We start from the raw sequence: 57,671 nt of genomic DNA, 5'->3' as shown, positions 1-57,671 counted from the left end.
CAATTAAGTAGCGCAGTGATTTTCCAATCAGCAAGGCGACTGCGCTAAGCCAAGGGTTGAGTTTTAACCAGCCGCCAGCTAGACACAGCAAATCGCCGACTACCGGTGCCCAACTGAGCAATAACGCCCAATGACCATGATGCTGCAGCCATGCTAGAACCTGCTGTTGACGTGCTGACGCGTTGGCGTTGAGTTGTTCGAGAGTTTTTAGTTTGCGAGCTTGCCAGCCCATCCAGAATGTCACCAAGCCGCCGAGAGTGTTACCTATACTAGCGGCAAGGAAAAGACTAATGGGCGCGCCCCATTGCTGTTGCCAAGCGAGGATTAATGCTGCTTCTGAGCCACCAGGTAACAATGTGGCAGCCAAGAAGCTGGTCCAGAAAAGAGCAGCAACAGCCATAGTTATCAATTAAGTGAAGAAATATCCGCTGACTTTACTCCACGGACTGCAACCATGCCAAGGCGGAATCGCGATCTGCCATCACTCTGACATTTCGCTCTGGATAAGCGATTTGCTGAATCTCAGCGATTGCTTCCGCCGCAAGTTGGCTGTATCGCTCTTCCGACCAAAATGCGATTGCTTCAATATCAAAACCGTCGGCTAGTAGTCGAATACCAGACAGTTCAAAATGGTTATCCTCGCGCCAAGCGATGAGCAACTTAGCTGGCGAGTTGTAGTCACTCAACGCTTGATTGAGTGCTTTGTGGGTGTCGATATTAAATTCCAACGAATCATTCGGAGTCCATTCCAGCACACCCTCGCGCAATTGAAAATTGCCGATAGGGGAATCGTACTGGGGCATAGCCACTGTACCTCTTAAATCAGTGCAAAACGTATTACTTAAAAACCCATTTAGGTTTGTGGTTATTTTAGAATATAAACTCCCCTTTATTGCTGAACTCAAGTTAAAAAAATCGGTTATTTTTATTATTTAACCAATTGTTTTATTTGTTTTTATTATTTGAAAATAACTGATCAACATTATTGTCAAATTGGCTATATATTGATTACATGGGCATCGCTCACAGCAACGCCAACTTCAAAGTCAAAAAGGTCAGCCATGTTTCGCATCAATCAGCTTATTCCATTCGCTTGTCTTACTATCATGGGCTGCGGTGAAGCGGTGGATTCATCAGTGAGTCATCAGCATCCTAATCAGTCTTCTTCAGCCACCACTGACTCACTAGCGCTCCCTGCCCATCATCAACTCGAAACCATATTCATTAACGGAGTCGAACGAGAATTCATTGTGTTTGCCAACCCCGATTTGGCTAGCACTAAGCCGACTCGTTTGGTTGTGGTATTGCACGGTTTTCTTTCAGGCCATCAACCATTTTTAGAACTAACTGGTTTTAGTGATGCTGCAGCCAAACGAGCTGATGTGTTGGTTGTTTATCCTCAAGGGTTGGAGGCGTTGCCTGATGGCTTTGAGATGGCAGGAACCCAGTGGGATGTCCATTGGGGAACGGATACCAAAGATGCTGAGTTTCTTACTGCGATGATTGTGCAATTGCAAAACCAGTATGGACTAAAACCACAGCATACTTATTTAACCGGCCATTCGAATGGCGGCTATATGAGTTATCTAATGGCTTGCGAAGTCGCTGAGCAAGTGCCGGTGGCTGCTATTGCTCCTGTTGGTGGTAACTTGCCATTGAGCGTTCAGCAGCGTTGCGACTCGAATCATGACTTCGCCATATTGCACTTGCATGGGCGTCAAGATCATATTGTTCCGATTGATGGACGGCCTGGGTTTTCGGCATCGGTTCAACAAGCCGGTGCGTTTTTTGCCGATAAGTTTGGCTGTCAAAGTGAACCGGTATCTAAGCAATTGCCTGGCGCTGATGGCAGCCTTACGCCGTTGCTTCAACACTATGAGTACCGCAATTGCCGAGAGGGGGCGGCGGTAGAGCAAATCATCATCGATGAGATGGGCCACACCTGGCCGGGCTCAGCGATTGACTTGTATGAGCTCGATCCTTACGTTGGCTTTACCAGCTATGAATTGAATGCCAACGGGGTGATTTTGGATTTCTTCGAGCGCTTTTAATAAAAATTTTTGTTAACAGTTGAATGTTGTTGATGTTGCTGTTGCAGCTAGGTAGGTTGAAACTTTCAAACTATCGATAAGGACAACAGGTCATGACATATCGCTACCTACTCGTGTTTGCTCTTGCTATGGCGAGTTATTCAGTGAACGGAAGTCAACAACTGGAAATTCACCGAACGTTGAACGGCAGTATGCCGCCTGCCAATATTGCGGTCACTGCCGATAACCGCTTGTTCATGAGTTCACACTTGGGTTGGGGCTCGACCCATCGAGTCGTCGAAGTATTACCCGATGGTGCCTATCAAGCTTACCCTGATTATCAATTTTCCCCTGCATTGGGTGGCGTATTAGGCATAGTTGCTGATCGTCAAGGCGTACTGTGGTTCTTAGATTCAATATGGGGCGATAAGCCGCTGGGCCGAGTGATTGGTTGGGACACCCTCAACAATAGGCTATTCAAGGTTTTTCATATTGCGTATCCATTTATCAACAATGAATTTATTCTCAATGATTTAGCTGTTGATCGAAGCCATGGAGCCATCTACATCTCAGAAACGGCTGGCCAGCAAACCTCAGCCATCCTGGTGATTGATATCGATACTGGTGCCATTCGTCGGGTGTTGCAAGGCAGCCAAGCGACCGTCGCTGAAGATAAAGACTTGCTGGTGGACGGCGAAGTCGTCAAATCGAATGGCACGCCGGTTCGGGTTGGCGTTAATCCAATTACCATTGATGAAGCTGATCAGTGGTTGTACTTTGCACCGATGAGTAGCAGCAGTGTTTATCGCGTAGAGACGAGTCATTTAGTTGATGACAGTTTATCGCCTACCGAACTTGAAAAGCAGGTTGAACGCTATGCAGCTAAACCGATGAGTGACGGTATTACCATCGATAGCGCCAATAACTTGTATATATCGGATTTGGCAGCCAATGCGATTGGGGTGATTACTCCGGATAGACAATATCAGTTGTTACATCAAGACAGTAATCTGCTCAGCTGGATTGAGGGATTTGCTAACGCTGGTGAGTACATCTATGTGTCGTCCAATAAGCTGCACGATTCGCCGGTATTTAATAACACTGGCGCAGACAATCTCGATTTCTTCTTGCTCAAATTTAAGCCGCTGGCACCTGCACCGCACGGCCGTTGATAGCTTGCGAAGCTCGCATGTTCACAGTGAGTCGGCAGCAAACAACACACTTCGGTGACGCTCACGTCCATCCTTGGAGCGCTCTACACCCGGCATCCATGCCGGCTGAAGCACCTCTGTGCGTTACTTGCTACCTCTTTGTGAGGGGGGCTTTGAAAAGGCCACAGACGATTAAGAGTAGCTTGGGAGTTGGATAGTAGAGCTTCTGCCGCAGGGAAGCGGCAGCAGAGCCATCATGGACGATTTCACGGCGTCTCGACGAGGCAAGTCGCGAGCTACGAAGCTCGCATGTTCAAACTGAGTCGGCAGCAAACAACACCCTTCGGTGATGCTCAAGTCCATCCTTGGAGCGCTCTGCACCCGGCATCCATGCCGGCTGAAGCACCTCTGTGCGTCATTTGCTACCTCTTTGTCAGGCGGTTGCGTTGAAAAGGGCACAGACTGTTAAGAGTAGCTTGGGAGTTGGATAGGAGAGCTTCTGCCGCAGGGAAGCGGCAGCAGAGCCATGTTGGACGATTTCACGGCGTCTCGAGTAGGCAAGTTGCAAGCTGCGAAGCTCGCGTCTTCACCGTTAGTGGGCAGCAAACAACACCCTTCGGTGACGCTCAAGTCCATCCTTGGAGCGCTCTACACCCGGCATCCATGCCGGCTGAAGCACCTCTGTGCGTCATTTGCTACCTCTTTGTGAGGGGGGCTTTGTAAAGGCCACAGACGATTAAGAGTAGCTTGGGAGTTGGATAGGAGAGCTTCTGCCGCAGGGAAGCGGCAGCAGAGCTTACATGGAAGTATTTATGGCGTCTCGACTGGACAAGTCGCAAGCTGCGAAGCTCGCGACCCCTTGGTTGATTCTTCGAATCATCAAAGCAAGTTATGTCGACCTAAGCGATGCCACATTCCTGACAAGTCACGCATTCCAACACGCAGTTATTGTCAGTATCGAGTTTGGCTGCAACGTCACGCAACGCCGTGCGCAAGCCTTCTTCAATCACTGGGTGATAAAATGGCATATCCAACATCTGTGGAATAGTCATTTGCTGCTGATGTGCCCACGCCAGCAAATGAGCCATGTGTTCAGCTGCTGGGCCAATCATCTCGGCACCAATGAATAAGCCGGTGCCTTGTTCGGCATAAACTCGCAGCATGCCCTTGTTCTTCAACATCACCCGACTGCGGCCTTGGTTTTCAAAGCTCACTTCGCCAGTGATCAAACAGTCACACGAGCCCAAGCGCTTTTGCGCATCGCGGTATGTCATACCCACCATGGCAATCTGCGGGTCGCTGAACACGACGCTAATAGCGCTGCGGCGCAAACCATTTTCAATATTCGGCGCTCGGCCTGCGTTGTCACCGGCTATGCGGCCCTGATCGGCGGCTTCATGCAGTAACGGCAATTGGTTACTGGCATCACCGGCAACAAATATGTGCTCCAATGAAGTTTGCATGGTCAGCGGATCGGCCACTGGTACGCCTCGGTCATCAAGCTCAATCGACAGCTTATCCAAACCCAACTTATCAACATTCGGCCGTCGCCCAGTTGCTGCCACTACGTAATCAACACGAATAGTTTGCGCTTCATCGTTGTCATCCAGATACGTGATTGCGACTTGCTCACCCTCGCGCTCAATCGACTCCACTCGCGCATCGGCCATCAACGGGAACTCTTCGGCAAAGGTTTTATTGGCATAAGCCATTACCTCTGGGTCCGTTAACGGCCCTACTTGGCCACCGACACCAAACAAGTGAATGTTAACGCCCAAGCGATGCATCGCTTGACCCAACTCTAGACCAATGACACCGGGGCCGAATACCGCCACCGAATTGGGCAAATCATCCCAGTTAAACACGTCATCGTTAATCAACAGTCGGTCGCCAAGTTTGTCCCACAGGCCCGGGTAAGCCGGTCGAGAACCGGTTGCGATGACGATGCGAGCGGCATGAACTTGAGTGTGATCATCAACTTGCAAGGTATGATCGCCAACAAAGCGGGCGTAGCCTTGGATTTTGTCATCAGCTGGAATGCTATCGACTCCTTCGAGGACAAAGCCAACAAATCGATCGCGTTCGAACTTAACGCGCTCCATCACTCGTTTACCGTCTACTTTGACGTCGCCTTCGACATCAACACCGAAAGGCGAGGTATGACGAGCATGATGAGCCGCTTCTGCAGCGGCAATGAGTAACTTGGATGGCATGCAACCAACCCGAGCGCAGGTCGTACCGTACGGGCCGCCTTCAATCATAACCACGCGGTTGGCATGCGCTTTTGCTGCTCGGTAGGCTGATAAGCCGGCGGTTCCGCCGCCAATCACAGCGACATCAACAGATAATTGTTTCATGGTGACTCCTACCGCCGTTGCTCGGCAGCAAAATAGTTAAGCTTCAGGATATTGGGGGCCGGAGCCCCCGGTACGAAATTGGAGAAGTTGTTACTGCGATTATTTGGCTAAGTAAGCGTCAAGTTCCTCGCTACCACCAATGTGCTCGCCGTTGATGAATACTTGCGGTACCGTGCTGCGACCGGAGATTGCTTTTAGGCTGACGGTTGTGGCGTCGGTGCCCAAAATCACTTCTTCATAACGAATACCGTTATCGATCAATGCTTGTTTTGCCTTGGCACAGAATGGGCAACCTGGCTTGGTGATGATGCTAACCGAGTCTGGCTTGGCCGCTTCTGGCGCGATGTAAGCCAACATGGTATCGGCGTCAGAGACTTCAAATGGGTCGCCTGGTTTTTGTGGCTCGATGAACATTTTTTCAATCACACCGTTTTTCACCAGCATTGAGTAGCGCCAGCTGCGCTTGCCAAAACCAAGCTCGGCTTTGTCAACCAACAGGCCCATACCTTCTGAGAACTCGCCATTGCCGTCAGGAATGACCTTGATGTTTTCTGCTTCTTGGTCAGCAAGCCATGCGTTCATCACAAAGGTGTCGTTTACGCTCATACAAACAATGTCATCGACGCCATTCGCTTTGAACACATCGGCCAGCTCGTTATAACGCGGCAAGTGAGTCGATGAACAGGTTGGCGTGAAAGCTCCCGGCAAAGAAAAAACAATCACTGTTTTATTGGCGAACAAGTCGTCAGTGGTGACGTTTACCCACTCATCACCTTGGCGAGTTGGGAAAGTTACTTGAGGTACTGGTTGGCCTTCTTTATTTGCGAACATAATCAATCTCCGTAATGAGTAATTTGTCTGTTTCGAATCAACGGAGCTAAGTATGGCTAGGATTGTTTGATAAATAAAATCGATTAAATCTATCGTTCTGATAGATAATTATTGTCATTAAGATTAACCAGGATCATAAAGTGACTATTTCGCAACCAAATGATCTGTATGAAATTCACCCACTAACCGTAGCGTTAATCGGGTTTTGGCTGTTTTCTGTGAAATATTTGTGACAATTGCTAATTACTTGAACAGTGCTGGATAATAGCCTAGCCCACGCCCCATAAGGTCTGAAACATTTCTGAAATGGCTGTGACACATTTCGTTCACAGACATGAAGTCTTTTTGTCATTTTTCACCATTAGCTTCTTTCTCGCTTATTTCACATGCGATTAATTCCGTCCTCGGAGAAGATAATGGAACTCAAAACCCTGTTTAAGCTCGGTGCAATTGCATCTGCACTGATCCTTGCTGGTTGTGGTGGCGACATCAATATTAAAACTGGCGACGACTCGGCTCCTACGCCAGTTGACCCAACACCAACAGAAACCCCTCAAGAGCAAGCCTATGGTGGCTTTGCTGAGAAAAGCACTGGAATCGCTGATCTGGACGGAAAACAAGTCTGGAAGCTGAGCGGTCTACTGCAACCTGCAGCTGCTTCTGCATCAACCTTCGCAACTGGTGGCCAAGACGGCAACGAAATTACCTTGGGTAACGATGTTGTTTGGGAATTGGATGGTCCGGTTGTTGTTGGTGGCGACAACGAAAACTCAGTTGTCTTGAACATTTTGCCAGGCACTAAAATCATTGGTGGCGACGGTGACTACTTAGTCGTTAGCCGTGGTTCACAAATTAACGCGGTCGGTACTGAAGACGCGCCAATCGTATTCACTTCTGTTGATGCTGCATTGGGCCAAGAAGGCGAACCAGGCCAATGGGGTGGTTTAGTACTGCTCGGTAACGCACCAGTTAACACCTGCCCAGATTTGAATGCTTGTGATGCTTCTTTCGAAGTAGGTGACTTCCCTTACGGCGGTAACAACCCTGAAGATAACTCGGGCTCACTGAAATACGTTCGTGTTGAGTTCGGTGGCTTCAAAATCAACGACACTCAGGAAATGAACGGTATCAGCTTCGCAGCTGTTGGTTCTGAAACTGAAGTTGAGTACATCCAAGTCCACGAAAACAACGATGATGGCGTTGAGTTCTGGGGTGGTAATGTGTCTCTGTCTAAAGTTGTTCTGACTAACAACTTTGATGACTCGCTGGACTGGACAAACGGCTGGCAGGGCTCTGCTCAGCATGTCCTGATCATGCAAAAAGACAACGGTTCAAACCGTGGTATCGAAGCCGATAGCAACAGCGATATCGATGCCGAACCTAAGTCAAACCCAACACTGTCTAACTTCACTATCTTGGTTGCCAACGGTACCAACGACGGTGGTGATGACGCCGAAGGTATCATCCTCCGTAAAGCAACAGCGGTTAACGCTTACAACATGCTGGTCAAAGGTGATGCAGATTCTGGTGAGTGTTTAGAGATTGACGGTGATAACACCGTTATCAACGCGCAAAACGGTGAACTGGTATTCACTCACAGCTTGCTTGATTGTGTCGAGCCAACCAAAAACCAAAGTGTTGACGAAGACAACCAGCTGGCCTACGACGTCCACGCTTGGTACACCGGTCAAGAAGGTAACCTGATTGGCGCGTCTGCGCTCGAAGGTTACATGCCAACAGCAAGCTCTGTTGCTTTGACTAGCGGTAAAGCTGACTTGGGTAACACTGATGCGCGCTTGATGGATGCCGAATATATCGGTGCTTTTGATGGCTCAAATGACTGGACTGTGGGTTGGACGACTGCAATCCATGATGATGACGGCGGCACTGACCCAGTTGCGCTACAGCCTCTGACATCTTGCCCTGTGGGTACGACTCAAGAGATGGCCATTGACGGTCTATACAAAGACGCTGATGTTGAGCTGATTTGTGGTCTGGAAGGCAATGTTCTGACTAACACCACCCTGTTGGCTGGCTCGAACGTGCTGTACAAGCTTTCTGGCGGTGCTGTTTTGGTTGGCGGTGACAACGAAAACTCAGCCACCCTTTCTATCCAAGCTGGCGTTGAAATCTTCTCTGAAGAAGACAGCTACCTAGCAATTAACCGTGGTTCAAAAATCATGGCCATGGGTAACGCTGATATGCCAATCGTGATGACGTCGCAAGAAGACGTGATTGAGGGCGGTGAAGGTGAGCGCGGTCAGTGGGGCGGCTTGGTTCTGCTGGGTAACGGCTTGACCAACAAGTGCCCAGACAAGAATGCCTGTGATGCTTCGTTCGAAGTGGGTGACCATGCCTATGGCGGTAACGACAACACCGATAGCAGCGGTACCATCAGCTACGTCGTTGTTAAGTACGCTGGCTTCAAAATCAATGATACCCAGGAAATGAACGGCATCAGCTTCGCGGCTGTGGGTTCTGGTACTCAAGTCGACCATATCCAAGTTCACGCTAACGGTGATGACGGCGTTGAGTTCTGGGGCGGTGCAGTCAGCCTCAAGTATGTCTACTTGACTCACAACTTCGATGACTCTCTGGATTGGACTAACGGCTGGCAAGGTAAAGCTCAGTACGTCTACATCACTCATGAAGATGGCTTTGCTAACCGCGGTTTCGAGGGCGACAGCCACAAGACTGACGGTGACACGCCTACTTCGCACCCGCTGATTTCTAACGTCACTATCCTACCAGGTGTTGATGTTGAGAACGCTTCTGGTGACAAAGGCGAAGGCATCATCTTGCGCGTCGCCACTGAAGCTGAAATCTACAACATGGTGATTCGAGGTCGCAAAGGCTCGACTGGCGAAACTGAATCTGGTGAGTGTGTGGAGCTCGACGGTACTTACCCATCATTGATTGATGGTGTCAACAGCGGCGCATTGCTTATCGAGCATAGTGTTGTTGACTGTAACGAGCCTTTCAAAGGCACAGACATGGGTGCTGTAGATGTTGAAACCTGGTTCCTCAGCTTGACAGGTAACAGTGCGCAAGCCGTGAGCTTGACCGATGGAATGCCTGCTGCAGGTGACACAGTTCTGCTGGGCACAGGTAAAGACGCAAGCACTGTGGACTCATGGTTCGATTCAACCGACTACATCGGTGCATTTGACGGCGAAAACGACTGGCGTGAAGGTTGGGCTTACATCCCTAACTAATCCCGCCGATGGCCGGGGAGCGTCGCTCCTCGGCTAGTTCTCGCAAATCTAAGTAGTTTCGAATGTTCGTCGGGTTACCCAATCACGGTAACCCGAATTTGAATTGCACACAGGATAGTCACAGTATGAAAACCAAGCCGAGTTTTACCACCAGCAAAGTGAGTGTTGCAGTTGCCAGTGCGCTATCTGCCGCCGCAATATTCACGGCAACCCCAGTGTTCGCTGCCGAGGAAGAGGCACAACCGGGTTATGCGGGCGATGATGTTGAAGTCATTGCGGTAACGGCTCGACTCAAAAGCGCAGCTTCCGAGGTCATGGAAGAACGCCGCGAGCAAGCCTATGTAGCAGACTTGATGGGTTCTGACCAAATTTCACGTACTGGCGATAGCGATGCTGCTGCTGCCTTGCGTCGTGTGACCGGTTTGACCTTGAAAGATGGCAAATTTATTTATGTGCGTGGTTTAGGCGAGCGTTACTCAAGTACCTCGTTAAACGGCGCAATTGTTCCTTCCCCTGATCCAACTCGTAACGTTGTGCCTTTGGATATGTTCCCGGCATCAATTATCGAGTCTTTGTCGGTACAAAAGGCCGGTTCACCTAACGCTCCTGCAGCCTTTGGTGGTGGTCACGTTGATATTCGCACCAAGGCGATTCCAACAGACTTTTTCTTCAAATTTGGCCTAGGTACACGTTACAACACCAATGACTCTGACGATGCTTACACCTATGCCAGCGGTGATGACGAGTGGAAGGGTAAAGACGACGGTATTCGTGCTTTTCCACAAAGTATTGAAGATGCCTATTCAACTTACGGCGGCATTGACCCAATCAGTGATATTTTGCCGGTCGTTGGTGATTTAGACCAAGCTCGCCAAATCAACCGTGAATTGGCGCTAGACATGCACCGTGATATGACGGTGAAAACTCAAGATACCGATTTTGCTTATCGCGGCAATGTTGCCGTGGGCAACAGCTGGGATTTAGGTAAGGACACCATTTTCGGTTTTGTTGCTGCTGGTTATTACAAGCGTCAGCAAGAAAACTATGAAGAATTGGATGTTGAGCTGGCGGACGAAAACGGCACCATCAACAACTCCAAAGAAGTCGTTGGTACTGATTCTATTGTTCAGTGGTCAACCTTGCTTAACATGGGCTTTGAGTTTGATGAGAACAACAAAGTAGAAACCTACACCACGTATCTTCGCGATACCTCCGATGATGTTTCTATTGCGATTGAAGAGACCATCGATACTATCTCTGAGCCAAACGCCTTGCAGGTATATAGCGTTGAGTACGAAGAGCGTACCTTAATCAGTAACCAGGCCAAGGGCACTCACTTCTTCCCAAGTCTGTATGACATTGAAGTCAACTGGTTCTACTCTGATGCCCGTGCTGAGCGTTATGCACCAAACGAGTTGAGCTATACCTATGGTGTCGTTATTGACGAACAAACTGGTGATATCACCAGCCGTCGCTTGAATACTCAGGACGAGCCCAAATACGTTTACACCCGCTTGGATGACGATACCGAGAACACCGGTTTTGAAGTCAAGCTACCAGTAAACTTCGCCGGTGCGGAAGTGACTCTGAGCGGTGGTTACAGCTATTTCGAGCGTGCACGTGAAAACTATGCCACTCGTTTGGGCTTTGAAGCGGATAAGTTCGGCAATGACATTCTCGAATTAGAGTTTTCTGACATCTTCACCGATGAAAACATCCTCGATGAAGAAAAAGACTTTGAGCTTAAAGACGCCTCAACTTCGACCGAAGACTACGTGGCAGCAGAGATGATCGATGCTGGCTTCTTCTCCTTTGATGCTAACTTCGATGATATTTGGCGCTTCACCGGTGGTCTTCGTTATGAAGATTTCCGTCGCACCACATTGCCAATCGATTCAGATGGTGAGATTTCTGATGAAGGCGGTCGTTACGACATCACCGATTACGTGGTTGTTGAAGACGGTTGGTACCCTTCATTGTCGGCCACTTGGCAACAAAGCGAAGAAATGCAGTGGCGCTTTGGCGCTAGTAAAACCATTGTTCGCCCTGACTTGCGAGAAGTGTCTCCGGTTCGTTTCCAAGACCCTGTCACCGGTATCGATTCGTTCGGTAATCCAGAGCTGGAAAGCTCCGATATCCTGAACTTCGACGTGCGTTGGGAATGGTACATGGAGTCTGGCAGCAACTTGAGCGTTGGTGCTTTCTATAAAGACTTGGAAGCTCCGATTGAGCCAGTTCAGCGTATTACCGAAGCGGGTCGTCAGCAGAAGTACTACAACGCAGAATCGGGTTACATCTACGGTATCGAAACGGAATTCTTGCGTGACTTCTCGTTCATCGATTCTGACTCAGACATCCTTGAAGGCATGTTCATCGCCGGTAACCTGACGTTGAGCGATTCTGAAATCGAAATTAAGCCAAATAGTGAGATTGACCCGACCAACACCAAGCGTCGGATGACCGGTCACTCTGAGTATGTGGCGAACTTGCAATTCAGCTTCGATTCTCCAGATGGTTGGCACAGCACCACGCTGGTATACAACGTCTTTGGTAAGCGCATCGCCTGGGGTGGTAGCGCTGGTTTGGACGATGTCTACGAGCAACCGTTCCACAGCTTGGATTTCACTTACACCTTGTTCCCAACCGATAGCTTAGATATCAAATTCAAAGCCAAGAACATTCTTGGTGAAGAGTCTGAGTACAAGCAAAACGGCAACAAGACTTACTGGAAAGATCCAGGCACTGAGTTCACTTTGCAGTTCGCTTATGAGTACTAAGCCAAACTGAAAACAACTCAGTAGTAATAAAGCCGGTCTGGGGACCCAGACCGGCTGACCGAATAATAATAACTATCTATCGCACTTACACTCCGTCAAGCACCGCAAGGTGCTTTTTTTTATGCCCAAGGGTGGGGGATGAACCTCTGGCGTAGTTTTCGCAGCTTGCGAGTTGCCTCGTCGAGACGCCGTGAAGTCACCCGTTAGCTCCATGCTCGGAAAGACAGAGCGAGTTATCTACTCCTCACTCAGACACGGCGTGAATATGTCCCTATAGCCTCTACCGCAGCGTCCCTGCTGCGGAAGGTCTTCGTCAGCAGTAGATAACTCACTCTGTCAAATCATGGTTTCCAAAGCTTCTTTTGGTTGAGATTACACTGATGCTTACAGGGCGGTAGTGAACTTTGCCACTTGCTGCTTCAACCGGCATGGATGCCGCATGTAGAGCGACACATGGAAGTGCTTGAGCGTCAGCATTACTACCGCCAACCCTCACCGTTCGCTGCCAGCGAGTTTTCTAGTCGAGATATAGCCACCTTTGACAAATTGTTTTACAACGCCTGACTTGCAAGTTTGCTGACAGTGATTAACAGTGAAGTGATGTACTTGCCGATGTAAAACAATGGGGTATCGATGACCAAAGAGCTGCAATTGCCACTTGTACTAGCTGGCCCAATTTTGCGCCATGTATCAGCCAATCATTTCGGATGCTGGTTGGTCACCGCAGAGCCAATACGTTGTCAGCTTCAATTGCAGCCCGAATCTGGTGAACAACTTCAGCTGCAACTTGACCAGCACATGGTGAGCTACCGAGCTGCAAAGCACGTTTGGATTCATCAGATCCAACTCCCGTTGCCACAAGCTTTGCCAGATAGTGGTTGGGTGGGTTATGACATGCTGCTGCAACCTGATGGCGCCACCGACTGGCTTGGGTTTAGGCAATGGGGCGAAGCGTCGCTGTGTTATCCCAACCGAGATTCACTGGGTTTTTATCTTAAGCCCAAGCTAACCAAGTTACTCCATGGCTCGTGCCGCAAACCTCACCATGATTCGATTGATGGGCTGGTCGAAGCCGACCGATTACTGGCCCAGAATCAACCCGAGCAATGGCCACAGTTATTGATCCTTAGTGGTGACCAAATCTATTGTGATGATGTTGCGGCGCCGATGCTACGTGCAATACACCAAGCAATTGAACGGCTCGGTTTTGACGATGAGCATTTACCGCAATGCCAAGTTTCATCCGCTCAACAACTCCATAGTTCGCAACCGACTTACTATAACCGCAGCGAATTATTGCCCTTGACCAATTCCGGCCAAGCTGCGGTGGAAAAGTTGTTCCGTGGCGTCAAAAAGCCCATCTTCACCTCGGACAATGCCGAGAATCACCTGATTAGTTTGGCTGAAGTGTTGACCATGTACCTGATGGTTTGGTCGCCAACATTATGGCATCAATACAGCACCCAATTGAGTGATGATTTAGCAGCCCAATTGACTGAAACTGAGTTGCACACTTATCGCCAGCAGCGCGATGTGATTGATAAATTTGCCGCGGGCTTATCAGACGTCAGGCGCTTGATGGCTCATTTGCCAACGGCGATGATCTTTGATGATCACGATGTCACTGATGATTGGAACTTAAGTGCTCGTTGGGAGCAGATTGCTTACTCAAATCCATTATCGAAACGCATTCTTGGCAATGCGTTGTTGGGGTATTACTTGTGCCAGGGGCAGGGAAATATGTTGGCTCAGGTCCCGCAACAAGTGCGCCAAACCGTGCAGCAAGCACTTACTTCGGTTGGCCAATCAGCCCATGATGAATGCTTACAGAAATTGTTTGATAAGTCCGATTGGAGCTATCAGTGGCCGCTTGATCCGCCAGTCGTCGTGCTCGATACGCGCACTCAACGTTGGCGCTCTGAGCGCAGTTTTGATAAGCCCTCTGGCTTGATGGACTACGAGTCCATTGTTCAATTGCAGCGCCAAATTGAGCAATTACCAGCGGCCGTTCTAGTCTCACCCGCGCCTGTCTTTGGGGTGAAATTGATTGAGGCAATCCAGCACATATTTACCTTTTTTGGCAAACCGCTAATGGTCGATGCTGAGAGTTGGATGGCTCATCCTGGAGCAGCAAGAGCCTTGTTGGATATGTTCAAACATCAGCACACTCCGGAGCGGTTTGTCATTTTATCTGGCGATGTCCATTACTCGTTTGTCTTTGCCGTCCGGCTTAGAAATCAGTTTAAGCATCAAGAACAATCTTCCGATGTGTGGCAAATCACTAGCAGTGGCATCAAAAATGAGTTTCCTGATCGTCTATTACGCGTACTTGATCGCCTTAATCGCTGGCTTTATGCCCCTAAATCGCCATTAAACTGGTTTACTAAGCGGCGTGATTTATCCATTTCACCATACCTGCCAGAGCAACGAGAGAAGGGCAGGCGACTGCTGAATGCTGCGGGTATCGGAATGGTTGAATTGGATGACAGTGGTGCCCCGACTCGCATTCAACAACTATGCGAAGGCGGTGAGCTAATACAGTTCCGTGTCCAGAGTAGGAATTAACGTCCACAAGGATTGGCTCGCCATTGCCTATGCCAGCTAAACTTGGCTCGGTCTAATAGATAGTCACTTCGGCAGCGATTAGCTTACCGTCATAAAAGTACAGCTCTTTACTGTAATTGTCCGCCATAAGCTCGATGCTATCTTCTTCAGCGAAGGCGTCATCGCCCAATATTGCAATCGCATCTTCCATACTCTGTCCTTGCGACACTCGCAGGAATGACCAAGGTTGGTCTCGCGGCTGCCATTGGTCGCTAAACACATGCTCGAGAAAATACAATTTATCGACGCTTTTACCTTTGAGTAAGACAGTCACATGGTCGTCAAATAGCAGCATCTTAGCGGTTTTACTCACCCAGATCTCTCCAATAGCAAAGTCTTCTACATGCTGACTTTCGAGCTCCGTTTCCGTTTGTTGATTGAAGTGATTGCTGATTACTGCATTGATTTGGTTAGGGTTTAATGCCAGTTTGGTTTGCTCGACATGTTGTTGGCTGAGAGTATAGCCGGTGACCTTGCGACTTATCTGATTGTTGTTTTCGACGACGCCGGTCAACCACAGTGTGAGTTGCTGGTCGCCGTCTTGGATGACAACCGAATGATCATCAGCGTCCATTTTTTTATCTATTTTGCTTTTCAGCTGGTCAAATGCTGTGTTGTTGCTAACAGTGCCCCAAAGCTGCCATTGATCATCGTCAAACCGTTCATCAAACGGTATGTGGTTGACAAGATCGGAGCTAAACCAACGATTTTCAGTTGTGATTTCGACTAATTGGTCGTTGTTAAACACTAGCCATTGGCGGCGGCCATAGCTGAGCAATACCGTATCCTTGGTCATCGCAAACCGAAGTGAAGGCGTGCCGTAAACTTGCTCGATTTGGCTCATTGTCATACCAAGTTTGGCACCGTAAGCGCCGCGGTCAAAATCGACGATGGAATGTGCCAATGTCGGTTGGTATCTTGGGTTGCCAGGTTCCACGTTGAAGACAATGGTTTTCTTTAATCCGTGGATGCCACCTAAAGCCATTTGTTGCTGGCCATATTGGTTGATTGGGGTCACTCGGTTGGAAAAACGCATGGCGCCATCACAGTGACCGATAAGGTCGCCAAAGACTTCTAATTCAGGTTTGTGGTTATCTAATCGGCCGCCTTCTCTCACGTCCTCAAGCACGTTGCTCCATCGCGCAACATGATTGCTCCAACCGGTTAGAATGACACCATAGGCTTGGGCGTTTTGTGCTTGTTGGCGAAGTTCAAAAATCGCCTCCCTAATAGCCCTTTGTTCGCTTTCACGGTCGATACTGCCGCTTTTAATGACAAATTTCTTTTTCACTGAAGCCGATGAAATAGTGTCGTATTGACAGTCAGGATAATGATCCAATACCGGAGGAAGATCTTGCGCGGTGGCCGTTGTCGCGACCGACAGGGTGGCGATCGCTAGAGACATCAATGGTCTTTGCAGTAAGTTAATCAATATAAGTTCCTTTTATATCGTTGGTCTTTGGCTCGGATATCAGTTGGACTAATGTGAGTATCCAGATTTTTCGACGTAGTTTTTGAGGTAAGCAATATGAGGTGCGAGCGTCAGTGATTTTTCCTTCACTGCTTGCACCCGTTCGATGATTTCATCAACCCCAAGGCCGAGTTCTGCAAGAATCAGCGCAATCATCAAGCCAGTGCGGCCGGTGCCGCCTTTGCAGTGCACGGCAAAGGTTTTATTGGCTTTGGCGGCAGCAGTCACAGCTGTCTTATTTTTGGCCCACGCTGATTCAAAGTCTTGCTCAGGGGCACAATCATCTTCTACCGGAAAGTGGTACCAATCGAGCGCCAATCGTTGACACAACTCTGGAATTTCAGTGACCTGATTCTTAACCATTTCTTCGCTCGGCATCATGGTGATTAACACCTCTGCGCCGGCGTCTTTTAAGGTCTGCAAGGAGTCATCTAAGGATTGTTCCTTGGTGCCGGGACAAGGGGTAAATAGAAGTGTGAGTTCATTAAACCATAGTGTTTGATATGGATGTGCGCTCATGACGATTCTTGTGTGGTTTATTGGCCATCGTTGGCCGTTGTGAGAAAAGCACATAGTGATGGCTAAGTCTAACAACATCTTTGATTTGGATTAACCAAAAGGATGCCTTTGGGGCGTCTTTGGCTACTGAAAAATGATGAGCCATGCCTCATTTTGTTCTCGGCTAACTTGCCAACTGAATCATTGTCCCTGTATTTTGCGCGGTCATAAAGCTCAAGATTCAAACGTCCGTTTGATTTGTTGGGCAATAATAAAAGCTGAGATATCCCATTTCTTACTAAGTCCTCGTCGAAGGTCAAGCTGTAGAAGAGAACTGGAGAGTTCATGAGAGCAAGTCAGAACATCACCGATCGCGAAGTTGTTGTTGCCGCAGACCAACAACTGGTATCCATCACCGATCGACGTGGCGTTATTACCTACGCCAATGAAGTATTTTGTCAGGTAGCCGGCTACACCAGCGAAGAGCTGGTGGGCCACAACCACAATATCGTTCGCCACCCAGATATGCCTAAGGCCGCTTTTGCCGATTTATGGTTAAAGTTAAAGCAGGGAAAAAGTTGGCGTGGCGTGGTTAAAAATCGCTGTAAAAACGGCGATTACTATTGGGTTGATGCCTATGTCACCCCATTAATCGAGCATGGCAAAGTCGTTGGCTACCAATCTGTTCGCACTCGGCCAACGGAGGACATGAAGGTCAACGCCGCGGAGCTTTATAAACGAATCAACCGTGGTTCAATACCAATGAGCGCCAGAAAACGGATGACGGTCAATCGAGTCGTTGCTGCGATCACTGCTTTGATGGCGCTGGTCGCAATCCAAATGCTAGCTAATCAATGGTCCATCACCATGTTGGTCGCCGCACTGTTGGGATTGCTAACCGTGATGTTTGCCGAAGAGCTGTTTAGTTTGCCTGTGTTGATTGGTGATTATGAAGTCAAATGGGACAGTCCATCGCGCTTGGTATTGGCAGGCCACCGATTCACCGATTTGCTGAAGTATCCACAGCTCATGTCTGAGGCGAAAGTGCGGACTATCCTTGGCCGTTCAAAAGACTCCGGAGGCCAGTTACTGCAGGTTTCTCAACAGTTGGAACAATCATCGGAATCATTTTTGCGTCGCATTAATGATGAATATAGCCAGCTCGATCAGTTATCGACGGCGATTCACCAAATGTCCGCTACCATCGATGAAGTCAGTCACAGCACATCGTCGGTGTATCAGAAAGTGGTCGATGCCGATCAGCGCTGCCAATCGGCAATTGAGTTAATTGATGACAACCAAACCGCGCTGAGCAAGCTGACTGTTCAAACCGACAAAGCTCGACACGAATCAGTTGATTTGAAACAGTCTACCGAGCAAATCACTGCGTTGATGACGGAGATTCAGGGCATTGCTGATCAAACCAATTTGTTGGCCCTGAATGCAGCAATTGAAGCGGCTCGGGCTGGCGAAATGGGTCGAGGGTTTGCCGTGGTCGCCGATGAGGTGAGGAGTTTGGCGAGTCGTACGCAAGGTGCGACATCGCAAATTCTTGATTCGGTTGATGAGTTAATCTCCAAGCTCAATGGTTGGAGCGAGTCCATGGAAAGTAACAGCCAGCAAGCCAATACCTGTAATGCTCAAGGTTATGAAATCCGGACGGCGGTGATCGAACTAACCACGTTATTGCAAGACATATCGGGTTCAACGGCCCATATCGCTACGGCGACGGAGCAACAATCTGTGGTCGCCGAACAGGTGTCAGGTAACGTTCATGAGATCCGTGACTTAGCAAAATCCAACCAAGCTCAATCGGAAACCATTTGCTCACTGGGCAATGGTGTCAATCAGCAGGTGGCAACACTCGGAAAGCTGTCGGCCACCTTTGGCTAGATGCGGCTAATAACGTTTGGTACTAGTGAGGTCGGTTGGGCGACTAACGTGGTCAGCCCATAAAGACTTGCCTAGCATTTAATACTCAATGCTGAACGCTCAATGTTCAAGATCTGAACCAATGCGTCAGCAACGACATCGGCGATCAGCTGTTGTTGCGCTAGGTTTGGGTGGTCATCGGAACCCGACAAGCCATCAACTAATGTCGCCACTTCGACGAAATGAATATTGATATTAAGTGATTGGCAGTCGTTGACGACTTGTTCTAGGTAGCTTGCTTGCTCGCGCCAGTTATCGACCATACGATTGGGGGCTAGCACGACAAAAATCGGCGCAAATGGGTGCAGTTTCGCCTGAGTTTGGACGAATTCAGTGTAGGCCGTTACGAACTTTTGCTTGTCGGCAATACCAGGGACAAAATCATTTGTACCTAGGTTAATGACTACTGCATCGGCCGGGCCGTCGGGAAATAGCCAGTCGCTGTCACTATACAGGTGGCTACGCTGTGCAATGTTGGGAAGGCTGAAGTTCTCGTTGCCGTCAAAACGCCGGTAGATGCCCTCTCCGGAATACGCAACGACACTCACATCGGCATCTAACCGTTTTGCAACCAGCGCAGGAAATGCTTTGCAAGCGTTGCTCTTAGCCGGATCGTAGCCTGGTTTGTTGGTTTCGTTGCCATAGCCACAACTAATCGAGTCACCATAAAACTCAATCTTTCGTTGTCTCGATTTCGGCTTTGACGCCGAGGGCACCGCTTCGCTGCGGTACAAGTCGATACCGAGAAAATGACTAACACCCGTTAGGGATTCGCTACGCCGGTGGATGGCGAGCTCAAACGAAGCGCTAGGTAGTTGGTCCGTTTGATCGAACAGCACATACTGTTGCTGACCGGGCTTACAACACAGCGTTCTTAGCCATTGGCCGTCGATAAACACATCGTAGTAGCTGGGCACCGGCGCAATGCCTCGTTCACAGTTCAGTTGCAGCACCGCCTTATCTGCTTTTAGCTGAGTGTGAATACCCGTGTATGGCCAGGAGTGACTCGCTTTGCCAACGACCGAACGGTCAAAGCGGCCGCAGTAATGCAGCGTAGAGTGAGCGGGATCGAGTGTCAGTTGATGCATAGTGTGCTGAGTTGATTAGTGAAGAGTGCACTTTACGCCATGTTTTACTGTGCAATCTTGATATTAATCCAGCTTTCATCGCGGCTCGCTGAACTAGGCAAAATTACTCTGTAGGGATTGGCAAGTTATGGGCGCGAAGGAAGCTTAACTTATCCCAATAGCCTCGCTGATGAACGATCAGGCCTTGTTCAAACTTGAAGAAGCCACAACCACGAAGGCCTATTGGATCTTTCCATTCTAAAATCGCCCAATCGCCATCTTCAAAAATATTCTCAACAATACAGACCATATCGGCTGCGGCAAACTCATTGGCAAACATGTCTCTAATTGCTTGCTTGCCGTTAACTGGTTCATTGGCCACTTGATGGTTGATGGCATGTTCGGTGTAAAAGCTGGCAAGTTTATCGGCATCCCCTTGATTAAACACCTCAACCCAATGCGTTAGGATTTCCTTAGGGCTCATTGTTTTCTCCTTGAACGATGTCAGCGTGTAACGGCCTATTAGCGTGATATCAATGCTACCTTTTTAAGTACTTGGCATGGAAGCGCAGGTGTTCATCGATAAATGTGGCGATGAAAAAGTAGCTGTGATCATAACCCGGTTGCATCCTTAACGTGATGTCGTAATTAGTTGCATTAGCCGCTGCGATTAGGGCTTCGGGGTGCAGTTGCTGTTGTAAAAAGTCATCGGCGTCGCCTTGATCGATGAGGATAGGTAGCACTTGTTGGGCTGACTTGATGAGTTCGCAGGCATCATAGCTTTGCCAAAGCTTCTTATCATCGCCAAGATAAGCCTGAAATGCTTTTTGTCCCCACGGGCAGTTGCTTGGGTTACAGATTGGACTAAAGGCTGAAATAGAGCGATAACTGGTTGGGTTCTTCAAGCCAATGGTTAACGCACCGTGACCGCCCATACTATGGCCGCTAATGGCTTTGACAGAGGATAGCGGCAAGTGTCGCTCTAGTAAGCCAGGCAGTTCAACCGTGACGTAGTCGTACATATGATAATGACTGGCCCACGGCGGTTGGCTGGCATTGAGGTAAAAGCCAGCGCCTTGCCCCAGATCGTAGCTTTCATCATCAGCCACTTGCTCGCCCCGAGGGCTGGTATCTGGTGCCACAAGGGCGATACCTAGTTCGGCAGCAGTGCGAAATGCACCGGCCTTTTGCATGAAGTTTTCATCGCTACAGGTCAGCCCCGACAGCCAATAAAGTGCTGGCACGGGGTTGTTTTCGCTGGCCTGTGGTGGCAAAAACACAGCGAAGCGCATTGGGCAGTTTAACGCCGAAGACTGGTGAGTGAACTGCTTGTGCCAGCCGTTACTGACTTTATTTTCGCTGCAAGTGGTCAGCATAATGGGTCCTTGTCGATAGCTACAGAGGCTTATTTGTCCATGTGAATCACTGTTCGAATACTTTTCCCTTCATGCATTAAGTCAAAGGCTTTATTGATCTCCGCCAGCCCCATGGTATGGGTGATGAACTCTTGCAAACCAAACTCTCCAGCCATGTAGCGTTCGACAATTTCGGGTAATTCCGAGCGTCCTTTTACGCCTCCGAATGCGCTGCCGCGCCAGACACGTCCGGTGACCAATTGAAACGGCCGAGTTGAAATTTCCTGACCTGCGCCGGCTACTCCAATGATCACCGACTCTCCCCAACCTTTGTGACAACACTCCAGAGCTTGGCGCATGACATTGACGTTACCAATGCATTCAAAGGAGTAATCGACACCACCGTCCGTCATATCGATAATCGCTTGTTGAATCGGCTGATCGAGGGTTTGCGGGTTAATTAAATCAGTGGCGCCTAGCTGGGTTGCCAATTCAAATTTACTGTCATTGATATCGATGCCAATGATGCGGCTGGCGTCTGCCATTCGAGCGCCAATGATGGCCGACAAACCAATACCACCAAGGCCAAAAATAGCGACCGTGGCACCCGCTTCAACTTTGGCTGTATTGAGTACTGCTCCCATGCCCGTGGTCACACCGCAACCGAGCAAACACACTTCTTCGAGCGGCGCTTTAGGGCTCACTTTGGCCAACGATATTTCGGGCAATACCGTGTATTCAGAAAAAGTTGAGCAGCCCATGTAGTGATAAATGGGCATGCCGTCGATGGAGAAGCGACTGGTGCCGTCCGGCATTAGTCCTTGGCCTTGGGTTTCTCGCACCGCTTGACACAAATTCGTTTTCCCTGAAGTGCAGAACTTACATTCGCCGCATTCTGCGGTATAGAGTGGGATGACATGATCGCCCACTTCGACACTGGTGACGCCTTCTCCGACCATTTCGACGATACCACCGCCTTCGTGCCCAAGAATCGCTGGAAAGATGCCTTCTGGATCGTCACCGGAGAGGGTAAATGCATCGGTATGGCAAACACCCGTTGCGACAATTCTCACTAACACTTCGCCGTGTTTGGGCAGTTCAACGTCGACCTCTGCCATCGACAACGGCTCTCCGGCTGCCCAAGCGACAGCGGCTTTTGATTTGATTGTGGTTTGACCGGGAAGGAGTGTCAGTGCCATAGGATTACCTTTTGGGGTTGGTTCTGAGCTGGGATTGAAGCTTCAGTATAGTTAACCGTTTAATGCTGAATACGGCAGAAAGTGAAACTTCTCTAACGGGAAACAATCTGAGATCGGTCAATTCATCGCATCGCAGCGAGATGCCTGTCATCAAAAGGCGCACCAACAAAAAAGCCACCAGAGAGCTGGTGGCTTTTTGCAAAATCGCTGTGAGCGATTAATCGTAGGCTTCGTTGTGAACACCAACGGTGCGGCCTGATGGGTCGTTGAGGTTTTGGAAACTCTCATCCCAGGCCAAAGCTTCTGGCGTTGAACAAGCAACTGACTTGCCATGCGGCACTGTCTTCAACACGGTATCCACTTTACCGAAGTGATCTTCGAAGATGCTACGGTAGAAGTAGGCTTCTTTGCTATCTGGCGTGTTGATTGGGAACTTGTATTCAGCGTTGGCCAGTTCTTGATCAGACACTTCTGATTCAGTCATTTCTTTCAGGGTGTCAATCCAGCTGTAGCCCACGCCATCGGAGAATTGCTCTTTTTGGCGCCATGCAACGCTTTCTGGTAGCAGGTGAGCAAAGGCTTCACGGAGGATGTGTTTTTCCATCTTGCCGTTGCTGCCACACATCTTATCGGTCGGATTGATCCGCATTGCCACGTCCATGAACTTCTTATCCAAGAACGGCACGCGGGCCTCAACGCCCCAAGCTGACATGGCTTTGTTAGCGCGCAGGCAATCGAACAAGTTCAGTTTATCCAGCTTGCGCAGCAGCTCTTCATGAAACTCTTGAGCGTTCGGAGCTTTGTGGAAGTACAAGTAGCCACCAAAGATTTCATCTGCACCTTCACCAGACAGAACCATCTTGATGCCCATGGCTTTAATCTGGCGTGCCATCAGGTACATTGGCGTGGATGCGCGAATGGTGGTGACATCATAAGTTTCAAGGTGGTAAATCACGTCGCGAATGGCATCTAAGCCTTCTTGCACAGTGAAGTGAATTTCGTGGTGAACTGTGCCGATGTGATCAGCAACTTTCTGCGCCGCCACTAGATCTGGTGAGCCTTTCAGGCCAACCGCAAATGAGTGCAAACGAGGCCACCAGGCTTCTGATTTTTCATCATCTTCAACCCGACGCTTGGAGAACTTCTGAGCAACGGCGGAAGTGACCGACGAATCTAAACCACCGGACAACAAAACGCCGTACGGTACATCTGACATCAAGTGGCTCTTAACAGACTCTTCGAGCGCTTCGCGCAATTCCGCAACCGAGCTCTCGTTGTCTTTGACTGCATCAAAGCTATGCCAGTCGCGGTTGTAGTAGCGCGTGATTTCACCTGTGGTGCTGTCCAAGTAATGACCCGGAGGGAAGGTTTCTACGCGGTTACAAACTGGCGTCAGGGCCTTCATTTCAGACGATACGTAGAAGTTACCGTGCTCATCCCAACCGATGTAGAGTGGAATGATACCAATGTGGTCACGAGCGATGAGGTAGCTGTTTTTCTCTTCGTCGTACAAACAGAAAGCAAACATGCCATTGAGCTTGTCGATGAAGTTAACGCCATGCTCTTGGTACAGCGCCAAAATCACTTCACAGTCAGAGCGAGTCTGAAATTCAAAGTCGATGCCGAGGTTGGCTTCTAATTCTTTGTGATTGTAGATTTCGCCATTGACGGCGAGGGCATGTGTTTTGCTCGGATTATAAAGTGGCTGCGCGCCATTTTCGACGCCAACAATAGACAGACGTTCGTGGGCCAAAATGGCGTTATCACTGGTGTAAATACCAGACCAGTCTGGGCCGCGGTGGCGCATCAACTTCGACAGCTGTAAAGCTTGCTTACGCAGCTCGGAGACATCAGATTTGATGTCAAGAATACCGAGAATAGAACACATACGTACTCCTTATGATTTTCTTTCCCAACGTGAGAGGCCAGACTCACACTTAGTTGGCGCAGACCGCATTACAGCGGCTTATAATCGATTTATTTAGATCAGTCACTTTGCACCATAAACGGGTGAGGCGCAAGCATAGAAGGGGGTAAAAAGTGATTTTTTATTCATTTAATCGCATAAAAATGCGAAAGCTGCTGAAATCATAAAAAAAGCGGCACCGAAGTGCCGCTGATGACTAACTAAAAATAACAATTAGTTACTGAACGTTTTCTTGTTCCGTGAAGACGCCAGCAAATAATGCACTTGATAGGTAGCGTTCTGCTGCACTTGGCAAGATCACCACAATCTTTTTATCTGGGTATTCAGCTGCCAAACGCTGAGCTGCAACAACTGCGGCGCCCGAGCTGATACCGGCCAAAATGCCTTCTTTTTCCATCAATTCTCTTGCAGTAGTGATCGCATCTTCGCTGCTTACTTGCTCAACACGATCAACGAGATCCAAGTCTAAGTTGCCAGGAATAAAGCCGGCACCAATACCTTGAATTTTGTGCGGCCCAGGAGTGAGTTCTTCACCTGCTTTGGCCTGAGTGATCACTGGCGACTCTACTGGCTCGACCGCGACACTAATAATGTTTTTGCCTTGGGTTTCTTTGATGTAGCGGCTCACACCTGTGATGGTGCCACCAGTACCAACACCCGCGATGAATACATCGACTTCGCCGTCGGTGTCATCCCAAATCTCTGGACCAGTTGTCTTGACGTGGATTTCTGGGTTAGCTGGGTTATCGAACTGACCGAGCAGTAAGTACTTGTCTGGGTCACCGTCGCGCAACTCTTCTGCTTTTGCGATTGCGCCTTTCATGCCTTTGGCGCCGTCAGTCAACACCAGATCGGCTCCCAGTGCTTTGAGCAGCTTACGGCGCTCAAGGCTCATGGTATTCGGCATGGTTAAAATCAACTTGTAGCCGCGAGCAGCTGCAACGAATGCCAGCGCGATACCAGTGTTACCACTGGTTGGTTCAACCAGTACTTTATCTTTGGTCAGAATGCCTTTTTTCTCTGCATCCCAGATCATGTTGGCACCGATTCGGCACTTGACCGAAAAGCTTGGGTTACGGGCTTCAACTTTGGCATAGACGTTGCCGCTGCCCACGACGCGATTTAGTTTTACTAACGGCGTATGACCAATTGACGCCGAATTATCTTCATATACTTTCATACCCAAGTCCTTGAGTCGGTGTGTAGGATTGAACGGTAGCATAGGCGTTAATATCCACACTGCAAAGTCAACTTTGTTATATCGTTATTGCCCATTATTCCAGTTTCACCATAACGATATGGAATATGGCGCTTGTCGTACTGTTAACTTCCATCGAGCGAGCACTAATCTTTCGGCAGCTTGCTATTTGTTTGACTAAGTTTCTAAGGCAGCTACAAATTTTTACTAATTTTCGTGTTCAGCCGATGTCCAATAACTGGGCGCTGTGTCTTAGTTGAAGCCATCGGTGAACTTTAGGGTGTCGAGATATGGAGCCGACATGCTTTATCAAAATCTAGCGCTAATTGCCGCCTTCGCCTGCATATACAGCTTGCTCGCGGGAGTGATGTCACGCTCGTGGTTCAATGGAGCTGTGGTGTTCACGCTATTTGGCGTGGCTATGGGGCCAGTCGGATTGAACTGGTTGCAGCTGTCGTTGAATGCCGATGGCTTGCGGTTGATTGCCGAGTTAACGCTCGCCATGGTGTTGTTTGCTGATGCCGCCAAAGCGGACCTAACAGTGTTAAAGCGCAGTGTTCAAATTCCCGAGCGATTATTGGTGCTGTCGTTACCTCTGACTATTGCTCTAGGGTTTGGTGCTGCTTGGCTGTTGTTTGATGATCTAACTTTGCTAGAAATGGCCATTTTGGCAACCATGTTGGCACCAACGGACGCTGCGTTGGGTAAAGCTGTAGTAAGCGATCAATCTGTTCCCGCACCCATCCGAGAGGGGTTGAACTTCGAAAGCGGTTTGAATGATGGTATCTGCGTACCGATTCTATTTGTGTTACTGGCGCTCGCTGAGGGACAAAGTGGCGATCGTGGCGTATCAATGTTGGCAATGCATTATGTTGCCTCCGAGATTGGCTTGGGTGTTCTGACCGCTATTGTGCTCGCAGTCCCAGGTGCATGGTTGTTAAAACGCAGTAGTGACAACAATTGGATTGAAGAATCTTGGTTGCAAGTACCAGTGGTCGCATTGGCGATATCTTGTTTTGCCGTTGCTCAAACGATTGGCGGTAGTGGCTTTATAGCGGCTTTTGTTGGCGGCATATTGTTTGGCTGGCAGACTGCTAATCATTCGCTGAAACATGATTTACTGGAGCGAGCAGAGGGCGCTGGTGACTCGCTTTCCTTGGTCACTTGGGTCGCCTTTGGTGCCGTGGTTTTGTCGAAATCTTTAGCTGCCTTTGACTGGACTATTTTGGTGTATGCCTTGCTCAGTTTGACGGTTATCCGGATGTTACCGGTGTTTTTAGTTCTGACAGGATTGAAGCTTGGTGGCGGGGAAAAACTCTTTATCGGCTGGTTTGGTCCAAGGGGGCTTGCCAGCATTGTGTTTGCCGTCGTTGTTTACAATAGCTCGCTTGATGGTGTTCACACCCTAGCCATGACCGTGGTTTGTACCATCGTTCTGAGCGTGCTGTTTCATGGTGTTAGTGCCAATCCACTGGTTTCGTGGCTGGCAAAGCGCGCTAGCAACAATGCCGAATAACTTTTGTTTCTCTGTGGTCTTGATGTACTGTTTTGGGCTCGGCGAGCCAAATCGCTGACAAAGGACGTTGTTCTAATACGGAGAGCTTCATGGCAGCGCAGTTCGGCCTATTCATCATTTCGTTAATCGCAAATACTTTTTCGGCATTTTCTGGCGGCGGCGCAGGACTGCTGCAATTTCCGGCACTCATTTTCCTCGGTTTACCCTTTGCCATTGCACTAGCAACTCACAAAGTTGCTTCGGTGGCGCTGGGCGTCGGCGCAGCTTTTCGTCACTACAAGGAACGCAATTTGCACCTGCAGCTCTCGGTGCTAATGGTGGTCAGTGGTGTTCCTGGGGTGTTGTTAGGGGCTTGGGGAATTTTGGCGGTGCCTGAACAGGCAGCGCAAATTGCACTGGGCTTGCTCACCATTGGGCTGGGGATTTACTCGGTGTGCAAACCCAAGTTAGGGACTGAGAACCTGTTTCAACAACTGACTCTAAAGCGCGCCATGGCAGCTGGTTGCGGCTTGTTTATCATTGGCATTCTCAATGGTTCTTTGACCTCAGGAACCGGGTTATTTGTTACGCTTTGGCTGGTAAGTTACCTCAAACTTGATTATCAGCGGGCGGTTGCCCATACCTTGGTTTGGGTCGGCGTTATTTGGAATGGTACCGGTGCTGGGTTGTTAGGAGTGCTGGGACAAGTTCACTGGAGTTGGTTACCCGCTTTGCTTGCTGGCTCATTGCTGGGCGGATACTTTGGCGCCCACTTGAGCATTAAAAAGGGCAGCCAAGTGATTAAGCGCGCGTTTGAAACAGTGACCATTTTGGTGGGACTGGCACTGCTGGTAAAAGCCTTTTGACGGCCCTTGGTTCGGACATTTTTAGTCGACACATAATTGTCATTGTTGGCTGCTATGGTCGGGCGCTTTGTATCGAATCGATTTGGAATACACGACATGAACCAGCGTAAGGGCATGGCTCGCATTATTGCGGCCACGGGTTACTCATACAAAGGGTTTAAGGCTGCTTGGAAGCATGAAGAGGCATTTCGTCAAGAAGTCATATTACTACTGGTGATGGCACCACTGGCATTTTGGATTGGTGACAGTTTTACCGAACAAGTGATCCTGTTGGCCAGTGTGGTCTTAGTAGTGATTGTGGAGTTGCTGAATTCTGCTATCGAAGCCATTACCGATCGCGTCTCAACCGATTATCACAAATTGAGTGGACGGGCCAAAGATATGGGATCCGCCGCTGTTTTTCTTGCTCTTTTTCTAATGATCTTGGTGTGGGGAATTAAGCTTTACCAATTATTGGTGTAACCTCCAGTCAATAACCACACCAAATCTGTTGCCATATCTCGACGAGTTTTATCAACTCGACAACTGATTGCTGTTCGATCAGGAGGATTGACCTTGCGTAATCGTGCCTTGCTGTTGAAAGCTGGTTTACCCTTTCTCATTCTAATTGTTTGCGTTGCCATTGCTGCAGTGATGTTTGCCAGCAAGCAGCCACCTCAGCAAGAGCAACAAGAGCGCAAGCCGATGTTGGTCGAAGTGATGGATGTGGCGCGCCAAGACGTGCTCTATACCATTGAGTCGCAAGGCTCTGTCATGCCCAAGTTCCGCAGTGACCTAACCTCAGAAGTCAGCGGTCGAATCGAGACCGTGTCACCGAACTTTGTTGCTGGCGGTTTTGTCCGTAAGGGCGAAGTCTTGGTTCAACTCGAAGATGCCGACTATCAAACCGAGTTGAAAGCAGCCGAAGCGACGTTGTATGGCGCCAGAGCGTCATTGGAGGAAGAAAAAGCGAGAGCTCGAGTTGCCGAAGAAGATTGGCGTCAGTATTCCGCTGAAGAGATCCCTGAGTTGGGATTACGCAAACCCCAGCTCGCCAAAGAAATGGCCAATCTAAGCTATGCCCAAGCGCAGGTCGAGCGGGCCAAACGCAACCTTGAACGAACCCAACTCCGAGCTCCATACGACGCTATCTTACGAACCAAAGAAGTCGATGTTGGCGAGTTTATCAGCCGCGGAACCAAGGTCGCTGAGTTGTTTGGCACCGACGTAGCAGAAGTTAGGTTGCCGATCACTGATACCGAGTTGGCTTACCTCGAACTCGGCGATGATCCATCGGCGGCAAAAGTGACTCTCAGCAGTCAAATCGGCAACAAGGACTTTTTCTGGCCAGCCAACCTAGTTCGCTCCGAGGGGATTATCGATGATAAGTCGCGGTTCATTTATGCCGTCATTGAAATCGCAGATCCGTATTTGCGAAACACTCAATCAGGCCCAGAACATAATCTTCCGCTGAAATTTGGCCGCTTCGTTAGTGCTTCTGTGACCGGTACTTCGGCGCGCAACATGATTCAGTTGCCTCGCAAAGTGTTGCGCAGTGGCGATCAGGTTGTGGTGGTGAAACCCGACGACACCATCGAACGTCGCATCATCACCATTGAACGTTCAGAGCGCGACACGGTTTATATCCGCGACGGTTTGCAAGACGGTGAACGAATCGCGATTACCCCGGTGGCGGGATTACCCAATGGTGCCACTGTTCGCACAATGCAGGCCACAGGTGCAGGTGAATCGTAATGGCTGAGGAACACAACAAAGCCGCTAGCGAAACCCGCTCTACTGGCATTATCGCTTGGTTCGCCTACAACCCAGTTGCCGCTAATTTGCTTATGGCGCTGTTGGTCATCGCCGGGTTGATGTCACTGTCGACGTTACGAAAGCAGGTATTTCCCGATATCGAATTTAATGCTGTTACGGTGCAAGTGCCGTATCCCGGCGCCGCGCCACTTGAGGTTGAAGAAGGCATCAACATCAAGATTGAAGAAGCTATTTCTGAGATTAGCGGTATCAAAAAGGTGGTTTCGACCGCTTCCGAAGGCATGGGCAACGTTCGTGTTGAAGTAGAAGATGGTTTTGACGTTCAAGAAGTATTGGATGAGGTCAAAGTCAATGTCGATGCCATTATCAGCTTTCCTGAAAATGCTGAAAAACCAGTGGTCTTTCGCATCAAACCAACTCAGGAAGTGATGTGGTTGTCGATCAACGGCGAGTTGGATGAGCGAGAAATGAAGCGCATCACCAACGAAGTGAGAGACGAAGTTGCTAACTTGCCGCAAGTCACCTCCGCCAAAGTGTTTGGTGCCCGCAATGATGAAGTGGCGATTGAGGTATCGGAAGCTGATTTGCAGAAGTTCGGAATCACCTTTGATGATGTCGTCTCTGCAGTTCGACGCAGTTCGATTGATTTACCCAGTGGCTCCATTAAATCCGACGCTGGCAATATTTTGCTGCGCACCAAAGGGCAGGCATACAGTGGTGAGGACTTTTCCAATATTGTTTTGCTAACCCGAGCCGATGGCACTCGGCTTTACCTGCGCGATGTGGCCATCATCGCCGATGGCTTTGTTGAAGAACTGAATTACTCCCATTTTGACCGTCGTTTTAGTCTTGCCGTGCAAGTCACTGCGGTTGGTGATCAAAACGTGCTTAAGATCGCCGAGGCAGTCAAAGGCTATGTTGCCGACAAGCAACAGTTGCTTCCCGAAGGCGTCTTTATTGCCGAATGGGCCGACGCCTCGTTCTATTTGCAGGGGCGACTGGACTTGATGACGCGCAACATGATTTTCGGTGGCGTGTTGGTGTTTTTGGTGTTGGCGCTGTTTTTGCGGTTGAGTTTGGCGTTTTGGGTGATTTTGGGATTGCCGGTGTGCTTCCTCGGAACCTTTATGTTGATGCCGACGCCACCCGTCGATTTGTCGATCAACATGATCAGCTTGTTCGGTTTTATTTTGGTGCTCGGTATCGTGGTCGACGACGCCATTATTATTGGTGAGAGTGCTTGGTCTGAAGTCGAGCGACATGGCCATACTCTTGAGAACATTATTCGCGGCGCCAAGCGGGTGGCAATGCCAGCAACTTTTGGGGTGCTGACGACCATGGCCGCGTTTTGGCCAATGCTGATGGTTTCCGGCCCGTTTGGCGTGATTTGGAAGACCATCGGTATGGTGGTGATTTTGTGCTTGGTGTTCTCTTTAGTCGAATCGAAATTGATTTTGCCCGCGCACCTGCGGCACATGAAAGTTAAAAAAATCGATCGCAACCATGGCAACCCCATCTATCGGGTGCAAGCGGTGTTTTCCGAGGGCATGAAGAGCTTTGTCATTAATCGCTATCAACCGGCTTTGAAGAAGGCATTGGAATGGCGCTATGCCACCATTGCCAGCTTCCTCGGTTTGTTTATTTTAGCGATTGGTTTGGTCGGCGGCGGCAAGGTGAGGTGGGAGTTTTTCCCTAATATTCCCAGTGACTTTGTCATGGTGTCGGTTGACATGGTCGAGGGTAGCTCCGATCGGGCGACCATCAGGGCCCTAGAAACACTCGAGGAATCCTTGTATCAGATGAATGACAGCATTTATCAGGAGCAGGGGTATCGGGTTGTTCAGCATAGTAATACTTGGATGGAAGGCGCGCTAGCTGGTCGCATGGTCGTTGAGTTGAAAAAGAATGAAACCCGCGACATTGATGGCTTTGAAGTGGTCAAGCGCTGGCGCGAGCAAACCCCAGAGATTCCCGGTGTGCGGATCCTCGACTTTAAAGGCTCAACCAATCCCGGTGCAGGGGCAGATCTTGGCTTTCAGTTGAGCGGCAAAGATATGACGACTCTGCAAGCTGCTGCCAAAGAGTTGAAAGAAAAACTGATGAGTTATGCTGGCGTTTACAACGTTCAGGATAGTTACTCCGGTGGTGCCCAAGAAATCACTCTGGCGATAAAACCTGAAGCTGAAGCGCTGGGGATTTCATTGGCTGATCTAGCACGTCAGGTCCGTTACGGCTTTTATGGAGCTGAAGCCCAGCGGATCCAACGCGGTGATGAAGAAGTCAAAGTCATGATCCGCTACCCGAGACAAGAGCGTAGCTCGATTGGTTACCTTGAAAACATGCGCGTACGAACTCAAAGTGGTGAAGAGGTGCCGTTTTCTAAGGTTGCTGAGATTACCATTCAAGAAGGTTATTCCAACATTACGCGGATTAATGGCGTACGAGCGATTGATGTCACCGCCGCTATCGACAAAGCAACCACTGAATCTGAAACGGTGCGCAAAGATATTGAAGATGTCTTCATGAAGGAGCTTCAAAGCCGCTATCCGAATGTCAAATATGGCCTTGAAGGAGCCAGCCTCGAAGAACAAAAAGCGCTCGTTGGATTGCAACAAGCGTTTGCTGTGGCATTGGTGGTGATTTTCGGCTTAATTGCGATTCCACTCAAATCTTATAGCCAGCCGTTGATCGTGATGTCGGTCATTCCGTTTGGCATGATTGGCGCGGTAGTCGGACACTGGTTATTAGGGCTGTCGGTCAGTGTCTTGTCGCTGTGTGGTATCGTCGCGCTTGCTGGGGTGGTGGTCAATGACAGTCTGATCATGGTTGATTTCGTCAACCGCGCTCGGCAGCAAGGTCTGCGTTTGTACGATGCCGCACTGAATGCTGGAGGCCAGCGTTTTCGTGCCATTGTGCTGACTTCATTAACCACCTTCTTTGGCCTTATTCCTATTGTCTTGGAGCGCAGCTTGCAGGCGCAAATCGTGATTCCAATGGCGGTATCACTGGCTTTTGGTATCTTGTTTGCCACTGTCATCACGCTATTTATGGTGCCTTGCCTGTATTTGATTTTGGAAGATTTCAAAGGATTATTCCGCGCCAAACCGACCGAGTATGCTGAGGATGTATCGTCCAACTAAGTCGGCAACGGCCATCAGCCTAGTTACCCTGTTGTAGTGCAACGCGCAAAGGCAGTGCGTTGCACTGTCATGATGCGTGCACCAAAGCTGTTAATTGACTCTCCGTAATTCGGTATCTGCCTTAATATCAGTTACTTGTTGATGCTTTCAAACAGTGGCTTAAAACTTGCGTTGCAAATACCACAACTCAATGACGAGTTCTCAACCCACCTGTTCTTATGGCAGTTAATAAGGCATTTCTTTTCGATAACGAATCATGCAATTGGGAGGGATTCTGATGCAATATTCGTGGTTACTCATTGCTTCTGTGCTGGTGTTCTTCATGCAGGCTGGATTCTTATGCCTTGAAACCGGCAAGATCCGCAGTAAGAACAGCATTAACGTTGCCGCAAAAAACATCTCCGACTTTATTGTTGCAGCGATTATTTTCTGGTTATTTGGTTTCGCTTTGATGTTTGGCACAAGTCAGGGCGGATTCGTCGGATTCAGCAATTTCGTTTTTGGCGATAGCCAGAGTGCAGAGCAAATAAGTTTCTTCATCTTTCAAATGATGTTTTGCGGTACCGCCGCGACTTTGATGTCTGGTGCTGTTGCCGAACGTATGAGTTTCGTTGGTTATCTCGCAGCAGCAGCAATACTTTCAGCGCTAATTTATCCGATTCCGGGCCATTGGAGTTGGGCGTCTATTTATCAACCTGACAATATCGGCTGGCTCGAAGCCATGGGGTTCGTTGATTTTGCTGGTGCCTCGGTGGTGCATGCTGTCGGCGGCTGTGTTGCCCTCGCGGCGATAATGATCATCGGGCCGCGCATTGGTCGTTTCTCGGATAACCGCAGTTTTTTGCAAGGTAGCAATTTGCCGATGTCGGTACTTGGGACGTTGCTGATTTGGCTGGGGTGGTTTGGTTTTAATGGCGGTAGCACGCTGGCACTGAATGACCAAGTGCCGATGATCATGCTGAACACCTGTGTTTCAGCCGTGTGGGGAGGCATTATCGCAGCCGGCTGCCATTACTGGCGTCAGCGTTATGTTGATGTTGGCGCCATTCTGAACGGTGTTATTGGTGGCTTGGTTGGAGTCACTGCAGGTTGTCACGCGATAATGCCTGTCGAAGCAATGTTCATCGGCATGTGCTCCGGTTTGATCGTTTGTGCTGGGACTCACTGGATCGAATCGTTACGAATTGATGATGCTCTTGGGGTGGTGCCGGCACATTTGTTCTGTGGTGTCTGGGGAACCATTGCCGTTGCAGTATTTGGCGACCCTCAGGTTTTGGCAACGGGCTTAACTAGTGGCGGCCAACTGTTGGTACAACTGGTGGGTGTTGTGGCCATTTGCAGTTATAGCTTCCTTGTGAGCTATGGCATGTTGTGGTTGCTCAATCGTAAGTTGCCGCTCCGTGTGACTGCAGAAGATGAACTGCAAGGTATGAATATCTCAGAGCATCGGGCATCGACTGAGCTGATCGACTTATTGGGTTCGATGCATAAACAGCAGCGCGAGGGGACTTTTTCTGAGCCAGTTCCGGTAGAGCCTTTTACTGAAGTAGGACAAATCGCCAAGCAGTACAATGAGGTCATTGCTCGGGTTAATGAAGAAATAGGTAAACGAGATGATGCTATTGACCGCTTTCGCTCCAGTGAAAAGCGCAAAAGCGCCATTCTCGATTCATCAATGGATTCGATTTTAACCGTTGATTTGGTTGGTCGAATTATCGAGTTCAATCCCGCAGCCGAGCGGACTTTCGGCTATCTGAAAAGTCATGTCACTGGCAAAGACTTTATTGAGTTATTTATCATTGCCGATGATCGGGTCTCGGTTCGAGAGAGCTTACGTCATAAGTTCTCATCATCTTGTGGTTTATTGCGTAACCGCCGTAATGCCATCACTTTGTTGCGAAATTCAGGTGATTCATTTCCCGCCGAAATTACTGTCACGGTGGCTGACTTCGCTCGTAATTCCAATGAGTTCACTCTCCATATTCGAGATGTTACCCGACAGCTAAAGTTACAGGAAAAGCTCAAACAACTGGCTTACAGCGACCCGCTGACCGGGCTTTACAATCGCACTTATTTGATGGACTCAATGGTTCGGGCGATTGAGCATTCGAGCAGTTTTCAGGAGAGAGTGGTGTTATTCTTCCTCGATCTCGATCGATTCAAGAAGATTAACGATACCCTTGGCCATCGAGCTGGTGATGATTTGCTTTGTGAGGTGGCTAACCGCCTCACCAGGGTTACCCGAGCAGATGATATTATCGCTCGTTGGGGCGGCGATGAGTTTGTGGTGCTGGTCACTGGTGCTTTCAGCGATCGAGCGGCATGCGACAAAGCCCAAGATATTCTCGATGTCATGCGTGAGCCGCTGCAGTTGGAAGGGCGGGAAATCAACATCCCAACCAGTGTCGGCATTGCCATTGCCGACAATGAATCGGTGAGCGCTGATTTGTTGATGCAGTATGCCGACCTTGCTATGTATAGCGCCAAGCAAAAGGGGCGAGACAACTATCAACTGTTTCAGCCTGACATGGCGAAAACAGCTGCGCGCAACTTTGACTACGAGCAAGAGATGCGCAAAGCGGTCGGCAGTGATGATCAGTTCTACATGGTATACCAGCCCAAAGTGATTGCCAGTGGGGCGATAGTTGGCCTCGAGGCCTTGATCCGCTGGCAACATCCGAAAGAGGGCTTGATTGCGCCCAGCGAGTTTATTCCGTTGGCTGAAGAGTCCGATTTGATTATTCAATTGGGTGAGAAAGCCATTGATGATGTGCTGCAGCAAATGCAACGCTGGCAGCAAGACAACAAGAAACTGGTGCCGGTATCGGTCAATATCTCAGGCCGTCATATGGTCTCTGGACCACTCGTTGAGTTTGTTGAAGAACGCCTTAACCACTATCAAATCGACGGCGCACTGCTAGAAGTTGAGATCACCGAAGGGGTGTTACTGACCGACATTGATCGCTGTATCGAAGTCATGGCTGCGTTGAAACAGCTGTCGATAAAGATATCGGTTGATGATTTTGGGACTGGCTACTCATCCTTGAACTACCTCAAAAGCCTACCTATCGATGTATTGAAAATTGATCGCTCATTTGTCGATGAATGTGCTTCAACTGTCGAAGATGGCCAGATCTGCGCCACCATTATTAGTTTGGCGCAGAATTTGGACCTAATCACAGTGGCTGAAGGCGTTGAAACAGAGCAACAGCTAGAGTTCCTGCAAACGCGCGGTTGCAACATGTACCAAGGTTATTTGTTCTATAAACCTCTAGCTGCCGGGGAAGTTAGTCTAGAAGCTGCTGAATTGGAGAGCCTGGTTTAGAGCATTCAGTTTGGCGTTGCCATCGCCATAAGGTCTTTCACCGAGACCTCATTGCAACGGTTGGTGCAATGAGGTCTGACAGAACAATGAATTAGTGATCGTTTAGGCCGGTTGCGTTTCGACCATGGACGCTAAGATGGTTTTGATCTCTGGTACGCACGAGCCACAGTTGGTGCCTGCTTTGCAGCATTTCCCCACTTCCTGATAGCTGGTCAGGCCGTTGTCACGGATGGCTTTGCGAATGGTTTTCTCACCAACATTAAAACAAGCACACACTTGCGCTCCGGTATCTTCTGCGCCAGCCGTTGGCAGGCCACTGAGCAAGGCTAAGCGTTCACTGTCTTCAAGTTGAGATTTAGCAAACAAAGAGCTGAGGAAGCTGCGCTCTGGCAGCATACTGATATCAGGACTTGTCGCAATACAGAGCACGAACATCAGACTATTGCCTTGATAGCCAGCCACTCGCAGTATGCCGAGCTTAGGGTCATCAAGGTATTGCCAGCTCAACGCTGGGTATACTTGCGACAGCCATGCTTTGGCCCAGTCAATGGACAACGACGATTGATCGTATCCGGCTAACTCATAGCGCAGGTAGCCCTGACAATTGACCTTAACCTGATAGTCAATACTGGCATCTGGCAATGGTTGACGGCTGAGCACGAAGCCGTGCCATTCTGCTTCATAAGGAGCTATACGAATCGGCGTGTGCTTGCTTTCGGGCTGTCCGGATACAGGATCAACGACTGGGTTAACAACCGCTCCCATGCGCCCTTTGCTAGCATATTGCTCGGTCCAGTGCATGGGCACAAAAACGTCACCAGCTACTTGTGATTCAGAAACGTTGACGCGGGCATACATTTGCCCCCAACGGCTTTGTAAATGAGCGATATGGCCATCTTGCAAGCCGTATGTTGCAGCATCCTTGGGATTGACTTCAACGAACGGTTCGGGCCTGTGTTGGTTTAATCGCGGCGCCAAAGCACTGCGAGTCATGGTGTGCCATTGGTCACGCAGGCGACCCGTGTTGAGCACTAAAGGATATTCTTGGTCGGGCAGATTCCCCGGCGATCTGCCGGTCAGGGCAATAAAGTTGGCTTTGCGGGTCGGCGTGTAGAATTGCCCGTCGGCGAAAAATCGCTCTTTACCCGCAGGGTATTGGTCATTCACAGGCCATTGGATGGGCTCGAAATCATCGTATTGCTGTTGGGTGATTTGAGCAAAGGCAGAAATGTCAAAGTCACGTAAGCGCTGTTCTGCTGAATTTTCAAATCCAGACAACGCTGCATGTTCACGAAAGATCTCCACTTGATGCTGGTAATTGAACGCATCTTTATAGCCTAACCGTTGGCCAACTTGAGAAATAATCCACCAGTCCGGTTTCGCTTGGCCGGCAGGTGGCAGTAACGCGCGCTGATGAGATAGCCGACGCTCTGAATTGGTGACGATGCCGTCCTTCTCACTCCAACCTTGGGCCGGTAACTTAACATGAGCCATAGCCATGGTATCAGTATTGGCAACACAGTCGCTCACCACCACGAATGGACATTGCTGCAGCGCGGCCTTCACTTGATCGGCATTGGGCAAACTGACCACCGGGTTGGTCGCCATGATCCACACCGCTTTGACTTTGCCTGCGGCAATGGCCTCAAACAATTCGACCGCTGGTAGGCCTGGCTTGGTTGCCATGTTGGCGGCATTCCAGAAACGCGCAACTCGGTCGGTATCTCCTTCAATGTTGAATTCCATGTGAGCAGCCAACGTCGTCGCTAAGCCGCCAACTTCACGGCCGCCCATTGCATTCGGTTGACCTGTCATCGACAGTGGACCAGAGCCCTGCTTGCCGATTCGCCCTGTGGCAAGGTGGCAGTTAATAATGGCATTGACTTTATCGACGCCGCTAGACGATTGCTTCACTCCCTGACTGTATGCCGTTACCGTTTTGTCGGTTTCGGCAAACCAATCGTAGAAAGTAACAATGTCTTGTTCACTCAATCGGGTCCGTAATGCAACTTCAGCAATATTACTGGCATCGGCTTGGGCAGTTGATACCGCGTCGGCAAAGCCTTGGGTGTGGTTGTCAATGTAGTCTTGATCTAAATATTGGCCGGCAACCAGATGGCTCAACAGGCCGTTAAACAGCACCACATCGCTACCGCCAGCCAATGGCAAGTGAAGATCGGCGATATCGCATGTTGCAGTGCGCCTTGGATCAATGACAACAACGCGCATGTTGGGATTTTTGTTCTTGGCGGCACGAATGCGCTGATAAGAAATAGGATGGCACCACGCCATGTTGGAGCCAGTAATGACCACTAAGTCGGCAAGCTCCAAATCATCATAGCAATTCGGTACCGTGTCGGTGCCAAACGCGCGTTTGTGGCCGGAAACAGCGGACGACATGCATAGGCGACTGTTGGTATCGATATTGCCGCTACCAATAAAGCCTTTCATTAATTTGTTGGCGACATAGTAGTCTTCGGTCAGCAACTGGCCGCTACCATAAATCGCCACCGAATCTGGGCCATGTTCAGCAATGATTTGTGAGAAGGTATTGGCCACTGCATCCAGAGCCGTATCCCAATCGACCGGTTGCTCACCAATAGACGGAGTGAGCAGGCGACTTGATACGTCAATGGTTTCACCCAACGAGCTGCCTTTGGAGCATAGTCGACCGTAATTTGCCGGATGATGATCATCACCATTAACGAGTACTTGACGATCAGCGACGTTGACGCTGGCTTCGATACCACAACCGACGCCGCAATATGCGCAAGTCGTTTTAACTGTCTTACAGTTTGATTGGGACATTTACGCAACCTCCTGCAATGCTGATGGCGCGACATCTTCAACGAATTTTTCGGCATAGCGCTGACCAAACAGCAATACCGAGCGAATGGCTGATACATCTTGCTCCGATTCAAGCAGCGTCTGATACCAGCTGCCATCGATGGTATCGCCATAAAGGACCGCACCAATGACTCGCTCGGCGCGAAGCACGACACGCTTGTAGACTTTCAAATCTGGATCGTGGAATTCTAAAATGTCGCAATCGCTGTCACCGACAAAATCACCCACAGAGAACAGATTAATGCCGGTAACTTTTAGTTTCGTTGCCGTTGGTAGGGTTTTGTATTCAGCAACGCCGTGACCGCTTAGATGATTTGCACACACTTTGGCTTGTTCGAATACTGGTGCAACCATGCCAAAGGTTGAGCCGCGGTGTTGGACGCACTCACCAACGGCATAAATGCTCGGGTCGAACGTTTGCAGGGTGTCATTGACGACGATACCGCGCTCGCAGTGAAGGCCTGCCGATTTAGCCAGATCAAAGTTGGGTTTGACGCCGACAGCCATGACAAACAGATCACAAGGCAGTTCGGTACCGTCACCAAATCGAACGGCCCTGACATGACCACTGTTATCGGCTACTAATTCTTTGGTATCGGCTTCCATCATGAAGTGAATTCCTCGCGCCTCGAATTCGGCCCGCAGCAACTCGGCTGCATTGGCATCTAATTGTCGGTTCAGTAGCGTCGCGCAGTTATGGACGACGGTAACCTCCATGCCTTGTTGTTTGAGGCCATTGGCGGCTTCCAAGCCGAGTAGTCCGCCACCCAAAACAACGGCATGACGTCGCGTCACGGCATAGCTCAGCATGGTATTGACGTCGAAGATATCGCGGAATGCGATCACGCCATCGAGTTGATGGCCGGGTAATGGAATAATAAAGGGCTTGGAGCCAGTGGCAATCAGCAGCTTATCGTAGCGCGCTTCGGTACCATCACGACTGATCACTTTGCGTCTGCGGCGATCGATTTCTGTAATTTGCTTATCGGGCCCTGCATGCAGAACAATACCATTGTCCTGATACCACTGACGGTCATTAATCATAATCTCGTCAATGGTTTTCTCACCGCATAAAACCGGCGACAACATGATTCGGTTGTAGTTTCCGTAGGGCTCGGCACCAAATACAGTAATCTCGTAATGCTCTGGACTGGCTGATAGCAGTTCTTCGACTGCTTTCATGCCGGCCATGCCATTACCGATTACTACTAATTTCTCTTTCGTCATTCCAGCTGGGCCTGTTAATCATCAATCATTATATTTTGATGAGGTTTTGCAAGCGCCGTACCAATATCTAAACAACAATTTTATATTGTTTTATGGTCTGGATATTCTATTTATAACAATAGTTTATTTATGCGTTAACCAAATTGGTGCAATGTGGTTTTTGGCTGCCGAACAAGTTATTGCATCTTTTTGGTGCTTTGTTGTGATTTAGATGCACTTGTTCTGCTCTTTGCCTGCTGTTGGCTTTGGTCATTGTCACTTGCCGGCCAGTACTTGCTCGCGCTGGGTTTGCACCCACATTGAGGTTGCGCCGCAGATTGCCACTGGCATCACTAGCATGTTGACGATTGGGATCATGGTAAACAGCATCGCCATGACGCCAAAACTCATGCTTTGGCTACGCTGTGATTTCAGTTTTAGTTTCATGTCGCGAAATGGCACTTTGTGATTGTCAAAGGGGTAATCACAATATTGGATTGCCATCATCCAAGCAGAGAATAAAAACCACAGCACTGGGGCGATGGTTTGCCCAGCTAGCGGCACTAGGAATAACAACAAGCAGAGTAATGCTCGAGGGAGAAAATAGCCGAGTTTTTGGAATTCTCTGGCGAATAATCTTGGAATATCTTTAATCAGATCGACAAAGCCACCACTGTCGATAGGTTTACCGGTGAGATACAACTCAACTTTCTCTGCCAACAAACCATTAAAAGGTGCGGCTAACCAGTTGGCAACGGTGGCAAACAAGAATGAAAACAGCACTAAAATCGAGATTAGTGCCAATGGCCAGAGCAGGTACTGCAGCCAATTGAGCCACTCTGGTAGCCACTCATTGAGCATCACAAACCAGTCCGACAAACTGCTAATAAGGTAGCCAAAAAATACCGAGAAGATAATTAGGTTGATGATCAATGGCACCGCAACAAAGCGTCGTAGCCCTTTCGTTTGGATCAATTCAAAACCTTTGAAAAAGTATGCCGCACCGCTACTGCCGCCCTGAATAACCTGCATTCAATCAACCTCTGAGTCCTTTAGTCTCATCGATTATAAAGCCAAGCCCACCGTATTGAACATGGTGGGCTTGTTACAAAGCATGACAGTGACCCGCCTTAACGGAGAGTAATGCTAATTGCGGTCGTTTCGCCATCGGCAACCGCGACTTTGGCTTCATCAAAGCTGGCTGGACCATAGGCACCGCCGTTGTTGGAAAAGCCATAAGGTTCGTTAGGAATGCCAAGCCAATTGGCATCGAGCTGACCGTTACTATTCAAGTCCTGGAACATGCGAACAGCATAATCGCCAGCTTTTAGATCCGAGATCTCAAACTGCAAGGGTTCATCTTTAGCGGGCATCATGAAACGAGCAATTGGCGTTTTGGTTTGCTGGTACTTAGTGGCATCGTCATAGACTTCAACCATCAGTGGACCGACTGGTTGGTTATTGTCGATGGTGACATCTAGCGTATTGGCATCAGCTTGGTTGGCGAAAAGTGTCAGTAGTGGTGACATCAGAGCGAGCAGTAAGTAGTGTTTCATCGTTCTATCCTCTATTGGTTTGATTATCTGCAAGTACATTGCAGTACGGAATCTATTCAACCAATTAGGCCTATTAATAGCAGGTGCCATAAGTCATGAGTTGATCGTGTGACAAACATGACTTTTGGCACTATGCGAGCTCGCAATGAATTAGTTAGTCTTAATGATTATTGCGGTATTAATAGATAACTGGCTGGAAAATCATGGATAAATTGAATCGAGACGATTTGATTTTGTCATTGAGTGGCGTGGTGACTTACGCCATTGTCATATGGGTTGATGCGTTGAATGGTCACCTGACCCCATTTCGGTTGGCGCTATTCGCCAGCATGGCAATGGCATTTAGCTATGCCACCATGTGGCGGCCGGCAGCTAATTCGATGATGTCGTTGCGCTTGGCACTATTGCTCCAATGTCTTTGCGCGATTGCGGTTTATGCCGACTATAAATCGTTGGTCGTACCGGTGGCTTTGGTGATTTGTGCGGCGCAGATGCCGGCTTTCCTTGGTGTTAAGCGTTGGTGGATAGGGTTAGTTGGCCTCAATATTGCGGTGTTGTTGGTTGATATCAGTGATGGCCTGAGCCGCAACGATGTCATTACCAATTTGGTCTTCCTCAGCTTTGAGTTGTTTGCGGCATTGTCCACTCGCTCACGACTGATTGCGCAACAGCAACAAAAATTGCTTGAGGCGACCAATCTCGAGCTACGGGCTGCACAGTCGATGCTCGCTCAGCAAAGCCAGCACAATGAGCGTCTGCGAATTGCCCGAGATTTACATGACAGTGTCGGCCATCAGTTGACCGCTCTTAGTCTGCAATTAGAGCATGCCATTCATCGACCCCCTGAAGATTCTCGACAGCTTTTCCAGTCGCTAAAGCAGCATGTCAACGAAACCTTGCAGCAAGCTCGAAGTGTGGTCCGCCATATGCGTCAGCAATCTCGATTTTCGCTGCCAGAGTTTGTTGAGCAATTGCAGTTGGGCTTACCGAAAGGCATTGCGATAACTTTTTCTGGCTTAACTGATCCATTGCCAGCCGATATCTGCGAGCAATTGGCGTACTGCATTCAAGAGGCGGTAAGCAACGCCATTCGCCACGGTGGGGCGAGTGAAATCTCAATTACGATGGCGCAGCAGCCGTCAATTTGCTTGGCAATTTCCGACAATGGCATCGGTTGCGCCGACGTTCAATTTGGTAGTGGCTTGAGCGGTATTGTTGAGCGTGCTAAACAATTGGGGGGCGAAATGAAAATTGATGAGAGTAAACGAGGTTTTGCTATCAGCATCACGATGGCGGCACAGCGCGAGGAGGCATTGGCATGATCAAGATTGCATTGGTTGATGATCAAGCGCTGATCCGCGATGGCATTGCTCGATTGATTGAACTTAACGACCACTACCAAATCTTGTGGCGCGCCGAACACGGCGAACAAGCGTTACAACGGTTGGCTGAGCAACCGGTCGACTTGCTGCTATCGGATATACGCATGCCAGTGCTAGATGGTATCCAATTGGTTGAGCAAATGCGCCAGCGAGGCGATACCACGCCGGTATTAATGCTCACTACATTTGATGAACACCAACTGTTTCTTCGCGCCTTGCAAGCTGGGGTTAACGGCTTTTTACTCAAGGACGTGAGTTGGGACAAACTCGATAAAGCAATTGCTACCGTTGCTGCTGGTGGTTTTCTCGCTGAGCCGGAACTGTTGAATAGGCAGCGCCTACCGCAGTCCGAGTCGCCAAGCGCAAGCCAAGCGATTCAGCGCGATGAGTTGTCTGCCAAGGAGCAGCAGATATTGCGCTACTTAGCTGCTGGATTTAGTAATAAAGAAATCGCTGCTGCCATCTATTTAGCAGAGGGAACGGTGAAAAATCATATCTCCAACTTGCTCGACAAATTGCAAGCTAGAGACCGTACTCAAGCGGTTCTGAAGGCGTTGCGATGGCAATTGATATAGCCTTTGAAAACCAATAGTGCACGCTGCTAACGCTAGTGAAATGGCGGCAGGTCACAAATCAGTTCGCCAGTTATTGGTTTTTAAAACAACTTGCGTAACATCAGTTAATCAATTTCGAGTAACTATTTAGCGCGATGTAAGCGCTTACGTAAGGCCTTACATTGTCGTCGCCTGTTACGCACAGGTTTGTTGAGTGAAGTCATGATTAAGAAAACAATAAAACAAATTAACGTCTCCACCGCAAAGTTCGGCCATCAAACAACCAAACTATTGACCGGTCTTAGCTGTTCTTTACTGATGGGCGTTGCCCACGCAGGTTGGGAAGTGCAATGGATTGATACCTTTGATGGTAACAGCGTCAATTGGGACAACTGGACAGCCCAAATCCAAGCAAATTACAACAATGAATTGCAGTGTTACACCGATGATGAAACATCGGCCGACAAAAACCTTGAGGTTTCCAATGGCACGTTAAAAATTCATGCAAGGCGGCAGGCGATTGAATGCCCAGGGTTAGGTGGCCAGCAGCGTCAATGGACCTCAGGTCGACTCAACAGTAAAGACAAGCAGGAGTTTCTGTACGGCCGGATTGAAGCGCGGATCAGGATGTTGGACCTTGACGGCGGGACCTGGCCTGCGTTTTGGATGCTAGAAAATCGAATTGCCGAGAATCCTCTTAAAGGCGACAACGACACTGTTCATTGGCCTAATCCGGGCGCCGGTGAAATCGATGTTTGGGAATGGTTTTCAAACAACGGCAATAGCTACATTACCAACTTCTTCAATGTGAGTGGTTGTGGCACTGAGTTTCGGCCCACTTATCCGGGGGGCGCAGCGGATGTGCAAGCCTTTCACACCTACGCCATTGAATGGAGTGCCGATGACATTCACTTCTTAATGGATGATGTCGTTGTTGCCAGTTACAACGTGAGCACCTGTGCGCAGTACAAAGAACCTATGTTTGTGCTGCTGAACTTAGCCGTTGGCGGCAACTTGGGCGGCGCGGTTGATCCGAGCTTGATGCATGCGACTTTAGAAATCGATTATGTGGCGCATTGCACTGCAGCCAATAATAGTCAAACCTCATGTAATGAAACTACGCCAATGGTCGTCGATGACGATGGCGATGGCGTTGGCAATAGCCTAGATCAATGCCCGGCAACCCCGGCCGGAACCCCTGTTGGCACAGATGGTTGCGAATTGCCAGTGATTGCTGATGCTCCAACCGAATCAGCGCCCGTTCCCTCTGAATTAGCGCGCGATGTGATTTCGCTATTTAGCGATCAGTACAACAATATTGCGGGTATCAATTATGATCCTGATTGGGGCCAGTCCACAGACGTCAGCCAAGTGACTATCAGCGATGATGCCATTCTCAAGTACAGCGGCTTGAACTATCAGGGCACCGATTACGACAGTAATCACCAAGATGTAAGCGATATGGATTTTTTACATGTTGACTACTGGACCCCAAGCGCCACTGAACTGAGCATCTATTTAATCAGTCCTGGGCCCAAAGAAACGCCTTATTCGTTTCCTGTTGAGGCGGGTAAGTGGGTCAGCACCGACATTCCATTGAGCCACTTTGCCGGCGTTGATTTAACAGATACCTTTCAGCTCAAAGTGGTTGGCAATGGGACCGTGTTTTTAGACAACCTGTACTTCGGTCGCACCAGTAGCAGTGCCGAAGCGGATGCTGACATGGATGGTGTTGCGGATGATCAAGACCAATGCCCCGGCTCGCCAGCAGGCAGCGTGGTTGATGCTCAAGGCTGTGAAAACTTTGCTCCGCAGGTGACGTTAGTGGCTATGCAAGGCGGCGAGATCATTACAGAAGTTGCCCCTAACGGCGGCACGGTCACTATCACGGCGGCAGTTGAAGATCGCAACAGCGATGATAGCCATGGTTTTAGCTGGTCGCTCAATCAACAAAACTCAGCGGGGCAGCAAACCATGAGTTTTGAACCGAATACCGATGATAATCGTTACCTAGTAGACCTCACTGTAACCGATAGTGGTCAACCGCCACTAACTGCAAATGCCTCGATGACCCTAGAACAAGCGGCAGCTGCCCCCGGTGATGACGACTCTGGTGGTAATACCGGTGTTGGCAACGGTGACGGCGGCAATCCTCCAACCAATGATGCTAGCGGCAGCGGTGGCTCCGGCGGCGGCAGTGTTGGCTGGGTAATGCTGGCGTTACTACTCGCATATCGCGCTCGGCTAAGGGGTCAATAAACAACTATGACTTGGCCAGTGGTTTACCCCGAAGCCAAGTGATCCAAGGGCCACCATGCTCAAGGCACAGCTGCTGCTCGGATGGTTTGGCAGCAGCGGTGTATTCTTGTTTTTATAGATATTTGTAAGGTTACAGCGACGAGCGGGGTAAATCCCATGCACTCGCTCGGCCCAGGGCCGAGCAAAAAGCAAAGCCTGAAGCGTGACATTCCCGTTGAACGTGATATGTTGCTTGGACCACCTGTCATTTTGTTTGCCGCTGTTGTCAAAAAATGCGTTTAAAATCAATTAAGCTTGCCGGTTTTAAATCGTTTGTTGACCCAACGACGGTACCCTTTCCGCAATCTCTAACAGCTATTGTCGGCCCCAACGGTTGCGGCAAGTCCAATATCATTGATGCCGTGCGCTGGGTATTGGGTGAGAGCTCCGCGAAAAATCTCCGCGGCGATGACATGACAGACGTTATTTTTAACGGCTCACTGGAACGCAAACCGGTATCGCAAGCGTCGGTCGAGTTAGTGTTTGATAACGAAGATGGTCGAGTTGCCGGCGAGTTTGCTAACTACGCCGAAGTATCGGTCAAGCGCCAAGTCACTCGAGAACGCCAAAACACCTACTTTCTCAACGGCAACAAATGCCGTCGCCGTGATATCACCGATATCTTTTTAGGCACAGGTTTGGGACCACGCTCTTATGCCATTATCGAGCAGGGTATGATCTCCCGCTTGATTGAATCAAAACCGCAAGAGCTTCGCATCTTTATTGAAGAAGCGGCAGGTATTTCCAAGTACAAAGAGCGCCGTCGCGATACCGAAAACCGGCTGCGCCATAGCCGCGACAATCTTGACCGCCTCAATGATGTGCGCGAAGAGTTGGGTCAGCAACTGGCCAAATTACAGCGGCAATCAACCGCAGCTCGCAAATACAAAGAGTTAAAAGCGCAAGAACGGTTGCTTAAAGCCCAGCTTGAAGCCATTCGCTGGCTCAATTGGCAAGGTCGTCACGATGAATTAGCGCAGCGCGCCGCTGAATTGGATGTTCAGCATGAACAGTTGCAGGCCCAATGCACGGCGCTGCAAACACAGCAGGCCGAACAGCAAACCGAGCTGGACATTAACACCATCAAGCATGAAGAAGTGCGCCAGCAGCTGTTCCAGATCAGCAACAGCATTACTCGGCTGGAACAGCAAATCCTCCATCAAGGCCAACATCAACAGCGCTTACACCAAGAGCTGGAGCGGATTAATTCGCAGCTCGCCGAGCAAGATGGCTTTATCGCTCAGCAACAAGAACAAGTTGAAGTACTGGCCGAGCAAGCAGAACAACTGCAAGAACAGGAATATGGCGTTGAGCTGGCACTGGATGAAGCCGGCTTAATGCTGGAACAAACCGAGCAGGCGTTAAATGCTTGGCAACAGCGCTACCAGCAGCAAAGCGAAGGCTTACAGCAGCTGCGCCAACAACTGCAAAGCTCGCAACATCAACAACAGCTGCAACGTCAGCAGCAGCAGTCCATCGGGCAACAAAAGACGCGCGTTGAGGCCAGCTTGCAGCAGCTTGATGTGTCGCAATTACAGGCACAACAAAGTGAACTGGAAGACGAATTAAGCCTGTTAGATGGCGAGATTGAACAACTGCTATTGGATGTTGAACAACAGCAATTGGCACTGCGACAAAGCAACGATAAGTCTCAGCATCAGCAACAACAGTTGCGAGAACTGCAACAACAAGAAATCGCCCTGAAAACTCAGTTGCAAACCTTACAGCAGTGGCACCAAAGTGATGACGACATTGCCGAGCAACTGCAGGCGCAACAGTTTTCAATAACTGCTGAGTTGGTTGAACAACTAGTGATTGAGCCTGGCTGGGAAACCGCGGTGGAAACAGCGCTTGGCCGGTTGGGGCAGGCTTGGTTGGTGGTTGACCTCGACAATTGTTCGGTGTCGCAATTGCCTGCAGGGATTTGTTTGGCGCAAGCGGCTTCAAGCGAACTTGAGTTTTCGGCTAATAGTTTAGCGAGCAAAGTTCAAGGGCCGGATGTGGTGCGCCAGCGGCTTGCTCATATTCATTGCATTGAGTCATCGCAATCGCATTGGCAAGCGCTGCAGCCATTAACTGGCAATGAATCTGTGATCGACAAAACCGGTGTTTGGCTTGGCCAAGGCTGGCTGCTCACGCCACAAAGTGGTCAAGGCAAGTTAGCGGTTCACGCGGAGTTGGTTCGCATTGAGGCTGAGTTGACCGAGCAACAACAGTTGGTGGTTGAGCAAGAGGCTGCATTATCAGCCGCTCAGCGCCAGCAGCAAGACACTCAATCGCAGGTCAACCAACAGCAACAATCGCTGCTGCAACAGCAGCAGTTGCGCCAGCAACAACAAACCGCACTGGAAAACCTAGTCAAACAGCAGCAATTATCGCAACAACAGCAACAGCAGTATGAGCAAGAGTTGGCGCAATATGACGAGCAATTGAATGAGGTTGAACTGACCCTTGCTGAACTAGTAGAGACCGAGTTGTTGCTGGAAGAACAATTACAAGCGCAAGATGACGACCATCAGAGTATGCACGCTGAGCGGCAACAGTTAGAACAACGAGTTCGGGATGCCCGCTCGCAGCGCGATCAACTGCAGCAGCAACAGCATCAAGTGGCGTTGCAGCAATCGGGCATTCGCAATCAACGCGATAGTGCTCAGCAAGCCTTGACTCGCGCGGAGCAGCAACAGGCGCAGTGGCAACAACGGCAGTTGCAACTCCAGCAAGAGCTGGAGCAGGAAGTTGATGATGCTGAATATCGCGCTGAGCTCGAATTGCAGTTAGAACAGAAACTCGATGTCGAACAATTAGTGGCCCAGCATAGCGATGCCATTCACGGTGCTCAGAACCAGTTGATTGATTTAAAGCAACAAGAGCAAAAGCTGGTCAATCAACAATCGGAAGTGAAAGCGCAAAAAGATAGTTTGCTACTGGAGCAACAAACTGCATCGGTGCGGGCGCAATCGGCGACCGAACAGCTACAAGAAATGGAACAGCCGCTGAAACAAGTGCTAGAGCAGTTGCCAGAGCAGTACTCCGAGAATGAATGGCAACAGCAACTTGAAAAAGTAGGGCGCTCAGTCAGTCGGTTGGGGCCAATTAACCTCGCAGCCATTGAAGAATTTGAGCAATCCTCTGAGCGGAAACAATATCTTGATCAGCAGAATGATGACTTGGTCAGTGCGTTAGAAACCCTAGAAAATGCCATCCGGCGTATTGATCGTGAATGTCGCGCCCGATTCAAAGAAACCTTTGATCAGGTCAACGGCGATTTAAAAATGCTGTTCCCGAAAGTGTTCGGTGGTGGGGCTGCGTATCTTGAGTTAACCGATGATGACATGCTGGAAACCGGTGTCACCATCATGGCTCGCCCTCCGGGCAAGCGTAACGCCACAATTCATCTGCTATCGGGTGGCGAAAAGGCATTGACCGCTTTATCATTGGTGTTCGCCATTTTCCGACTTAATCCGGCGCCGTTTTGTATGCTGGATGAAGTAGATGCGCCGCTCGATGATGCCAACGTCGGTCGGTTCTGTAATTTGGTTCGGGAAATGTCGGAGTCCGTGCAGTTTATTTATATCAGTCATAACAAGGTCACGATGGAGATGGCCGAGCAACTGGCGGGTGTTACCATGCATGAGCCGGGCGTGTCGCGGTTGGTGTCGGTTGACGTTGAGCAGGCTGTGGCTTTGGCTGAAGTGTCTTAGAAAGTGAGTAAGGACGAATAATGGATGAGTTTCGCTTGGTGTTGATTATTGCCGGTGCCCTAGGGATTGCAGCCCTGTTGTGGCATGGCTTGTATTCTCTTCGACGCCAACAAGGAGGCGCCATCGGCGGTAAAGAAAAACCGTTGGCTGAAATCTACAAAGAGCAAAAGGGTCGTGACCGCGACGATGACGGTTTCGATAATTTAGGCGTTGGCCAAGTGCGCACCGTTGCTGGTGCTGCCGAGGAGCCACAAGCTGCCGAGCGCCAAGAGCCGTCTTTTTCGGCGCTAGACGACCACGAGCCAGAACAAGTCGAATTTCAGCTTGATGAGCCAGCCAAACAACAAGCAGCTGATGAACAACCTGTTGAGCTGGTGTCAGAGACTGAGCCAGAACCAGAAGAAGAGGTGCTTGCTGAGCCGGAACAAGTACTCATTTTGACTGTCGTTGCTGCTCCCGGTGATGATCTGCTTGGTGCGGAATTATTGCCAAGCCTACTAACCTTGGGGTTCAAATTTGGCGACATGGGTATTTTCCATCGCCATCAGGACAGCTCTGGTCAAGGTAAAGTGGTATTCAGCCTAGCTAATATGGTTAAGCCCGGTACGTTCGACGTTGATAACATGGAATCGTTCAAAACACCCGGGGTGTCGCTGTTTATGACGTTACCGAATGCCGGCGAGCCGACCCAGTCATTCAATATGATGTTGAATGCGGCGCAAAAGCTCGCGCGTGAATTGAAAGGCCAAGTGTTGGACGATACTCGCAGTGTGCTGACTAACCAAAAAATTCGCCACTATCAGGAACGGATCCGCGAATTTGAACGTAAGCGACTGATTGTTAGTTAATGTAGATGCCAACTTAGTGTTGGCGATAACCCTTCAAATCTCTCCCCCGGCGCCCTTTGGGCGTCGGTCGTAAACGACGATATTCATCATGACATTAGAACAAGCCCAAGTTCGCGTGACTGCCCTTTGTGAGCAGCTACAAGCGCACAACTATGCCTACTACGTTAACAACGAAGCAACCGTTCCGGATGCTGAATATGATCGTTTAATGCGCGAGCTTATTGCGCTTGAAAAACAATATCCAGAGCTCAAAAGTGTCCATTCGCCAAGCCAGAAAGTCGGTGGCGAAGTACAGTCCCAGTTCACCACGGTTCAGCATGAAATGCCGATGTTGTCGCTCGACAATGTTTTCAGTGCTGAAGACTTTACCGAATTTGATCGTCGCTGCCACGAACGTTTGCTCGATGAGCGACCACTGACTTATTGCGCTGAACCAAAGCTTGACGGTTTGGCAATCAGCTTGATGTATGAGAATGGTGTCTTGGTACAGGCTGCAACGCGAGGAGATGGTCAGCAAGGCGAGAACGTTACCGCCAACGCCAAGACAATTGGCGCAGTACCATTGAAGCTGCAAGGGGATTCGGTACCAGCACGCTTGGAAGTGCGCGGTGAGGTGATTATTCCAAAGGCAGATTTCGATGCCATGAATGAACGTGCCCGCATTCGCGGCGACAAGTTATTCGCCAATCCACGCAATGCGGCAGCTGGCAGTATTCGCCAGCTTGACTCCAAGATTGCAGCCAGTCGGCCACTGAGCTTTGTGGCTTATGCGGTTGGTGTTTTCAATGACGACCAAATCGAACTGGCCAATAGCCATTATCAACGCTTGCAGCAGCTCAAAGCCTGGGGCTTGCCCATTGCTGCTGAGCTAACCCGGTGTCAGGGCGTTGATGAAGTCAATGATTACTGTCAGCAAATTCTTCAGCAGCGCGATGGTTTGAGCTATGAAATTGACGGTGTGGTGATCAAGATTGATGACATTGAAGCGCAGCAGCAACTTGGTTTTGTCGCCAAGGCGCCACGCTGGGCCACCGCGTTTAAATTCCCTGCGCAAGAGGAAGTCACGGAGTTACAAGACGTTGAGTTTCAAGTTGGCCGAACCGGAGCGATTACCCCTGTTGCTCGTTTGAAGCCGGTGTTTGTTGGCGGAGTGACGGTATCCAACGCGACGTTACACAATGCCGATGAAGTGGCGCGCTTAGGCGTGATGGTTGGCGATACGGTTGTCGTCCGCCGCGCTGGTGATGTGATCCCGCAAATTGTTAGCGTGATTGCCGAGCAACGGCCCGACACTGCCTCCGCGATTGAGTTTCCTAATGCCTGTCCAGTTTGTGACTCTGCCGTTGAACGGGTCGAAGGTGAAGCGGTACTTCGTTGCACCGGTGGTTTAGTTTGCGGTGCACAGCGCAAAGAGGCTCTCAAGCATTTTTGTTCCCGCAAAGCACTGAATGTCGATGGCTTGGGTGACAAGGTTATTGAGCAGTTAGTTGAACGCGAGTTAGTTCATGATCCGGCTGATTTGTTCAAGCTATCAAAATTGCAGGTGCGCTCGCTAGAACGCATGGGCGATAAATCAGCAGAAAAACTGCTAGTGGCGCTCGACGTCGCTAAACAAACGACACTACCTAAATTCTTATATGCGTTGGGCATTCGAGAAGTAGGAGAGGCTACTGCACTCAATTTGGCCAATCATTTTAAATCCCTTGATGAGCTCATGGCTGCAGATGAAGAGGCTTTGGTGACTGTCGATGATGTTGGCGCCGTTGTTGCTGCTCATGTCAGGAGCTTCTTTGCTGAAGCACACAACCAAGCAGTCATTTCTCGCTTGCTTGATGCTGGCTTGAGCTGGCCAGAAATTGCAACAGTCGATGCCCCAGATGAATTACCGCTTGCGGGCCAGACTGTGGTGTTAACCGGGACGCTAACCAGCATGGGCCGCGCTGATGCCAAAGCCAAGCTGCAGCAGTTGGGCGCCAAGGTGAGCGGTTCAGTTTCGAAGAAAACAGATTGCCTGTTTGCAGGTGCCAATGCCGGGTCAAAATTGGCTAAAGCCCAGCAGCTGGAAGTCGATATTAAAGATGAACAACAGATGTTGGCGTTGTTTCAGAGTCATGGGCTCTAATTGCTACGCCGCAAAAGAGCTTGGAGCTATCTGAATTTTTGTCTCAAGCTCTGATAGTCAAACATAACTGGGAAGTATAAATGGCAAGATTGTTAGTTGTGGAAGATAGCAGCACGGTGATGCGAATTTTAAAGCATCTGGCCAGTACTAGGTTGTCATCAACGGATACCGTGTTTACCCAGAGCTTCGCTGAAACTAAACAAGCTTTTTGCCAAAACTCAGATTTTTACGCTGCAATCGTTGATCTCAATTTACCTGATGCGCCAAATGGCGAAGTCGTCGACTTTGTGATGAAGCAAGGTATTCCATGTATTGTCCTAACGGGGGACTTTGACGAGCGCCGTCGCAAACAGCTAGTCGATGGCGGCGTTGTCGACTATGTGGTGAAAGAAAGCCGCCATGCTTATCACTATGCGATGAAGTTAGCTCGCCGGCTTCGCACCAATCATGAAATCAAAGTACTGGTGGTTGACGACTCAGCGATGTCGCGCAAGCATATTCGCAACTTGCTCGAGCGACAGCTTTACAATGTGATTGAGGCCGAGGACGGCTTTGACGCCATTGAACAGATGAGTATCCACCCTGATGTTCGACTGGTGATCACCGATTTTGAAATGCCCAACATGGATGGCTTTAAGCTAGTCAATGAAATCCGTCGCAAGTTCGATAAGCGTGGCTTGGCGATCATTGGCTTGTCATCGCAAGAAAGTGGCATTCTTTCCGCTCAGTTCATTAAGCACGGAGCCAACGATTTTCTCAATAAGCCGTTTTACCCCGAAGAGTTTTATTGCCGCATTAGCCAAAACCTTGAGGCAATTGAGCTGATTGAGGAAATTGAAGATTCGGCGAACCGAGACTACTTGACTGGTTTGTACAATCGGCGGGCGTTTTTTGAATTTAGCAAGCAAGTGCTTCGTGATGGTTGGGCTCACAGTGTACCGGTCAGCTTTTCCCTCATTGATTTGGATAACTTCAAACATATCAATGACCATTATGGCCACGCCGTTGGCGATTACGTACTCAAGCGATTTGCCGAGGTGATGCAGCGCTATTGCGAAAAATTCCTTTTTGCCCGAGTTGGTGGTGAAGAATTCGCTTTGATCATGCTTGGTTTGGATAACTCTAAAGCATTGGCGTTAGTTGATGGCTTGCGCCAAGCATTTGTCGGCCAAGCAATTGAATGTGATGGTGGTACATTCCACGCGTCGTTCAGTGGTGGCGTAGTGACTGATTTGAACAGCAATATTGATGCCTTGTATAACCGCGCTGATGAATTGCTGTATCGCGCCAAAGAAGCTGGCCGAAATATGGTTTTAGGGCAAGAGCCTGATAGTGATTAGATAGTTGCAGTCATTTGCCAACGTCAAGAGCCCGCTCACTAGCGGGTTTTTTTGTGTTGAACTGCGGACCATCGGTCACTTTTAACTGCCCATCGTCGCTGTAATGCTGGCGGTTTTGCCAGTCGAGCCTAAGCTATAAGAGTTTTCTACCTGAAACTGATTTCATTGCCATTCGATAAGGACATTAACATGCTTAGATCTTGTATTACTGCCATTCTCGTTAGTTTGTGTTGCTTGGCGCCAGCTCAAGCATCTTGGATTGCCAAAGAGCAACTGCCACACATTTACTATGTCAACATACCGATTCAAACTCCAATCGGTAATCGCACTGTCTCAGGGCAATATCGTTTACCACGCAATATTGACGGTGCTATTCCTGCTGTGATTATTTTGCATAGCACTGGAGGTGTCGATAGTACAGGCTTGTACTATGCCGAGGCTCTCAACAAAGCGGGTATCGCAACATTGGAGCTTGATCTATGGACAGCCCATGGTGTTTTAGGGGGCTCTGCCAGTCGTCCTGATCTGCCGCAACAAACTATTCCAGATGCCTATGCAGCGTTAAATTATCTAGCCAGTTTGGATGAGATTGATGCCAGTAAAATTGGTGTCGTCGGCTTCTCTTGGGGAGGCGTTGTCAGCATGCTTTCTGCGACAGAAAAGTACAACGCGATGATGAACCCAGTTGGCGCCCGATTCGCTGCCCATGCTGCTCACTATCCCATTTGTTACCTTTACAATAATCCGCTGGTTGAAGCGGCATTTCCTGAGATTGTTGAGTTAGGGTTGGAGTTTGATTTTGAAAACCTCACTGCTCCGGTGCTGATTCAAAGCGGCGGTTTAGATGACTATGACTTGCCAATTAATTGCCCGTTGATGGTCGCTGGTTTGCAACCTGACGACGCTGATTTAGTTGAGTTAAAGATGTACCCCTTTGCTTACCATGCATGGGATCGTTTGGAGCCAACTTGGGTGGTGGAAGACCCGTTTGCTAACTTAGGTCAGGGCGGAGAGGTCACTCTGAAAGCGTCGCCTTGGACGGCATATTTCTCTCGCGCTAAAGTTGTCAGACACTTTCAAACCGCATTTGCTGATTAATCTGAATCGATCTGGATGTTGATTCGAGGACCTGGTTCCAGAAAGCAAAAAGCCCGCTAAACAGCGGGCTTTTTTATGTTTGGTGGTCGCTACTGGGCTCGAACCAGTGACCCCCTCCTTGTAAGGGAGGTGCTCTCCCAACTGAGCTAAGCGACCGGGAGATGGTGGACGGTACTGGGCTCGAACCAGTGACCCCCTCCTTGTAAGGGAGGTGCTCTCCCAACTGAGCTAACCGTCCGTCAGACGTGGTGGTCGCTACTGGGCTCGAACCAGTGACCCCCTCCTTGTAAGGGAGGTGCTCTCCCAACTGAGCTAAGCGACCTCGTCTGTGGAGGCGTATTATAGGGAGGGCGGTTGCTGTGTCAACACTATTTTTGGAATGCTGGCTAAATGCTGTTTTTTTAGTCAAATTCGAGGCGGTTGTTGCTTGCCCTTGCACATTTCGAAGTTTGCAAGCTGCTCGCTGTCGCGACTAAAAACAAAGTACGTTTTTCTACCAGTGGACATGATCGCTACAGAGCAAGTTATCAACTCCTAACTCAGACACGCTGTGAATACATCCTTGTAAGCTCTGCCGCAGCTTCCCTGCTGCGGAAGGTCTTCGTTAGGAGTTGACAACCAGCTCAGAGGACCGCGCGGACCTCGGTCAAACATAAGAGGTAGCGAATAACGGACTGAGGTGCTTCAGCCGGCATGGATGCCAGGTGTAGAGCGCTCCATGGACGGACTTGAGCGTCACCGATGGGCGTTGTTTGCTGCCGACTGCGCTGTGCAGATGAATGCTCAGCATCTTGAGACTTGCTACGCCGATCCTCATTTGCATTGAGTCTTGCGAGTCGGATCGCTAAACTTGCTGGCAATTTCCTATTCCACCCTGATTGAGGTTTCTGTCTGCCATGACGGTACGTACGCGCGTTGCGCCATCTCCTACCGGTGACCCACACGTTGGCACCGCTTATATCGCCCTGTTTAACTATGTTTTTGCCAAGCAGCAAGGTGGCCAGTTTGTCCTCCGCATTGAAGATACGGATCAGGCGCGCAGCTCCAAAGCCTCCGAGCAAGCTATCTATGACAGCCTGCACTGGTTGGGGTTAGAGTGGGACGAAGGCCCAGATGTTGGTGGTGATCGCGGTCCATATCGTCAAAGCGAACGCACCGAACTGTATCGTAAGTATGCCGAACAACTCATTGTCGAAGGCAAGGCCTTCCGCTGTTTCGCAACATCTGAAGAACTCGATGAAATGCGCAAAGAGCAAATGGCCAATGGTGAGCCACAGAAATACGATGGTCGTGGTCTGCGCTTGACCGACGAGCAGGTCGAACAGTACCTAAAAGAAGGTAAGCCCTATGTCGTGCGGATGAAGATTCCAGAAGAAGGGAGCTTCAAGTTCAACGATTACTTGCGTGGCGAAGTGGAAATTCCTTGGTCACAAGTTGACATGCAAGTGCTGTTAAAAGCTGACGGTTTCCCAACATACTTCCTCGCCAACGTGGTTGATGACCATCTGATGGGCATTACTCACGTATTCCGTGGTGAAGAATGGCTCAACTCAGCACCGAAACTACTTAAGTTGTATGAAGACCTAGACTGGCAAGCGCCTGAGCTGGGCCATATGCCATTGCTGCGCAATCCAGACAAGAGCAAGCTGAGCAAGCGCAAGAACCCAACGAGTGTCAATTACTACCGCAAAATGGGCTTCTTGCCGGAAGCCATGCTCAACTATTTGGGCCGCATGGGTTGGTCAATGCCCGATGAGCGCGAAAAGTTCACCTTGGCAGACATGATCGACAACTTCGATATGAAACGAGTATCCCTCGGCGGTCCGGTCTTTGATATCGACAAACTCAAGTGGCTCAACGGCGTGTGGATGCGCGAAGAGTTTACTGATGAGCAATTGATCGAGCGAATGAAGGCATGGGCTTACAATGCTGACACCATGAAAACCTTGCTGCCAGAAGCCAAACCGCGGATGGAAACCTTCAGTGATTTTGCGCCATTGATGGGGCACTTTGTGAGCGGCTTGCCGGAATACGATCCTGCTTTACTTACCGCAAAAATTGAAGAGACCCAAGTCCGCATTGCGCTGCAATACCTGATTTGGCAATTTGATGCCGCTCGAGAATGGAACAAAGACGTGGTCTTCGGCACGGTCAAAGAAACTGCAAATTACCTCGACTTGAAGATCAAAGATTTCCTACAACCAATTTTTGTCGCCATTACTGGTAAAGAGTCATCAACTTCGGTCATTGATGCCATGGTTATTTTGGGTTCAGACATGACTCGTGCGCGTCTTCGCGTCGCGTTGAATCATGTTGGAGTAAGCAAAAAGCAAGCGAAATCACTGGAACGAGCGTTCCGCAGCTTTCCCGAAAAGTAACGATTAGTGCACTGAGCTATTTGGATGAGCCCGGCAATAGCCGCAATGCTGTTCACTTAAGAGGAGCGGCATTGCGGTTTACCGGATAACGGGTCTTGGATATTTTCACCGCCCTAGGCCTTGACGGCCTAGGGCGTTTCTCTATGAA

General features: G+C 49.5%; 37 protein-coding genes and 3 tRNA genes (1 of these 40 running past the window's edge). 21 read left to right on the top strand and 19 right to left on the bottom strand.

All coding sequences use genetic code 11. The features are described 5' to 3' along the window. Nucleotides 1-367 carry the 5' portion of a YqaA family protein gene (locus CBE68_RS11110; RefSeq protein ID WP_229744745.1) on the bottom strand. 47 nt of this gene lie to the left of the window's left edge, so only the first 367 of its 414 coding nucleotides appear in the window; the start codon lies at nt 365-367; its stop codon lies off the left edge, out of view. 67 nt (nt 368-434) lie between these two features. Continuing rightward, the gene (locus tag CBE68_RS11105; RefSeq protein WP_087506161.1) at nt 435-803 is read right to left on the bottom strand and encodes a hypothetical protein; all 369 of its coding nucleotides are present in this window, start codon (nt 801-803) and stop codon (nt 435-437) included. A 258-nt stretch (nt 804-1,061) separates the two neighbouring features. Here CBE68_RS11105 and CBE68_RS11100 point away from each other — a divergent pair, with 258 nt between their 5' ends. Together CBE68_RS11100 and CBE68_RS11095 are read left to right on the top strand one after the other, a co-directional pair. Continuing rightward, entirely contained in the window at nt 1,062-2,051 is a 990-nt protein-coding gene (locus CBE68_RS11100; RefSeq protein WP_143824545.1) for an alpha/beta hydrolase family esterase, read from the top strand. A 92-nt stretch (nt 2,052-2,143) separates the two neighbouring features. After that, nucleotides 2,144-3,202 carry an L-dopachrome tautomerase-related protein gene (locus tag CBE68_RS11095; RefSeq protein ID WP_087506159.1) on the top strand — a complete coding sequence of 353 codons (1,059 nt, stop codon included), beginning with the start codon at nt 2,144-2,146 and terminating at the stop codon, nt 3,200-3,202. Nucleotides 3,203-4,080: 878 nt separating this feature from the next. On the opposite strand, the gene CBE68_RS11090 is transcribed toward CBE68_RS11095, so the two are convergent. Further along, nucleotides 4,081-5,538 (bottom strand): dihydrolipoyl dehydrogenase, encoded by a 1,458-nt coding sequence (locus CBE68_RS11090; protein ID WP_087506158.1) that lies wholly within the window; start codon nt 5,536-5,538, stop codon nt 4,081-4,083. A gap of 99 nt (nt 5,539-5,637) precedes the next feature. After that, nucleotides 5,638-6,369, bottom strand: a complete 732-nt coding sequence (locus tag CBE68_RS11085) for a glutathione peroxidase (RefSeq protein WP_087506157.1) — start codon at nt 6,367-6,369, stop codon at nt 5,638-5,640. A 416-nt stretch (nt 6,370-6,785) separates the two neighbouring features. Here CBE68_RS11085 and CBE68_RS11080 point away from each other — a divergent pair, with 416 nt between their 5' ends. From CBE68_RS11080 to CBE68_RS11070, 3 genes are all read left to right on the top strand, one after another. Further along, nucleotides 6,786-9,584 (top strand): hypothetical protein, encoded by a 2,799-nt coding sequence (locus CBE68_RS11080; RefSeq protein WP_087506156.1) that lies wholly within the window; start codon nt 6,786-6,788, stop codon nt 9,582-9,584. Between the two features lie 125 nt (nt 9,585-9,709). Continuing rightward, on the top strand, nt 9,710-12,361 hold the full coding sequence (locus CBE68_RS11075) for a TonB-dependent receptor domain-containing protein (RefSeq protein WP_087506155.1): 2,652 nt from the start codon (nt 9,710-9,712) through the stop codon (nt 12,359-12,361). A gap of 633 nt (nt 12,362-12,994) precedes the next feature. Beyond that, on the top strand, nt 12,995-14,926 hold the full coding sequence (locus tag CBE68_RS11070) for a metallophosphoesterase family protein (RefSeq protein WP_087506154.1): 1,932 nt from the start codon (nt 12,995-12,997) through the stop codon (nt 14,924-14,926). A gap of 52 nt (nt 14,927-14,978) precedes the next feature. Here CBE68_RS11070 and CBE68_RS11065 read toward each other — a convergent pair whose 3' ends face one another. Next, the gene (locus CBE68_RS11065) at nt 14,979-16,397 is read right to left on the bottom strand and encodes a hypothetical protein (protein ID WP_143824544.1); all 1,419 of its coding nucleotides are present in this window, start codon (nt 16,395-16,397) and stop codon (nt 14,979-14,981) included. A 48-nt stretch (nt 16,398-16,445) separates the two neighbouring features. Next, a complete protein-coding gene (locus tag CBE68_RS11060; protein WP_158100578.1) occupies nt 16,446-16,955 on the bottom strand; it encodes a phosphatase domain-containing protein in 510 nt (169 codons plus the stop codon). Between the two features lie 324 nt (nt 16,956-17,279). Here CBE68_RS11060 and CBE68_RS11055 point away from each other — a divergent pair, with 324 nt between their 5' ends. Then, a complete protein-coding gene (locus tag CBE68_RS11055) occupies nt 17,280-18,827 on the top strand; it encodes a methyl-accepting chemotaxis protein (RefSeq protein WP_087506151.1) in 1,548 nt (515 codons plus the stop codon). Nucleotides 18,828-18,898: 71 nt separating this feature from the next. On the opposite strand, the gene CBE68_RS11050 is transcribed toward CBE68_RS11055, so the two are convergent. The 6 genes from CBE68_RS11050 to cysK form a co-directional block, all read right to left on the bottom strand. Further along, nucleotides 18,899-19,954 (bottom strand): SGNH/GDSL hydrolase family protein, encoded by a 1,056-nt coding sequence (locus tag CBE68_RS11050; protein ID WP_087506150.1) that lies wholly within the window; start codon nt 19,952-19,954, stop codon nt 18,899-18,901. Nucleotides 19,955-20,057: 103 nt separating this feature from the next. Continuing rightward, entirely contained in the window at nt 20,058-20,417 is a 360-nt protein-coding gene (locus tag CBE68_RS11045; RefSeq protein ID WP_087506149.1) for a nuclear transport factor 2 family protein, read from the bottom strand. A 55-nt stretch (nt 20,418-20,472) separates the two neighbouring features. Further along, complete coding sequence (gene fghA, locus CBE68_RS11040) at nt 20,473-21,309, bottom strand: S-formylglutathione hydrolase (RefSeq protein ID WP_087506148.1); 837 nt, start codon at nt 21,307-21,309, stop codon at nt 20,473-20,475. Nucleotides 21,310-21,338: 29 nt separating this feature from the next. Beyond that, nucleotides 21,339-22,487 carry an S-(hydroxymethyl)glutathione dehydrogenase/class III alcohol dehydrogenase gene (locus tag CBE68_RS11035; RefSeq protein WP_087506147.1) on the bottom strand — a complete coding sequence of 383 codons (1,149 nt, stop codon included), beginning with the start codon at nt 22,485-22,487 and terminating at the stop codon, nt 21,339-21,341. A gap of 217 nt (nt 22,488-22,704) precedes the next feature. Next, nucleotides 22,705-24,375, bottom strand: coding sequence for an asparagine synthase B (gene asnB, locus CBE68_RS11030; protein ID WP_087506146.1), 1,671 nt, complete (start codon nt 24,373-24,375; stop codon nt 22,705-22,707). 256 nt (nt 24,376-24,631) lie between these two features. Next, entirely contained in the window at nt 24,632-25,594 is a 963-nt protein-coding gene (cysK, locus tag CBE68_RS11025) for a cysteine synthase A (protein ID WP_087506145.1), read from the bottom strand. Nucleotides 25,595-25,913: 319 nt separating this feature from the next. Between cysK and CBE68_RS11020 the strand changes: the two genes are divergently transcribed. The 6 genes from CBE68_RS11020 to amt all read left to right on the top strand — a co-directional run bounded on the left by CBE68_RS11020 (nt 25,914) and on the right by amt (nt 36,193). After that, nucleotides 25,914-27,128 carry a cation:proton antiporter gene (locus CBE68_RS11020; RefSeq protein ID WP_087506144.1) on the top strand — a complete coding sequence of 405 codons (1,215 nt, stop codon included), beginning with the start codon at nt 25,914-25,916 and terminating at the stop codon, nt 27,126-27,128. A gap of 89 nt (nt 27,129-27,217) precedes the next feature. After that, nucleotides 27,218-27,973, top strand: a complete 756-nt coding sequence (locus CBE68_RS11015; protein ID WP_087506143.1) for a sulfite exporter TauE/SafE family protein — start codon at nt 27,218-27,220, stop codon at nt 27,971-27,973. Nucleotides 27,974-28,069: 96 nt separating this feature from the next. Then, nucleotides 28,070-28,435: a diacylglycerol kinase gene (locus CBE68_RS11010; RefSeq protein WP_087506218.1), complete on the top strand. Its 366-nt coding sequence runs from the start codon at nt 28,070-28,072 to the stop codon at nt 28,433-28,435. A gap of 93 nt (nt 28,436-28,528) precedes the next feature. Beyond that, a complete protein-coding gene (locus CBE68_RS11005) occupies nt 28,529-29,707 on the top strand; it encodes an efflux RND transporter periplasmic adaptor subunit (RefSeq protein WP_143824543.1) in 1,179 nt (392 codons plus the stop codon). Continuing rightward, the gene (locus tag CBE68_RS11000; RefSeq protein ID WP_087506141.1) at nt 29,707-32,868 is read left to right on the top strand and encodes an efflux RND transporter permease subunit; all 3,162 of its coding nucleotides are present in this window, start codon (nt 29,707-29,709) and stop codon (nt 32,866-32,868) included. Before CBE68_RS11005 ends, CBE68_RS11000 begins: the two co-directional genes overlap by 1 nt. Before the next feature lie 277 nt (nt 32,869-33,145). Next, nucleotides 33,146-36,193: an ammonium transporter gene (gene amt, locus CBE68_RS10995; protein ID WP_087506217.1), complete on the top strand. Its 3,048-nt coding sequence runs from the start codon at nt 33,146-33,148 to the stop codon at nt 36,191-36,193. 102 nt (nt 36,194-36,295) lie between these two features. Here amt and CBE68_RS10990 read toward each other — a convergent pair whose 3' ends face one another. From CBE68_RS10990 to CBE68_RS10970, 4 genes are all read right to left on the bottom strand, one after another. Further along, nucleotides 36,296-39,001: a nitrate reductase gene (locus CBE68_RS10990; RefSeq protein ID WP_087506140.1), complete on the bottom strand. Its 2,706-nt coding sequence runs from the start codon at nt 38,999-39,001 to the stop codon at nt 36,296-36,298. Beyond that, on the bottom strand, nt 39,002-40,267 hold the full coding sequence (locus tag CBE68_RS10985; RefSeq protein ID WP_087506139.1) for an NAD(P)/FAD-dependent oxidoreductase: 1,266 nt from the start codon (nt 40,265-40,267) through the stop codon (nt 39,002-39,004). Between the two features lie 255 nt (nt 40,268-40,522). After that, on the bottom strand, nt 40,523-41,278 hold the full coding sequence (cysZ, locus tag CBE68_RS10975) for a sulfate transporter CysZ (RefSeq protein WP_087506137.1): 756 nt from the start codon (nt 41,276-41,278) through the stop codon (nt 40,523-40,525). A gap of 98 nt (nt 41,279-41,376) precedes the next feature. Continuing rightward, entirely contained in the window at nt 41,377-41,802 is a 426-nt protein-coding gene (locus tag CBE68_RS10970) for a DUF2141 domain-containing protein (RefSeq protein ID WP_158100577.1), read from the bottom strand. 203 nt (nt 41,803-42,005) lie between these two features. Here CBE68_RS10970 and CBE68_RS10965 point away from each other — a divergent pair, with 203 nt between their 5' ends. The 8 genes from CBE68_RS10965 (at nt 42,006) to CBE68_RS10930 (ending at nt 55,145) form a co-directional block, all read left to right on the top strand. Continuing rightward, nucleotides 42,006-43,124, top strand: a complete 1,119-nt coding sequence (locus CBE68_RS10965; protein ID WP_087506135.1) for a sensor histidine kinase — start codon at nt 42,006-42,008, stop codon at nt 43,122-43,124. Further along, nucleotides 43,121-43,759, top strand: coding sequence for a response regulator transcription factor (locus CBE68_RS10960; RefSeq protein WP_087506134.1), 639 nt, complete (start codon nt 43,121-43,123; stop codon nt 43,757-43,759). The genes CBE68_RS10965 and CBE68_RS10960 overlap by 4 nt, the downstream gene beginning before the upstream one ends. 201 nt (nt 43,760-43,960) lie before the next feature. Then, nucleotides 43,961-45,997, top strand: coding sequence for a glycoside hydrolase family 16 protein (locus CBE68_RS10955; RefSeq protein WP_229744746.1), 2,037 nt, complete (start codon nt 43,961-43,963; stop codon nt 45,995-45,997). A gap of 272 nt (nt 45,998-46,269) precedes the next feature. Beyond that, entirely contained in the window at nt 46,270-49,737 is a 3,468-nt protein-coding gene (gene smc / locus CBE68_RS10950; protein ID WP_087506133.1) for a chromosome segregation protein SMC, read from the top strand. 20 nt (nt 49,738-49,757) lie between these two features. Further along, on the top strand, nt 49,758-50,585 hold the full coding sequence (gene zipA / locus CBE68_RS10945) for a cell division protein ZipA (protein ID WP_229744747.1): 828 nt from the start codon (nt 49,758-49,760) through the stop codon (nt 50,583-50,585). A gap of 88 nt (nt 50,586-50,673) precedes the next feature. After that, the gene (gene ligA / locus CBE68_RS10940; protein WP_087506131.1) at nt 50,674-52,707 is read left to right on the top strand and encodes an NAD-dependent DNA ligase LigA; all 2,034 of its coding nucleotides are present in this window, start codon (nt 50,674-50,676) and stop codon (nt 52,705-52,707) included. Between the two features lie 80 nt (nt 52,708-52,787). Then, the gene (locus CBE68_RS10935) at nt 52,788-54,047 is read left to right on the top strand and encodes a diguanylate cyclase (protein WP_087506130.1); all 1,260 of its coding nucleotides are present in this window, start codon (nt 52,788-52,790) and stop codon (nt 54,045-54,047) included. Nucleotides 54,048-54,236: 189 nt separating this feature from the next. Further along, a complete protein-coding gene (locus tag CBE68_RS10930) occupies nt 54,237-55,145 on the top strand; it encodes a dienelactone hydrolase family protein (protein ID WP_087506129.1) in 909 nt (302 codons plus the stop codon). Between the two features lie 80 nt (nt 55,146-55,225). On the opposite strand, the gene CBE68_RS10925 is transcribed toward CBE68_RS10930, so the two are convergent. From CBE68_RS10925 to CBE68_RS10915, 3 genes are all read right to left on the bottom strand, one after another. After that, nucleotides 55,226-55,301 (bottom strand) — tRNA-Val (locus CBE68_RS10925). Between the two features lie 6 nt (nt 55,302-55,307). Next, nucleotides 55,308-55,383: transfer RNA gene (locus CBE68_RS10920), tRNA-Val, on the bottom strand. Nucleotides 55,384-55,391: 8 nt separating this feature from the next. After that, nucleotides 55,392-55,467, bottom strand: a tRNA-Val gene (locus CBE68_RS10915). A gap of 574 nt (nt 55,468-56,041) precedes the next feature. On the opposite strand from CBE68_RS10915, the gene gltX reads away from it, so the two are divergent. Further along, nucleotides 56,042-57,523 carry a glutamate--tRNA ligase gene (gltX, locus tag CBE68_RS10910; protein ID WP_087506128.1) on the top strand — a complete coding sequence of 494 codons (1,482 nt, stop codon included), beginning with the start codon at nt 56,042-56,044 and terminating at the stop codon, nt 57,521-57,523. Nucleotides 57,524-57,671: the final 148 nt, after the last annotated feature.

The organism is Neiella marina (genome assembly GCF_002165625.1).
Taxonomy (GTDB): domain Bacteria; phylum Pseudomonadota; class Gammaproteobacteria; order Enterobacterales; family Neiellaceae; genus Neiella; species Neiella marina.
The sequence above is the reverse complement of the archived record's forward strand: the minus strand, read 5'-3'. Positions and strand labels throughout refer to the sequence as shown.

Coding starts and splice junctions, on each gene's coding strand:
- CBE68_RS11105 (WP_087506161.1), bottom strand. CDS start 803: ATGCCCCAGTACGATTCCCCTATCGGCAATTTTCAATTGCGCGAGGGT.
- CBE68_RS11100 (WP_143824545.1), top strand. CDS start 1,062: ATGTTTCGCATCAATCAGCTTATTCCATTCGCTTGTCTTACTATCATG.
- CBE68_RS11095 (WP_087506159.1), top strand. CDS start 2,144: ATGACATATCGCTACCTACTCGTGTTTGCTCTTGCTATGGCGAGTTAT.
- CBE68_RS11090 (WP_087506158.1), bottom strand. CDS start 5,538: ATGAAACAATTATCTGTTGATGTCGCTGTGATTGGCGGCGGAACCGCC.
- CBE68_RS11085 (WP_087506157.1), bottom strand. CDS start 6,369: ATGTTCGCAAATAAAGAAGGCCAACCAGTACCTCAAGTAACTTTCCCA.
- CBE68_RS11080 (WP_087506156.1), top strand. CDS start 6,786: ATGGAACTCAAAACCCTGTTTAAGCTCGGTGCAATTGCATCTGCACTG.
- CBE68_RS11075 (WP_087506155.1), top strand. CDS start 9,710: ATGAAAACCAAGCCGAGTTTTACCACCAGCAAAGTGAGTGTTGCAGTT.
- CBE68_RS11070 (WP_087506154.1), top strand. CDS start 12,995: ATGACCAAAGAGCTGCAATTGCCACTTGTACTAGCTGGCCCAATTTTG.
- CBE68_RS11060 (WP_158100578.1), bottom strand. CDS start 16,955: ATGAGCGCACATCCATATCAAACACTATGGTTTAATGAACTCACACTT.
- CBE68_RS11055 (WP_087506151.1), top strand. CDS start 17,280: ATGAGAGCAAGTCAGAACATCACCGATCGCGAAGTTGTTGTTGCCGCA.
- CBE68_RS11050 (WP_087506150.1), bottom strand. CDS start 19,954: ATGCATCAACTGACACTCGATCCCGCTCACTCTACGCTGCATTACTGC.
- CBE68_RS11045 (WP_087506149.1), bottom strand. CDS start 20,417: ATGAGCCCTAAGGAAATCCTAACGCATTGGGTTGAGGTGTTTAATCAA.
- fghA (WP_087506148.1), bottom strand. CDS start 21,309: ATGCTGACCACTTGCAGCGAAAATAAAGTCAGTAACGGCTGGCACAAG.
- CBE68_RS11035 (WP_087506147.1), bottom strand. CDS start 22,487: ATGGCACTGACACTCCTTCCCGGTCAAACCACAATCAAATCAAAAGCC.
- asnB (WP_087506146.1), bottom strand. CDS start 24,375: ATGTGTTCTATTCTCGGTATTCTTGACATCAAATCTGATGTCTCCGAG.
- cysK (WP_087506145.1), bottom strand. CDS start 25,594: ATGAAAGTATATGAAGATAATTCGGCGTCAATTGGTCATACGCCGTTA.
- CBE68_RS11020 (WP_087506144.1), top strand. CDS start 25,914: ATGCTTTATCAAAATCTAGCGCTAATTGCCGCCTTCGCCTGCATATAC.
- CBE68_RS11015 (WP_087506143.1), top strand. CDS start 27,218: ATGGCAGCGCAGTTCGGCCTATTCATCATTTCGTTAATCGCAAATACT.
- CBE68_RS11010 (WP_087506218.1), top strand. CDS start 28,070: ATGAACCAGCGTAAGGGCATGGCTCGCATTATTGCGGCCACGGGTTAC.
- CBE68_RS11000 (WP_087506141.1), top strand. CDS start 29,707: ATGGCTGAGGAACACAACAAAGCCGCTAGCGAAACCCGCTCTACTGGC.
- amt (WP_087506217.1), top strand. CDS start 33,146: ATGCAATATTCGTGGTTACTCATTGCTTCTGTGCTGGTGTTCTTCATG.
- CBE68_RS10990 (WP_087506140.1), bottom strand. CDS start 39,001: ATGTCCCAATCAAACTGTAAGACAGTTAAAACGACTTGCGCATATTGC.
- CBE68_RS10985 (WP_087506139.1), bottom strand. CDS start 40,267: ATGACGAAAGAGAAATTAGTAGTAATCGGTAATGGCATGGCCGGCATG.
- cysZ (WP_087506137.1), bottom strand. CDS start 41,278: ATGCAGGTTATTCAGGGCGGCAGTAGCGGTGCGGCATACTTTTTCAAA.
- CBE68_RS10970 (WP_158100577.1), bottom strand. CDS start 41,802: ATGAAACACTACTTACTGCTCGCTCTGATGTCACCACTACTGACACTT.
- CBE68_RS10965 (WP_087506135.1), top strand. CDS start 42,006: ATGGATAAATTGAATCGAGACGATTTGATTTTGTCATTGAGTGGCGTG.
- CBE68_RS10960 (WP_087506134.1), top strand. CDS start 43,121: ATGATCAAGATTGCATTGGTTGATGATCAAGCGCTGATCCGCGATGGC.
- CBE68_RS10955 (WP_229744746.1), top strand. CDS start 43,961: ATGATTAAGAAAACAATAAAACAAATTAACGTCTCCACCGCAAAGTTC.
- smc (WP_087506133.1), top strand. CDS start 46,270: ATGCGTTTAAAATCAATTAAGCTTGCCGGTTTTAAATCGTTTGTTGAC.
- zipA (WP_229744747.1), top strand. CDS start 49,758: ATGGATGAGTTTCGCTTGGTGTTGATTATTGCCGGTGCCCTAGGGATT.
- ligA (WP_087506131.1), top strand. CDS start 50,674: ATGACATTAGAACAAGCCCAAGTTCGCGTGACTGCCCTTTGTGAGCAG.
- CBE68_RS10935 (WP_087506130.1), top strand. CDS start 52,788: ATGGCAAGATTGTTAGTTGTGGAAGATAGCAGCACGGTGATGCGAATT.
- CBE68_RS10930 (WP_087506129.1), top strand. CDS start 54,237: ATGCTTAGATCTTGTATTACTGCCATTCTCGTTAGTTTGTGTTGCTTG.
- gltX (WP_087506128.1), top strand. CDS start 56,042: ATGACGGTACGTACGCGCGTTGCGCCATCTCCTACCGGTGACCCACAC.